This is a genomic window from Enterobacter sp. BNK-29, from assembly GCF_048684785.1.
Classification (GTDB): Bacteria; Pseudomonadota; Gammaproteobacteria; order Enterobacterales; family Enterobacteriaceae; genus Enterobacter; species Enterobacter cloacae_M.
Genome location: NZ_JBLQTU010000001.1, coordinates 1,265,962 through 1,322,167 on the forward strand (window position 1 = coordinate 1,265,962; position 56,206 = coordinate 1,322,167).

General features: G+C 56.3%; 56 protein-coding genes and 1 tRNA gene (2 of these 57 running past the window's edge). 28 read left to right on the forward strand and 29 right to left on the reverse strand.

The features are described 5' to 3' along the window. Positions 1 to 260, forward strand: partial view of a 5-formyltetrahydrofolate cyclo-ligase gene (locus ACMGGX_RS05895; protein ID WP_420298161.1) — the end only. The gene continues 337 nt to the left of window position 1, outside the view; only the last 260 of its 597 coding nucleotides appear in the window; its start codon lies beyond the left edge, outside the window; it ends in the stop codon at positions 258 to 260. Positions 261 to 369: 109 nt separating this feature from the next. Here ACMGGX_RS05895 and serA read toward each other — a convergent pair whose 3' ends face one another. Both serA and rpiA read right to left on the reverse strand, forming a co-directional pair. Next, positions 370 to 1,602: a phosphoglycerate dehydrogenase gene (gene serA / locus ACMGGX_RS05900; RefSeq protein WP_023309113.1), complete on the reverse strand. Its 1,233-nt coding sequence runs from the start codon at positions 1,600 to 1,602 to the stop codon at positions 370 to 372. Positions 1,603 to 1,868: 266 nt separating this feature from the next. Next, the gene (rpiA, locus tag ACMGGX_RS05905) at positions 1,869 to 2,528 is read right to left on the reverse strand and encodes a ribose-5-phosphate isomerase RpiA (RefSeq protein ID WP_420298162.1); all 660 of its coding nucleotides are present in this window, start codon (positions 2,526 to 2,528) and stop codon (positions 1,869 to 1,871) included. A 127-nt stretch (positions 2,529 to 2,655) separates the two neighbouring features. Here rpiA and argP point away from each other — a divergent pair, with 127 nt between their 5' ends. Next, on the forward strand, positions 2,656 to 3,549 hold the full coding sequence (gene argP, locus ACMGGX_RS05910; protein WP_008499727.1) for a DNA-binding transcriptional regulator ArgP: 894 nt from the start codon (positions 2,656 to 2,658) through the stop codon (positions 3,547 to 3,549). A gap of 48 nt (positions 3,550 to 3,597) precedes the next feature. Here the strand turns inward: argP and ACMGGX_RS05915 are convergent, their stop codons facing one another. The 7 genes from ACMGGX_RS05915 to tkt form a co-directional block, all read right to left on the reverse strand. Further along, the gene (locus ACMGGX_RS05915) at positions 3,598 to 4,338 is read right to left on the reverse strand and encodes an oxidative stress defense protein (protein ID WP_033146598.1); all 741 of its coding nucleotides are present in this window, start codon (positions 4,336 to 4,338) and stop codon (positions 3,598 to 3,600) included. A 91-nt stretch (positions 4,339 to 4,429) separates the two neighbouring features. Next, complete coding sequence (gene argO, locus ACMGGX_RS05920; protein ID WP_029739215.1) at positions 4,430 to 5,065, reverse strand: arginine exporter ArgO; 636 nt, start codon at positions 5,063 to 5,065, stop codon at positions 4,430 to 4,432. 137 nt (positions 5,066 to 5,202) lie between these two features. Then, complete coding sequence (mscS, locus tag ACMGGX_RS05925) at positions 5,203 to 6,057, reverse strand: small-conductance mechanosensitive channel MscS (protein WP_024906566.1); 855 nt, start codon at positions 6,055 to 6,057, stop codon at positions 5,203 to 5,205. Positions 6,058 to 6,243: 186 nt separating this feature from the next. After that, the gene (fbaA, locus tag ACMGGX_RS05930; protein ID WP_032660076.1) at positions 6,244 to 7,323 is read right to left on the reverse strand and encodes a class II fructose-bisphosphate aldolase; all 1,080 of its coding nucleotides are present in this window, start codon (positions 7,321 to 7,323) and stop codon (positions 6,244 to 6,246) included. A 92-nt stretch (positions 7,324 to 7,415) separates the two neighbouring features. Further along, positions 7,416 to 8,579, reverse strand: coding sequence for a phosphoglycerate kinase (gene pgk, locus ACMGGX_RS05935; protein WP_023333323.1), 1,164 nt, complete (start codon positions 8,577 to 8,579; stop codon positions 7,416 to 7,418). A 49-nt stretch (positions 8,580 to 8,628) separates the two neighbouring features. After that, positions 8,629 to 9,648 carry an erythrose-4-phosphate dehydrogenase gene (epd, locus tag ACMGGX_RS05940; protein WP_032660071.1) on the reverse strand — a complete coding sequence of 340 codons (1,020 nt, stop codon included), beginning with the start codon at positions 9,646 to 9,648 and terminating at the stop codon, positions 8,629 to 8,631. Positions 9,649 to 9,976: 328 nt separating this feature from the next. Then, complete coding sequence (tkt, locus tag ACMGGX_RS05945) at positions 9,977 to 11,968, reverse strand: transketolase (protein WP_045355615.1); 1,992 nt, start codon at positions 11,966 to 11,968, stop codon at positions 9,977 to 9,979. Between the two features lie 272 nt (positions 11,969 to 12,240). Here tkt and ACMGGX_RS05950 point away from each other — a divergent pair, with 272 nt between their 5' ends. Together ACMGGX_RS05950 and ACMGGX_RS05955 are read left to right on the forward strand one after the other, a co-directional pair. Then, positions 12,241 to 12,999 (forward strand): M48 family metallopeptidase, encoded by a 759-nt coding sequence (locus tag ACMGGX_RS05950; protein ID WP_021242066.1) that lies wholly within the window; start codon positions 12,241 to 12,243, stop codon positions 12,997 to 12,999. A gap of 210 nt (positions 13,000 to 13,209) precedes the next feature. Beyond that, positions 13,210 to 14,478, forward strand: a complete 1,269-nt coding sequence (locus ACMGGX_RS05955) for an OprD family outer membrane porin (protein WP_047650175.1) — start codon at positions 13,210 to 13,212, stop codon at positions 14,476 to 14,478. A 52-nt stretch (positions 14,479 to 14,530) separates the two neighbouring features. Here ACMGGX_RS05955 and speB read toward each other — a convergent pair whose 3' ends face one another. From speB to ACMGGX_RS05975, 4 genes are all read right to left on the reverse strand, one after another. Further along, complete coding sequence (speB, locus tag ACMGGX_RS05960; RefSeq protein WP_014071686.1) at positions 14,531 to 15,451, reverse strand: agmatinase; 921 nt, start codon at positions 15,449 to 15,451, stop codon at positions 14,531 to 14,533. Between the two features lie 209 nt (positions 15,452 to 15,660). Continuing rightward, positions 15,661 to 17,637 carry a biosynthetic arginine decarboxylase gene (gene speA / locus ACMGGX_RS05965; RefSeq protein ID WP_023309121.1) on the reverse strand — a complete coding sequence of 659 codons (1,977 nt, stop codon included), beginning with the start codon at positions 17,635 to 17,637 and terminating at the stop codon, positions 15,661 to 15,663. A gap of 8 nt (positions 17,638 to 17,645) precedes the next feature. Next, complete coding sequence (gene yqgB, locus ACMGGX_RS05970) at positions 17,646 to 17,777, reverse strand: acid stress response protein YqgB (RefSeq protein WP_127341063.1); 132 nt, start codon at positions 17,775 to 17,777, stop codon at positions 17,646 to 17,648. A 94-nt stretch (positions 17,778 to 17,871) separates the two neighbouring features. Next, positions 17,872 to 18,015, reverse strand: coding sequence for a hypothetical protein (locus ACMGGX_RS05975; protein ID WP_419095317.1), 144 nt, complete (start codon positions 18,013 to 18,015; stop codon positions 17,872 to 17,874). Positions 18,016 to 18,440: 425 nt separating this feature from the next. On the opposite strand from ACMGGX_RS05975, the gene metK reads away from it, so the two are divergent. From metK to ruvX, 8 genes are all read left to right on the forward strand, one after another. After that, positions 18,441 to 19,595, forward strand: coding sequence for a methionine adenosyltransferase (gene metK / locus ACMGGX_RS05980; protein WP_010435443.1), 1,155 nt, complete (start codon positions 18,441 to 18,443; stop codon positions 19,593 to 19,595). 359 nt (positions 19,596 to 19,954) lie between these two features. Further along, positions 19,955 to 21,352, forward strand: coding sequence for a galactose/proton symporter (gene galP, locus ACMGGX_RS05985; RefSeq protein WP_023309123.1), 1,398 nt, complete (start codon positions 19,955 to 19,957; stop codon positions 21,350 to 21,352). Positions 21,353 to 21,410: 58 nt separating this feature from the next. Next, complete coding sequence (locus ACMGGX_RS05990; RefSeq protein WP_420298163.1) at positions 21,411 to 21,908, forward strand: SprT family zinc-dependent metalloprotease; 498 nt, start codon at positions 21,411 to 21,413, stop codon at positions 21,906 to 21,908. 94 nt (positions 21,909 to 22,002) lie between these two features. Continuing rightward, positions 22,003 to 22,710: a deoxyribonuclease I gene (endA, locus tag ACMGGX_RS05995; RefSeq protein WP_063439816.1), complete on the forward strand. Its 708-nt coding sequence runs from the start codon at positions 22,003 to 22,005 to the stop codon at positions 22,708 to 22,710. Between the two features lie 51 nt (positions 22,711 to 22,761). Then, on the forward strand, positions 22,762 to 23,493 hold the full coding sequence (gene rsmE, locus ACMGGX_RS06000) for a 16S rRNA (uracil(1498)-N(3))-methyltransferase (protein ID WP_063439817.1): 732 nt from the start codon (positions 22,762 to 22,764) through the stop codon (positions 23,491 to 23,493). 19 nt (positions 23,494 to 23,512) lie between these two features. After that, the gene (gshB, locus tag ACMGGX_RS06005; RefSeq protein WP_029739222.1) at positions 23,513 to 24,460 is read left to right on the forward strand and encodes a glutathione synthase; all 948 of its coding nucleotides are present in this window, start codon (positions 23,513 to 23,515) and stop codon (positions 24,458 to 24,460) included. Positions 24,461 to 24,547: 87 nt separating this feature from the next. Then, positions 24,548 to 25,108 carry a YqgE/AlgH family protein gene (locus ACMGGX_RS06010; RefSeq protein WP_008499752.1) on the forward strand — a complete coding sequence of 187 codons (561 nt, stop codon included), beginning with the start codon at positions 24,548 to 24,550 and terminating at the stop codon, positions 25,106 to 25,108. Beyond that, on the forward strand, positions 25,108 to 25,524 hold the full coding sequence (gene ruvX / locus ACMGGX_RS06015; protein WP_029739223.1) for a Holliday junction resolvase RuvX: 417 nt from the start codon (positions 25,108 to 25,110) through the stop codon (positions 25,522 to 25,524). The genes ACMGGX_RS06010 and ruvX overlap by 1 nt, the downstream gene beginning before the upstream one ends. Before the next feature lie 10 nt (positions 25,525 to 25,534). Here the strand turns inward: ruvX and ACMGGX_RS06020 are convergent, their stop codons facing one another. Next, a complete protein-coding gene (locus ACMGGX_RS06020) occupies positions 25,535 to 26,515 on the reverse strand; it encodes a type IV pilus twitching motility protein PilT (protein ID WP_420298164.1) in 981 nt (326 codons plus the stop codon). Positions 26,516 to 26,532: 17 nt separating this feature from the next. On the opposite strand from ACMGGX_RS06020, the gene ACMGGX_RS06025 reads away from it, so the two are divergent. The 6 genes from ACMGGX_RS06025 to ACMGGX_RS06050 all read left to right on the forward strand — a co-directional run bounded on the left by ACMGGX_RS06025 (position 26,533) and on the right by ACMGGX_RS06050 (position 30,273). Further along, entirely contained in the window at positions 26,533 to 27,234 is a 702-nt protein-coding gene (locus tag ACMGGX_RS06025) for a YggS family pyridoxal phosphate-dependent enzyme (protein WP_420298165.1), read from the forward strand. A 21-nt stretch (positions 27,235 to 27,255) separates the two neighbouring features. Next, on the forward strand, positions 27,256 to 27,822 hold the full coding sequence (locus ACMGGX_RS06030; protein ID WP_023309130.1) for a YggT family protein: 567 nt from the start codon (positions 27,256 to 27,258) through the stop codon (positions 27,820 to 27,822). Further along, positions 27,819 to 28,115: a DUF167 family protein YggU gene (gene yggU / locus ACMGGX_RS06035; protein WP_023309131.1), complete on the forward strand. Its 297-nt coding sequence runs from the start codon at positions 27,819 to 27,821 to the stop codon at positions 28,113 to 28,115. Before ACMGGX_RS06030 ends, yggU begins: the two co-directional genes overlap by 4 nt. 3 nt (positions 28,116 to 28,118) lie before the next feature. After that, the gene (locus ACMGGX_RS06040) at positions 28,119 to 28,712 is read left to right on the forward strand and encodes an XTP/dITP diphosphatase (RefSeq protein WP_420298166.1); all 594 of its coding nucleotides are present in this window, start codon (positions 28,119 to 28,121) and stop codon (positions 28,710 to 28,712) included. Continuing rightward, positions 28,705 to 29,847, forward strand: a complete 1,143-nt coding sequence (gene hemW, locus ACMGGX_RS06045; protein WP_348561793.1) for a radical SAM family heme chaperone HemW — start codon at positions 28,705 to 28,707, stop codon at positions 29,845 to 29,847. The genes ACMGGX_RS06040 and hemW overlap by 8 nt, the downstream gene beginning before the upstream one ends. A 63-nt stretch (positions 29,848 to 29,910) precedes the next feature. Then, positions 29,911 to 30,273: an endonuclease domain-containing protein gene (locus tag ACMGGX_RS06050; RefSeq protein WP_074166707.1), complete on the forward strand. Its 363-nt coding sequence runs from the start codon at positions 29,911 to 29,913 to the stop codon at positions 30,271 to 30,273. Between the two features lie 75 nt (positions 30,274 to 30,348). Here the strand turns inward: ACMGGX_RS06050 and ACMGGX_RS06055 are convergent, their stop codons facing one another. The 3 genes from ACMGGX_RS06055 to trmB are packed head-to-tail and all read right to left on the reverse strand — an operon-like array spanning position 30,349 to position 32,167. Then, a complete protein-coding gene (locus tag ACMGGX_RS06055) occupies positions 30,349 to 31,065 on the reverse strand; it encodes a DUF2884 domain-containing protein (RefSeq protein ID WP_023309135.1) in 717 nt (238 codons plus the stop codon). A 56-nt stretch (positions 31,066 to 31,121) separates the two neighbouring features. Further along, entirely contained in the window at positions 31,122 to 31,448 is a 327-nt protein-coding gene (locus ACMGGX_RS06060) for a YggL family protein (RefSeq protein WP_014885198.1), read from the reverse strand. Then, positions 31,448 to 32,167, reverse strand: coding sequence for a tRNA (guanosine(46)-N7)-methyltransferase TrmB (gene trmB, locus ACMGGX_RS06065; RefSeq protein WP_033146613.1), 720 nt, complete (start codon positions 32,165 to 32,167; stop codon positions 31,448 to 31,450). Before trmB ends, ACMGGX_RS06060 begins: the two co-directional genes overlap by 1 nt. Positions 32,168 to 32,311: 144 nt before the next feature. Here trmB and mutY point away from each other — a divergent pair, with 144 nt between their 5' ends. The 4 genes from mutY to ACMGGX_RS06085 all read left to right on the forward strand — a co-directional run bounded on the left by mutY (position 32,312) and on the right by ACMGGX_RS06085 (position 36,278). Beyond that, complete coding sequence (gene mutY / locus ACMGGX_RS06070) at positions 32,312 to 33,388, forward strand: A/G-specific adenine glycosylase (RefSeq protein ID WP_420298167.1); 1,077 nt, start codon at positions 32,312 to 32,314, stop codon at positions 33,386 to 33,388. Between the two features lie 2 nt (positions 33,389 to 33,390). Then, positions 33,391 to 33,663 (forward strand): oxidative damage protection protein, encoded by a 273-nt coding sequence (locus ACMGGX_RS06075; RefSeq protein WP_248193972.1) that lies wholly within the window; start codon positions 33,391 to 33,393, stop codon positions 33,661 to 33,663. Positions 33,664 to 33,719: 56 nt separating this feature from the next. Then, on the forward strand, positions 33,720 to 34,796 hold the full coding sequence (gene mltC, locus ACMGGX_RS06080; RefSeq protein WP_047646327.1) for a membrane-bound lytic murein transglycosylase MltC: 1,077 nt from the start codon (positions 33,720 to 33,722) through the stop codon (positions 34,794 to 34,796). A 225-nt stretch (positions 34,797 to 35,021) separates the two neighbouring features. Continuing rightward, positions 35,022 to 36,278, forward strand: coding sequence for a nucleoside permease (locus ACMGGX_RS06085; RefSeq protein ID WP_181593829.1), 1,257 nt, complete (start codon positions 35,022 to 35,024; stop codon positions 36,276 to 36,278). Positions 36,279 to 36,365: 87 nt separating this feature from the next. Here the strand turns inward: ACMGGX_RS06085 and citG are convergent, their stop codons facing one another. Genes citG through ACMGGX_RS06125 form a run of 8 tightly spaced genes read right to left on the reverse strand, consistent with a single transcriptional unit; the run spans position 36,366 to position 43,677 of the window. After that, entirely contained in the window at positions 36,366 to 37,169 is an 804-nt protein-coding gene (gene citG / locus ACMGGX_RS06090) for a triphosphoribosyl-dephospho-CoA synthase CitG (protein WP_420298168.1), read from the reverse strand. Further along, positions 37,147 to 37,686, reverse strand: a complete 540-nt coding sequence (gene citX / locus ACMGGX_RS06095; protein ID WP_181593831.1) for a citrate lyase holo-[acyl-carrier protein] synthase — start codon at positions 37,684 to 37,686, stop codon at positions 37,147 to 37,149. Before citX ends, citG begins: the two co-directional genes overlap by 23 nt. Before the next feature lie 2 nt (positions 37,687 to 37,688). Continuing rightward, complete coding sequence (gene citF / locus ACMGGX_RS06100) at positions 37,689 to 39,206, reverse strand: citrate lyase subunit alpha (RefSeq protein ID WP_420298169.1); 1,518 nt, start codon at positions 39,204 to 39,206, stop codon at positions 37,689 to 37,691. 10 nt (positions 39,207 to 39,216) lie between these two features. Beyond that, complete coding sequence (citE, locus tag ACMGGX_RS06105; protein ID WP_202771201.1) at positions 39,217 to 40,092, reverse strand: citrate (pro-3S)-lyase subunit beta; 876 nt, start codon at positions 40,090 to 40,092, stop codon at positions 39,217 to 39,219. After that, positions 40,089 to 40,382, reverse strand: coding sequence for a citrate lyase acyl carrier protein (citD, locus tag ACMGGX_RS06110; RefSeq protein ID WP_008499773.1), 294 nt, complete (start codon positions 40,380 to 40,382; stop codon positions 40,089 to 40,091). The genes citE and citD overlap by 4 nt, the downstream gene beginning before the upstream one ends. Positions 40,383 to 40,398: 16 nt before the next feature. Further along, complete coding sequence (gene citC, locus ACMGGX_RS06115; protein WP_420298170.1) at positions 40,399 to 41,421, reverse strand: [citrate (pro-3S)-lyase] ligase; 1,023 nt, start codon at positions 41,419 to 41,421, stop codon at positions 40,399 to 40,401. A 13-nt stretch (positions 41,422 to 41,434) separates the two neighbouring features. Next, complete coding sequence (locus ACMGGX_RS06120) at positions 41,435 to 42,298, reverse strand: fumarylacetoacetate hydrolase family protein (protein WP_202771194.1); 864 nt, start codon at positions 42,296 to 42,298, stop codon at positions 41,435 to 41,437. Positions 42,299 to 42,315: 17 nt separating this feature from the next. Then, positions 42,316 to 43,677, reverse strand: coding sequence for a 2-hydroxycarboxylate transporter family protein (locus tag ACMGGX_RS06125; RefSeq protein ID WP_420298171.1), 1,362 nt, complete (start codon positions 43,675 to 43,677; stop codon positions 42,316 to 42,318). Between the two features lie 345 nt (positions 43,678 to 44,022). Between ACMGGX_RS06125 and ACMGGX_RS06130 the strand changes: the two genes are divergently transcribed. After that, positions 44,023 to 45,648 carry an ATP-binding protein gene (locus ACMGGX_RS06130; RefSeq protein ID WP_181593834.1) on the forward strand — a complete coding sequence of 542 codons (1,626 nt, stop codon included), beginning with the start codon at positions 44,023 to 44,025 and terminating at the stop codon, positions 45,646 to 45,648. Beyond that, entirely contained in the window at positions 45,638 to 46,330 is a 693-nt protein-coding gene (locus tag ACMGGX_RS06135) for a response regulator (RefSeq protein ID WP_063439831.1), read from the forward strand. Before ACMGGX_RS06130 ends, ACMGGX_RS06135 begins: the two co-directional genes overlap by 11 nt. Before the next feature lie 108 nt (positions 46,331 to 46,438). On the opposite strand, the gene ACMGGX_RS06140 is transcribed toward ACMGGX_RS06135, so the two are convergent. After that, positions 46,439 to 48,574: an ornithine decarboxylase gene (locus tag ACMGGX_RS06140; RefSeq protein ID WP_320709845.1), complete on the reverse strand. Its 2,136-nt coding sequence runs from the start codon at positions 48,572 to 48,574 to the stop codon at positions 46,439 to 46,441. 181 nt (positions 48,575 to 48,755) lie between these two features. Here ACMGGX_RS06140 and ACMGGX_RS06145 point away from each other — a divergent pair, with 181 nt between their 5' ends. Both ACMGGX_RS06145 and ACMGGX_RS06150 read left to right on the forward strand, forming a co-directional pair. Further along, entirely contained in the window at positions 48,756 to 49,472 is a 717-nt protein-coding gene (locus ACMGGX_RS06145; RefSeq protein WP_420298172.1) for a DUF554 domain-containing protein, read from the forward strand. 95 nt (positions 49,473 to 49,567) lie between these two features. Next, positions 49,568 to 49,643: transfer RNA gene (locus ACMGGX_RS06150), tRNA-Phe, on the forward strand. Positions 49,644 to 49,783: 140 nt separating this feature from the next. Here ACMGGX_RS06150 and ACMGGX_RS06155 read toward each other — a convergent pair. The 3 genes from ACMGGX_RS06155 to ACMGGX_RS06165 all read right to left on the reverse strand — a co-directional run bounded on the left by ACMGGX_RS06155 (position 49,784) and on the right by ACMGGX_RS06165 (position 51,349). Next, positions 49,784 to 50,206, reverse strand: a complete 423-nt coding sequence (locus ACMGGX_RS06155) for a hypothetical protein (RefSeq protein ID WP_252046822.1) — start codon at positions 50,204 to 50,206, stop codon at positions 49,784 to 49,786. 64 nt (positions 50,207 to 50,270) lie between these two features. Beyond that, complete coding sequence (locus tag ACMGGX_RS06160) at positions 50,271 to 50,666, reverse strand: DUF1493 family protein (protein WP_348561783.1); 396 nt, start codon at positions 50,664 to 50,666, stop codon at positions 50,271 to 50,273. 155 nt (positions 50,667 to 50,821) lie between these two features. After that, positions 50,822 to 51,349, reverse strand: coding sequence for a helix-turn-helix domain-containing protein (locus ACMGGX_RS06165; RefSeq protein WP_045403948.1), 528 nt, complete (start codon positions 51,347 to 51,349; stop codon positions 50,822 to 50,824). Between the two features lie 672 nt (positions 51,350 to 52,021). On the opposite strand from ACMGGX_RS06165, the gene pgaA reads away from it, so the two are divergent. Both pgaA and pgaB read left to right on the forward strand, forming a co-directional pair. Then, on the forward strand, positions 52,022 to 54,460 hold the full coding sequence (pgaA, locus tag ACMGGX_RS06170; protein ID WP_420298173.1) for a poly-beta-1,6 N-acetyl-D-glucosamine export porin PgaA: 2,439 nt from the start codon (positions 52,022 to 52,024) through the stop codon (positions 54,458 to 54,460). Positions 54,461 to 54,468: 8 nt separating this feature from the next. Continuing rightward, positions 54,469 to 56,206: the 5' portion of a poly-beta-1,6-N-acetyl-D-glucosamine N-deacetylase PgaB gene (gene pgaB, locus ACMGGX_RS06175; RefSeq protein WP_420298174.1), read on the forward strand. It continues 200 nt past the right edge of the window; the window shows 1,738 of its 1,938 coding nt (coding positions 1-1,738); its start codon is at positions 54,469 to 54,471; its stop codon lies off the right edge, out of view.

Genomic DNA, 56,206 nt, shown 5'->3' on the forward strand with positions numbered 1-56,206 from the left:
CGAAACTCGACGTGCGCGACGTGCTCCCGCTGTCACAGCTGGATGTATTGATTACGCCGCTGGTGGCGTTTGATGAACGGGGCCAGCGTTTAGGGATGGGCGGCGGTTTTTATGACCGGACGCTGCAAAACTGGCAGCAGTACGGGTTGCAGCCGGTGGGCTATGCGCATGATTGTCAGGGCGTGGAGGCGTTGCCGGTGGAGAAATGGGATGTGCCGTTGCCGGCGGTGGTGACGCCGTCGAAGCTGTGGGAGTGGTGAATCAAACGTGCGGCCTGATGCCCTCACCCCAGCCCTCTCCCACAGGGAGAGGGTGAAAACATAAAAAAACGGTAACTATCGTTACCGTTTTGCATTTACCTCGCCACAATTAGTACAGCAGACGCGCGCGAATCGTCCCCTGAATCGCCTTCATGCTCTGCAGCGCTTTTTCGGCCACATCGTCATCCGCTTCGATATCAATAACCACGTAGCCCATCTGCGAGTTCGTCTGCAGATACTGCGCGGCAATGTTGACGCCCTGCTCGGCAAAGATCTGGTTGATCGCGGTCAGCACGCCAGGACGGTTCTCGTGGATGTGCAGCAGACGACGACCACCGTGCAGCGGCAGAGACACTTCCGGGAAGTTCACAGCAGAGAGCGTAGAACCGTTGTCGGAATATTTGCTCAGCTTACCCGCTACTTCCAGACCGATATTCTCCTGCGCTTCCTGGGTAGAGCCGCCGATGTGCGGCGTCAGGATCACGTTGTCGAACTCGCACAGCGGAGAGGTAAACGGATCGCTGTTGGTCGCTGGCTCCGTCGGGAAGACGTCGATGGCCGCGCCCGCCAGGTGCTTACGCTTCAGCGCATCCGCCAGGGCCGGGATATCGACAACCGTGCCGCGCGCGGCGTTGATCAGCAGCGAGCCCGGCTTCATCAGCGCCAGCTCTTCCGCGCCCATCATGTTTTTGGTGGACGCATTTTCCGGCACGTGCAGGCTCACCACGTCGCTCATGTTCAGCAGGTCAGAAAGGTGTTGAACCTGGGTCGCATTGCCCAGCGGCAGCTTGCTTTCGATATCGTAGAAAAACACGTGCATGCCCAGAGATTCCGCCAGAATACCGAGCTGCGTACCGATGTGGCCGTAGCCGATAATCCCCAGCTTTTTACCACGCGCTTCATATGAGCCGGATGCCAGCTTGTTCCACACGCCGCGGTGCGCCTTGGCGTTCGCTTCTGGAATGCCGCGCAGCAGCAGCAGCAGTTCGCCGATCACCAGCTCCGCTACGGAACGGGTGTTGGAGAACGGGGCGTTGAAGACGGGAATACCGCGTTTGGCGGCAGCATTCAGGTCAACCTGGTTGGTACCGATGCAGAAGCAGCCGATAGCCACCAGCTTTTCCGCTGCGGCAATAACCTCTTCAGTCAGGTGAGTACGGGATCGCAGGCCAATAAAGTGGGCATCACGGATGGACGCTTTCAGCTCTTCGGTATCGAGCGCGCCTTTGTGAAATTCGATGTTGGTGTAACCTGCCGCACGAAGGCTATCGATTGCTTTTTGATGCACGCCCTCGACCAGCAGGAATTTAATCTTGTCTTTCTCCAGTGATACCTTTGCCATTTACCCGACCCTGTTTTTGTCTGAACTGATGTTGTGCTGGATATGAATCCGCTGTAGCCAACATATCAAAAAAAACTATTGCAGCAATATGAACGTTTGCGTCGGCACTCTGAAGAAAAGTCATCCAGGGCAAAATGTCAGAGGAAAATGCTATGGAAATTTACAAACGCGGCAGGATCGGCAAAAGAGGTTGAAAAACGTGACACAAGTCACCGAATTTAGCTTTTCAAAAATTTTTTAGCGGGGGGAGGACTCCCCCCGTCAGATCATTTTACGATGGTTTTCACGCCGTCAGCGGCGCCAATCAGCGCCACATCCGCGCCACGGTTGGCGAATAGCCCTACGGTCACTACGCCTGGGATAGCGTTGATGGCATTTTCCAGCGCAATCGCGTCGAGGATTTCCAGACCGTGAACGTCAAGGATCACGTTACCGTTGTCGGTGACGACGCCCTGACGATATTCCGGACGACCGCCCAGCTTCACCAGCTGACGGGCAACCGCGCTACGGGCCATTGGGATCACTTCGACCGGCAGCGGGAAATTACCCAGAATGTCGACCTGCTTGGAGGCGTCCGCGATGCAGATAAACTTGTCCGCAACGGAGGCGATGATCTTCTCGCGCGTCAGCGCCGCGCCGCCGCCTTTGATCATCTGCATGTGGCCGTTGATTTCATCCGCGCCATCAACGTAAATCCCCAGACGATCCACTTCGTTGAGATCGAAAACGGTAATGCCGAGGCTTTTCAGCTTTTCCGTGGAAGCATCAGAGCTGGAAACCGCGCCCTCGATTTGCCCCTTCATCGTGCCCAGCGCATCGATAAAGTGTGCCGCGGTTGATCCCGTACCGACACCGACAATGGTACCCGGCTGCACGTACTGGAGAGCGGCCCATCCTACTGCTTTTTTCAGTTCATCCTGCGTCATGATCGTTTTGCCTGTGGTGTGAAAACTCAGGGCGCATTATAGAACACGTCGAATGGAATTCGTCTGCCACGAAGGGAAAATTGTGTCATAGTGCAGAATAAGCAAAATTAAGGAGCCAGCCAGAGCAATGAAACGTCCGGACTACAGAACACTACAGGCACTTGATGCAGTTATTCGTGAACGCGGTTTTGAGCGCGCGGCGCAAAAGCTTTGCATCACCCAGTCCGCCGTATCACAGCGTATCAAACAGCTTGAAAACATGTTCGGCCAGCCGCTGCTGGTGCGTACCGTGCCGCCACGTCCAACCGAGCAAGGGCAAAAGCTTCTCGCCCTGCTGCGCCAGGTTGAACTGCTGGAAGACGAGTGGCTGGGTGACGAACAAACGGGCTCTACGCCGCTGCTGCTCTCTCTGGCGGTCAACGCCGACAGTCTCGCAACCTGGCTGCTGCCGGCCCTTGCGCCGGTATTAGCGGATTCCCCTATCCGCCTGAATTTACAGGTTGAGGATGAAACCCGTACCCAGGAACGCCTGCGTCGCGGTGAAGTGGTTGGGGCGGTGAGTATCCAGCCTCAGGCCTTGCCAAGCTGTCTTGTCGATCAGCTGGGCGCGCTGGACTACCTGTTTGTGGGTTCAAAAGCCTTCGCCGAGCGCTACTTCCCGAACGGCGTCACCCGCGCCGCGCTGCTGAAAGCCCCTGCCGTGGCGTTCGACCATCTGGACGATATGCATCAGGCGTTCCTGCAGCAAAACTTCGATCTGCCGCCGGGCAGCGTACCGTGCCATATCGTCAACTCGTCTGAAGCCTTTGTGCAGCTTGCGCGTCAGGGCACCACCTGCTGCATGATCCCGCATCTGCAGATTGAGAAAGAGTTGAAAAGCGGTGAGCTGATTGACCTGACGCCAGGGCTGTATCAGCGCCGGATGCTCTACTGGCACCGTTTTGCGCCGGAAAGCCGCATGATGCGCAACGTCACCGACGCGCTGCTGGCGTACGGGCACAAGGTATTGAGACAGGATTAATCGCTTGAATTCCCTCTCCCTGCGGGAGAGGGTTAGGGTGAGGGCAAATTACTGTGCCTTAGGCGCCTCAGTTTGCTGGGTTTGAGTTGGCTCCAGTTGGAACACCACATCCACCTGATCGTCAAATTGAATGGTTGGCTGCTCGTATGTTTCCTGAGCAGACACCGGGGCTGCATCAGCCTTCATCATCCGTACCATCGGGCTTGGCTGGTAGTTAGAGACGTGGTAACGCACGCTGTAAACCGGGCCGAGCTTGCTCTTAAAGCCAGAAGCCAGCTGTTCCGCCTGGTGAATGGCATCATCAATCGCCGCTTTACGCGCTTCGTCTTTGTATTTTTCCGGTTGCGCAACGCCCAGCGACACGGACCGAATTTCATTCAGTCCCGCCTTCAGCGCGCCATCCAGCAGCGAGTTAAGCTTATCCAGCTGACGCACGGTCACTTCGACGGTACGCACGGCACGGTAGCCTTTCAGGATGCTTTTACCATTCTGGTAGTCATAATCGGGTTGAGTACGCAGGTTCGCGGAGTTGATATCTTTTTTACCGACACCGTTCTGCTCAAGGAAAGAGAGGTATTGCGCAACACGATCGTCAGCCTGCTTCTTGGCAGATGCCGCATCTTTCGCAGACACATTGACTTCAATTGCCAGCGTTGCGACATCGGGTACCGCGTCCACGCTTGCGGTGCCTGAAGTGACGATGTGCGGGCCATCCGGCAGTTCACTTGCCTGCACCGACACCGCACCAAAACTTACTAATGCCGCCAGGGCCATCACCTTAAACTTCACTGTTATTCCTCCATGTTGCGAAGAGTGCCCATTAACAGGGCGCATGCCAGCAAGCTTAGCGGGTCTTGTTCAGTTGTCCATAAGACAAGGATTAGTTGAACAATTCCTGAACGTGGTGAATCCCCTCTTTTGCCAGCTGAAAAGCAATAAACCACATCACCAGCCCCACCAGCGTATTAATGATGCGCTGGGCTTTGGCCGTACGCAGACGAGGCGCCAGCCATGCAGCCAGAATGGCAAGACCGAAGAACCAGAGGAAAGAGGCGCTAACCGTACCTAGCGCAAACCAGCGTTTCGGCTCAACGTCCAGCTGCCCGCCGAGGCTGCCCAGCACCACGAAGGTGTCCAGATAAACATGCGGATTAAGCCAGGTGACCGCCAGCATAGTAACGATAATCTTCCAGCGGCCCTGCTTCATGACTTCCGCGCTCGCCAGTTCGAGGTTGGTGCTCATCGCGGTTTTCAGGGCTCCAAAACCGTACCAGAGCAGAAACGCCACGCCGCCCCAGGTGACCAGCGCCAGCAGCCAGGGAGACTGCATGAGCAATGCGCTGCCGCCAAAAATCCCGGCACAAATCAGCAGTAAATCGCTAACCGCGCACAGCAGGGCAATCATCAGATGATACTGGCGGCGGATGCCCTGGTTCATCACAAACGCATTTTGCGGGCCAAGTGGGAGGATCATGGCCGCACCTAAGGCAAGCCCTTGAAAATAATAAGATAACATGAATAAATTCTCACAGTATTGTTCTGGAAGGAGACTATACTGCGCGAACTACATTAGAGGAAATTGATAATATTAATTGGGGATTAGCAATGCTTATAAAAATAAAGCCCGGTAGCGCTGACCGGGCCTGAGAGAAGTTATTCGGCTTCTTTGACTTTTTTGACGTTTACGTCCATCTGAGGGTACGGGAAGCTGATGCCGTTGGCATCGAAGTCGCGCTTAATGCGCTCCAGCACGTCCCAGTACACGTTTTGCAGATCGCTGCTTTTGCTCCAGATACGCACCACGAAGTTAATGGAGGACGCGCCCAGCTCGTTGAGGCGAACCGTCTGCTCTTTATCTTTCAGAATACGATCGTCTGAGGCGATGATGTTGCTAATTAGCGACTTCACCTGATCGATGTCGGAGTCGTACGCCACGCTGATAATCAGTTCGTTACGACGCACCGGCTCACGGGAGAAGTTAATGATGTTGCCCGCGATGATTTTCCCGTTCGGCACGACCACGATGCGGCCATCGACGGTACGCATGGTCGTTGAGAAAATCTGCACCTGCAGCACGGTTCCGGCAATGCCGCCAAGGTCAACGTATTCGCCGGAGCGGAACGGACGGAAGGTGACCAGCAGAACGCCTGCCGCCAGGTTTGACAGCGAGCCCTGCAGCGCCAGACCAATAGCCAGACCGGCGGCACCGAGAACGGCAATGACGGAGGCAGTCTGCACGCCCACACGGCCCAGCGCCGCAATCAGCGTAAAGGCGATAATGCCGTAGCGCACCAGTGCGGAGAGGAAGTCAGCCACCGTGGCGTCAATGTGACGGGCCAGCATTACGCGGTTAACCGCGTTCGATACGATACGCGCCACGATCATCCCGACGATGATGATGGCAATCGCCGCGACGATGTTCACGGCATAGCTCAGCAGCAGCGCCTGGTTGCGCACCAGCCAGTTACCGGCGTTGTTGATGCTGTCTACAACATCGAGTTGTTCCATTTATTCTTCCTTTTGTTAAACCAAAACACAAAATCCATCCCCCATGGAGACAGGCAGGTCCGTAAAGGGTAAACAAAAAGCGCAAGTATTGCCAAACAGATCACAAAAACCGGCCTGGCAGGGTATTGAAAAAGCATAAAAAAAAGCCCGCATTTGCGGGCCTTCTGATGCTGTTAGCAGCTCAAATTACAGAACGTCTACCGCGTTCAGTTCTTTGAATGCCTGCTCCAGACGAGTAATCATAGAAGTCTGGGCAGCGCGCAGCCATACGCGTGGATCGTAGTATTTCTTGTTCGGCTGGTCTTCGCCTTTCGGGTTGCCCAGCTGACCCTGCAGGTAAGCTTCGTTGGTTTTGTAGTACTGCAGAATACCGTCCCATGTTGCCCACTGGGTGTCGGTATCGATGTTCATTTTCACTACGCCGTAGCTTACGGAGTCTTTGATTTCCTGAGCAGAAGAACCGGAACCGCCGTGGAAGACGAAGTTCAGGCTGTTGTGCGGCAGGTTGTGCTTCTTAGAAACGTATTCCTGAGAATCACGCAGGATAGTCGGGGTCAGAACCACGTTACCTGGTTTGTAAACGCCGTGTACGTTACCGAAGGACGCTGCGATGGTGAAGCGTGGGCTGATTTTGCTCAGCTCGGTGTAAGCGTAATCAACGTCTTCTGGCTGGGTGTACAGTGCAGAAGCGTCCATGTGGCTGTTGTCCACGCCGTCTTCTTCACCACCGGTGCAACCCAGTTCGATTTCCAGAGTCATGTCCATTTTGGCCATGCGCGCCAGGTATTTGGAGCAGATTTCGATGTTTTCGTGCAGTGACTCTTCAGACAGGTCGATCATGTGAGAAGAGAACAGTGGCTTACCGGTAGCCGCGAAGTGTTTTTCACCCGCGTCCAGCAGACCGTCGATCCACGGCAGCAGTTTCTTCGCGCAGTGGTCAGTGTGCAGGATAACTGGAACACCGTAGTGCTCAGCCATCTGGTGTACGTGGTGCGCACCAGAGATAGCGCCCAGGATTGCAGCACCCTGAGGAATGTCAGTTTTCACGCCTTTACCTGCGATGAACGCAGCGCCGCCGTTAGAGAACTGAACGATAACTGGCGCTTTAACTTTAGCGGCAGTTTCCAGTACGGCGTTGATGGAGTCGGTACCCACGCAGTTAACTGCTGGCAGAGCGAAGTTGTTTTCTTTAGCTACCTGGAACACTTTCTGTACGTCATCACCAGTGATAACGCCAGGTTTTACGAAATCAAAAATTTTAGACATGTTGCTTAGTCCTGTATCTTCGGCCGTTAGAAAAGGTGCGAGCTCTTAAAAGCGCGCTGAAAATTGGGCAGGTTTCCCTGCCCTTGAATGGCTTACTTCTTAGCGCGCTCTTCGAGCATTGCTACTGCTGGCAGTACTTTGCCTTCCACGAATTCGAGGAATGCGCCGCCACCAGTGGAGATGTAGGAGATCTTGTCAGCGATACCGAACAGGTCGATTGCTGCCAGGGTGTCACCACCGCCTGCGATAGAGAACGCTTCGCTGTCTGCGATAGCGTTAGCAACGATTTCAGTACCTTTGCGGAAGTTCGGGAATTCGAACACGCCAACAGGACCGTTCCACAGGATAGTTTTCGCGTTTTTGAGGATTTCAGCCAGTTTCTGTGCAGAAACGTCGCCCAGGTCCAGAATCTGCTCTTCATCTTTGATGTCGTTTACAGATTTCAGGGTCGCGGTTGCGGTTTCGGAGAACTCGGTCGCTACGCGAACGTCAGTTGGAACTGGGATATCGCAGGTGCTCAGCAGGCGTTTGGCTTCGTCAACCAGGTCTGCTTCGTACAGGGATTTACCCACGTTGTGGCCCTGAGCGGCAACGAAGGTGTTCGCGATACCACCGCCAACGATCAGCTGGTCAGCGATTTTAGACAGGGAATCCAGAACGGTCAGTTTGGTAGAAACTTTAGAACCACCAACGATAGCCACCATCGGACGAGCAGGTTCTTTCAGTGCTTTACCCAGCGCTTCCAGTTCGTCAGCCAGCAGAGGACCGGCACACGCTACGTCTGCGAATTTACCGATGCCGTGGGTTGACGCCTGAGCACGGTGAGCCGTACCGAATGCATCCATCACGAATACGTCGCACAGTGCAGCGTATTTTTTGGACAGAGTTTCGTCGTCTTTCTTTTCGCCTTTGTTGAAGCGAACGTTTTCCAGAACAACCAGTTCACCGGCTGCAACTTCAACGCCGTCCAGGTAATCTTTCACCAGGCGAACCGGGTTGGACAGTTTGTCTTTCAGGTAATTAACCACTGGCAGCAAAGAGAACTCTTCGTTGTACTCGCCTTCAGTTGGACGACCCAGATGGGAGGTGACCATCACTTTCGCGCCCTGCTTCAGAGCCAGTTCGATGGTTGGCAGAGATGCACGAATACGCGCGTCGCTGGTCACTTTGCCATCTTTAACCGGTACGTTCAGATCGGCACGGATGAAAACGCGTTTACCAGCCAGATCCAGATCGGTCATCTTAATTACAGACATGGTGAATCCTCTCGTTGATTCTTAAAGTTTTGCAGACGCACAATGCGTCTTACCTGAAACCTTGAGCGGCCATTGCTAACGTGGTGTCGAGCATTCGGTTAGCAAAGCCCCATTCGTTATCACACCAGACCAGCGTCTTGATAAGGTGTGCGCCACTGACTCTCGTTTGCGTGCCATCGACGATGGCGCTGTGCGGGTCGTGGTTAAAATCTACTGAGACCAACGGTAATTCCGTATAGTCAACTATACCATGAAATGCCCCCTGTGCCGCTTTTTGCAGCAACAGGTTGACTTCACAGGCTTTTACCGGTTTTTTCACCGTCACGCTAAGATCGATTGCGGTGACGTTAATCGTCGGAACACGCACGGCAATCGCTTCAAATCGGTCATTAAACTGCGGAAAAATTCGGGTGATCCCTGCCGCCAGTTTCGTGTCCACCGGAATGATTGACTGGCTCGCTGCGCGAGTGCGTCGTAAATCCGGATGGTAGGCGTCGATAACCTGCTGATCGTGCATGGCGGAGTGAATCGTGGTCACGGTGCCGGATTCAATGCCATACGCATCGTCTAACAGTTTGATGACCGGAATAATGCAGTTAGTGGTACAGGAGGCGTTGGAAACAATGCGGTGTTCGGCCTGCAGCTCATGCTGGTTGACGCCAAACACGACGGTCGCGTCGAGGTCGTTACTGCCGGGATGAGAAAACAGGACTTTTTTCGCGCCTGCAGCAAGATGCGCTTCGCCATGTTCGCGGTTGCCGTACACGCCGGTACAGTCAAGCACCACATCCACACCCAGTTCACGCCAGGGCAGCCCGGAGATGCTGTTCTCATGCAGCACGCGAATAGCGTCGTCACCAACAAAAAGTCGATCTCTTTCCTGGCGTACGTCCCAGGCAAAGCGTCCGTGGCTGGTGTCATATTTCAACAAATGCGCCATGCCCGTAGCATCCGCCAGTTCATTGATTGCCACCACGGTTATTTCCGCCCGACGTCCGGATTCATATAAAGCACGAACCACATTACGTCCGATGCGACCGAAGCCATTAATCGCTACGCGTACGGTCATAGATCTCCTGCAAAGCAATCCCTGAGTTTGAGGTGGCTGAAAGAGTAATCCAGCTACGCCCGAAGGGGAATCCTTGCTGTCACAAACTGCGATTGATTGGTCAATTGTCGAACATTTAATCGACTGAAACGCTTCAGCAAGAATAAGCGAATCGGGGAATAAAAGGAATGTCTGTCCAGATGAATAAGCGCGCTATATGACTTGCGTCACATTTTAGGTGGAATAATGCCTACAAAAAAGCCGGGTGGCGCGCTAGCGCTTACCCGACCTACTTTCGAGCCATTTGTAGGCCCGGTAAGCGCTAGCGCGCCACCGGGCAAAACAGCAATTACAGCAGTTCTTTCGCTTTCGCGACAACGTTCTCAACGGTGAAGCCGAACTCTTCGAACAGCTGTTCTGCAGGAGCAGATTCACCGAAGGTGGTCATACCGACGATAGCGCCGTTCAGGCCCACGTATTTGAACCAGTAGTCAGCGATACCCGCTTCCACTGCCACGCGAGCGGAAACCGCTTTAGGCAGCACGGATTCACGGTAAGCGGCATCCTGCTTGTCGAACGCGTCGGTAGACGGCATGGAGACCACGCGCGCTTTCACGCCTTCGGCAGTCAGTTTTTCCCACGCTGCAACCGCCAGTTCAACTTCAGAACCGGTGGCGATGAAGATAAGCTCCGGCTGGCCCGCGCAATCTTTCAGCACGTAACCACCGCGAGCGATGTTCGCCAGCTGCTCAGGCGTACGCTCCTGCTGTGCCAGGTTCTGACGGGAGAGGATCAGCGCGGTTGGACCGTCCTGACGCTCAACGCCGTATTTCCACGCTACCGCGGATTCAACCTGGTCACATGGACGCCATGTGCTCATGTTCGGGGTCACGCGCAGGGAAGCCACCTGCTCTACCGGCTGGTGAGTTGGGCCATCTTCGCCCAGACCGATGGAGTCGTGGGTGTAGACCATCACCTGACGCTGTTTCATCAGCGCGGCCATACGCACGGCGTTACGTGCGTATTCAACGAACATCAGGAAGGTAGAGGTGTACGGCAGGAAACCACCGTGCAGGGAGATACCGTTGGCAATCGCGGTCATACCGAATTCACGTACACCGTAATGGATGTAGTTACCGGCAGTATCTTCGTTGATTGGCTTAGAACCAGACCACAGGGTCAGGTTAGATGGCGCCAGGTCAGCGGAGCCGCCCAGGAATTCTGGAAGCCATGGGCCGAACGCTTCAATCGCATTTTGAGACGCTTTACGGCTCGCGATTTTAGACGGGTTAGCCTGCAGCTTAGCGATGAATTCGTTCGCTTTAGCGTCGAAGTCAGACGGCATATCACCTTTCATACGACGGGTGAATTCAGCCGCTTCCTGCGGGAACGCTTTCGCATAGGCAGCGAATTTCTCGTTCCAGGCCGCTTCTTTCGCCTGGCCTACTTCTTTTGCATCCCACTGAGCGTAGATCTCAGATGGAATTTCGAATGCAGGGTGTTTCCAACCCAGCGCTTCGCGGGTCAGTGCGATTTCCGCATCACCCAATGGCGCACCGTGGGAGTCGTGAGTACCCGCTTTGTTCGGGGAGCCGAAGCCGATGATGGTTTTGCACATCAGCAGGGACGGTTTGTCCGTCACCGCGCGCGCTTCTTCCACTGCACGTTTAATCGAGTCAGCATCGTGACCATCAACGCCACGCACTACGTGCCAGCCGTAGGCTTCGAAACGTGCAGCGGTGTCGTCGGTGAACCAGCCTTCAACGTGACCGTCGATGGAGATACCGTTGTCGTCATAGAACGCAACCAGTTTGCCCAGCTTCAGGGTACCTGCCAGGGAGCACACTTCGTGAGAAATGCCTTCCATCATGCAGCCGTCGCCCATGAACGCGTAGGTGAAGTGGTCAACGATATCGTGACCAGGACGGTTGAACTGCGCCGCCAGCGTCTTCTCAGCAATCGCCATACCCACAGCGTTAGCAATACCCTGACCCAGCGGGCCGGTGGTGGTTTCTACGCCAGCGGTGTAACCCACTTCCGGGTGACCTGGAGTTTTAGAGTGCAGCTGACGGAAGTTTTTCAGCTCTTCAATTGGCAGATCGTAGCCGGTGAGGTGCAGCAGGCTATAGATCAGCATAGAGCCGTGGCCGTTGGACAGCACGAAGCGGTCGCGGTCAGCCCATGACGGGTTCTGCGGGTTGTGGTTCAGGAAATCACGCCACAGGACTTCGGCGATATCAGCCATACCCATAGGAGCCCCTGGGTGGCCGGATTTGGCTTTCTGTACTGCGTCCATGCTCAGCGCACGAATAGCATTAGCAAGCTCTTTACGTGAGGACATTTTAACTCCAGATCGGACTGTTAAAGGCCATGCCCTTGACGACAGCGCGTTTTGGGCTACGCCGGAAAAAAGTGCCAACAATGTAACCCAAGCCGCAAGTCATGTACATGGAGCATTCTTTTGCTTGTTAAGAAATCTCTGGATCATGCTCGCATGTTGCGCAATCTGCTCGCCCGGCCCTGCAGATATTCCTTATACTTAGCCCGACACCGGCTTCGCTGACGGTGCCCTTTTCGGATTTTATTCAGTTTAACGAGTACGGAAGCAACCTCATGAAAATGCGTGCAATAGTGCTGGCCCTGGGTACAACGCTCCTGCTGAGCGGCTGTCAGAATATGGATTCTAACGGTCTGATGACGTCAGGCGCAGAGGCCTTTCAGGCCTATTCCCTGAGCGATGCGCAGGTTAAAGCGCTGAGCGACCAGGCCTGTAAAGATATGGACGGAAAAGCCACGCTTGCGCCGGCTAACAGTACCTACACGCAGCGTCTGAATAAGATTGCTTCCGCGCTGGGCGACAACATCAACGGCCAGCCGGTGAACTACAAGGTGTATATGGCGAAAGACGTGAACGCCTTCGCGATGGCGAACGGCTGTATCCGCGTCTATAGCGGGCTGATGGACATGATGACCGACAACGAAGTGGAAGCGGTGATCGGCCACGAAATGGGCCACGTTGCCCTGGGCCACGTGAAGAAAGGGATGCAGGTTGCCCTGGGCACCAATGCCATCCGCGCAGCGGCGGCCTCTGCGGGCGGTATCGTTGGCAGCCTGTCGCAGTCACAGCTTGGGGACGTGGGTGAAAAGCTGGTTAACTCTCAGTTCTCACAGCGTCAGGAGTCCGAGGCGGATGACTACTCCTACGATCTGTTGCGCAAACGCGGCATTAACCCATCAGGTTTAGCCACCAGCTTCGAAAAGCTGGCCAAGCTTGAAGCGGGACGCCAAAGCTCCATGTTTGACGATCACCCTGCCTCAGAAGAGCGCGCACAGCATATTCGCGACCGTATGGCCGCAGACGGAATTAAATAATTTCAGAAGGAGGCAATTTTGCCTCCTTTTTATTTCGCATGAATTGTTAACTTAACAGCACGTATCGATAACACCTCTAAAAGCCCCGCCAAATCTGCCCTATCGCATTGAAATATCTGGTCACATAATTATTGCAAAGGTCTCTTTTTCCGGTAATTATCACGCCCGCAGTTATTCAAATTACTATATCCAGACAGAGACGTTCCCTCCGTGAAAAAAGAATTATCATTAATTGCTTTAAGTTTATTTGCCGCATTACCTGCCGCTGCTAGCCAGCAATCCGACAGCCAGGGTTTTATTGACGACAGCCATCTGGATCTGTTTTTACGCAATGCGTATATCAGCCGCGACTACCATCAGGGCCAGCAGGACAAAGCCGAATGGGGTCAGGGGATCATCGCCACCTTTGCATCCGGCTATACCGAAGGGCTGGTGGGCTTTGGTGTAGACGGTATTGCTCAATACGGCGTGCGCCTGGACGGCGGCCGTGGCAAAAGCGGCGCAGGCGGCATCGACTTCTTTAAACAGGAAGATGATGGCCGGGCAAAATCCGATCTGGCAAAGTTTGGCGCCACCGCCAAAATGCGCATATCAAACACCGTGCTGAGCTACGGGAATCAGCGTCCTGAGCTGCCTATCATCAATGCCGACAGCTCTCGCCTGCTGTTTGAAAGCTACACCGGCACCATGCTGACCTCGAAAGAGATCGACGGTCTGGAAGTCAACGCTGGTTACTTCACCGACGAGCAGCGTAAAAGCGATGACCGCCACGACAGCGGGCTGAAGAGCCTCTCCTTCGGCGGTGCGAGCTATCAGTTTAACGACCAGTTCAGCGGCGCGCTGTACGCCTCTCATAATGAAGAGGTAATGAACAAGCAGTACCTGGGCATGAACTTCAAACAGCCGTTCAGCACCGGGCAGCAGCTGGTACTCGACTTCAACGGCTATAACTCCCGTCTGGACCAGGGTTACGCGGACAGCCTCGACACGGGCCGCAGCAACACTATCTGGAGCCTGGCGGCGAGCTACATCTGGGACATTCACACGTTCAAAGTGGCTTACCAGCAGAGCAGCGGCAGCACCGGCTACAACTACGGCGGCTATCGCGACAAGGGCGGCGTGGGTGACGGCGGTAACACCATCTGGCTGGCGAACTCCTACTGGTCTGATTTTAACGGCGAAGATGAACGTTCCTGGCAGGCATCCTACGGTCTGGACTTTGGCGGCCTTGGCTTACCGGGCCTGAGCTGGACCACCGCCTACGTGCGCGGCGATAACATCAAAACCTCTGAAACCAGCAACGGCAAAGAGCACGAGTGGTTTAACCAGATCCAGTACCAGGTGCAGGATGGTCCTGCGAAGGATCTGAAGCTGAAACTGCGCTACTCCGTCCTGCGCGTCTCCAGCAACGCCAGCGAGTACAACGTGGGCGGGGACGAGATCCGCGCTTACGTGGAATACCCGTTTAACGTGTTCTAAAGACAATAAAAAACCTCTCAAGAGAGAGGTTTTTTTTCACGCAAGGCGAGGCTTACTCGCCTTTTTTGGCTGCCTGAATGTAGAGCATTTCCAGTGCCAGGGTCGCTGCGGCCAGCGCGGTGATCTCGGACTGGTCATACGCAGGCGCCACTTCCACCACGTCCATCCCGACAATGTTCAGATCCTTCAGGCCACGCACCAGCTTGATGGCACGATCTGAGGTCAAGCCGCCGATGACCGGCGTACCGGTGCCCGGTGCAAATGCCGGATCCAGACAGTCGATGTCGAAGGTCAGATACACGGGCATATCACCCACGATCTGCTTCACCTGAGCGATGATGTCGTCCACGCCGCGATCGTTAACCTGGCCAGCATCAAGCACGGTGAAACCGTTATCTTTGTCGAACTCGGTGCGAATGCCGATCTGCACGGAGTGGTTCGGGTCGATCAGACCTTCGTTCGGCGCGGTGAAGAACATGGTGCCGTGGTCAAACTCACAGCCGTTCGCGTAGGTGTCGGTATGTGCATCGAAGTGCACCAGCGCCATTTTACCGAAGTGCTTCGCATGGGCGCGCAGCAGCGGCAGGGTCACGAAGTGGTCGCCGCCGAAGGAGAGCATGCGCTTACCGGCAGCCAGCAGCTTCTCGGCGTGCGCCTGCAGCTTCTCGCTCATCTCACGCGCGTCGCCGAAGGCGTACACCAGGTCACCGCAGTCCACCACGTTCAGGCGCTCGCGCATGTCGAAGTTCCACGGGAAGCGGTTATGCTCCCAGGCCAGGTTAGTTGAAACCTGACGGATCGCTGCCGGGCCGTGACGACCACCCGCGCGGCCAGATGTTGCCATATCGAACGGCACGCCGGTGATCACCCAGTCAGCGTCGCTGTCGTACGGCTGGAAGTTCATCGGAAGGCGTAAAAAACCAAACGCGTTAGATACCAGAGAGTTATCGTACTGATGACCTAAAGTGCTCATGTCCTGACCTCTTTTAAAGTCGATACATTAAAAACAGATGAAAAAAAATCCCCTCCGCGTCGTTAAACCCGACGAGGAAGGGATTGATTCGTAAATCGCTTATTGGGGCGAATTATCGCCGGTAATTCATACGGGTTCAAATGAGTATAGGGCATTGTGCGGTCTGATGCCCTCACCCCGCCCTTTCCCACAGGGAGAGGGCGGTTTTCCTACTCGTCTTCCAGGTAGGTATACCCGTACAGACCAGCTTCAAACTCTTCCAGGAACTGCTGCTGGAGCGCATCGTCCAGCCCGGTGTTTTTCACCTGATCGCGGAACTGGGTGAGCAGTTTTTTCGGATCCAGCTGAACGTATTCCAGCATGTCCGCCACGGTATCCCCTTCATCGGACAGCTCGATTTCCACGTTGCCGTCAGGGAACACGAACACGTCCACCGCTTCGGTATCACCGAACAGGTTGTGCATGTTGCCAAGGATCTCCTGATACGCGCCGACCATAAAGAAGCCCAGCATCGGCGGGTTCTCCGGGTCGTATTCCGGCATTGGCATCGTCGTTGCGATACCGTCGCCGTCGACGTAGTGGTCGATGGCACCGTCGGAGTCACAGGTGATGTCCAGCAGCACCGCACGGCGTTCCGGCGCGTGGTTCAGCCCTTCCAGCGGCAGAACAGGGAACAGCTGGTCGATACCCCAGGCATCCGGCATCGACTGGAACAGCGAGAAGTTGACGTAAATCTTATCCGCCATACGCTCCTGCAGCTCGTCGATAATCGGACGGTGCGCGCGGTTGCTCGGGTCGAGCTGTTTCTGCACTTCATGGCACATGTTCAGGTAAAGCTGCTCCGCCCACGCGCGCTCCTGCAGGCTGAAGGTGCCTGAAGAATAACCCACGTGAATATCGTGCAGGTCCATCTGGCTGTCGTGCAGCCATTCGCGCAGGGAACGACGCGTGCCCGGCTCGTGCATCTCCTGCCAGGTTTCCCACATGCTTTGCAGGGAACGCGGGGCATCGTCTGCCGGAGGCGTTGCCTCGGAGATTTCGCTACGCTCAACGCCGATGATGTTAGAAACCAGCACCGTATGGTGCGCGGTGACCGCGCGACCGGATTCGGTGATCACAGTCGGATGCGGCAGGCCGTTCTCTTCACAGGCATCGCCGATCGCCCAGATGATGTTGTTCGCGTATTCGTTCAGGCCGTAGTTCACCGAGCAGTCAGACTGCGAGCGGGTCCCTTCGTAGTCCACGCCGAGGCCGCCGCCCACGTCGAAGCACTGAATATTCACGCCGAGCTTGTGCAGCTCAACGTAGAAACGCGCGGATTCACGCACGCCGGTGGCGATGTCGCGAATATTGGCCATCTGCGAGCCGAGGTGGAAGTGCAGCAGCTGAATGCTGTCCAGACGACCGCGCTCGCGCAGGATTTCCACCAGCTGCAGCACCTGGTTTGCCGCCAGGCCGAACTTGGATTTCTCGCCGCCGGAGGACTGCCATTTACCGGAACCTTGTGACGCCAGACGCGCACGCACGCCAAGGCGCGGCACCACGTTCAGTCGTTCGGCCTCTTCCAGCACGATGGCGATTTCGGTCATCTTTTCGATAACCAGATAGACCTTGTGGCCCATCTTTTCGCCAATCAGCGCCAGACGAATGTATTCACGGTCTTTATAGCCGTTACAGACGATCACTGAACGGGTCATGCCCGCATGCGCCAGAACTGCCATCAGCTCCGCTTTGGAGCCTGCTTCCAGGCCCAGCGGCTCGCCGGAGTGGATCAGGGATTCAATCACGCGGCGGTGCTGGTTCACCTTGATCGGGTAAACCAGGAAATAGTCGCCTTTATAACCGTAGGACTCACGCGCGCGCTTGAACGCGGCGTTAATAGAACGCAGGCGATGTTGCAGGATCTGCGGGAAGCAGAATAGTGCAGGCAAACGCTGGCCCTGAGCCTCACGGGCTTTCACCAGTTTCGCGAGATCCACGCGCGCTTCAGGGACGTCTGGATCCGGGCAGACGCTGATGTGGCCCAGTTCGTTGACGTCATAGTAGTTATTGCCCCACCAGGCAATATTGTAAGTGCGCAGCATCTTGCTGGCTTCCTCGGAGCTCATCGCAACCTCCTGCATAGAACGTAGTACACCCTGTTCGCCCGCTGACGAAGGCGAAAAAGAAGACATGTCGTCAGACATAGCGAACCTCAACTCTTTGTAATAAGTGTAAAACAGTTGACTACTATCGCAGCGTTATACGGCGATAACAACCCATAAACGGCTCCGTTTCCCAGCAGAGTATGCTGAAAACCAGACCGTGCGACCGGTTTCTTATTCATATCATTGTAAAACACGTATCCGAACTCTGTATGACAAGGTTCGGCGAAACCACGAGAAAACTCTTGTATTAACAAGAGCGCCCTTGTTCAGTTTTCACAAAGCGTGACCGGCCCTGGAATCCTGAGAAGCGCCGAGATGGGTATAACATCGGCAGGTTTGCAGACTAGAAATGCGGGTTGCGGGAATCAAATACGCGCCAGAACGGCTGCGCTGAATGTGCGGAAAACGATGGTTCATTATCTCGTATCACCTCCACGGCCGCCTCTGCTGAAACGGACCACAAGCCAAAGCTAAAAGTTCACTGCTTAACCCGGCTGGAAGTGGCGACACGATGAGTTCATCGAGCGCTTATTTTATATGAGCCGCGCGCCGCGTTTTATACCGAGAACAGGGGTAAAAAGCAAAAGATAAATGTGCGTGTTGCCGGTGCCGTCAGGAATTATTGCCAGCCGCAATTTCAACTGAGTGAGAGGTTAGTCAAAAAAAACTGGAAATCGGGCGAAGAAGTGACCTAAAATAGCCATCCAGATGTTAATCCATCTATACTGATTAACACTCATACTGCCAGTGTCAAAAACCTGCAGGCCTTGGTAGAATTATCTCCTTTGGCTATTCCACACAGCAGCTTGAGCTAACCAAATTCCTCTTAGGTGAAATAAAACATGGCAAAACACCTGTTTACGTCCGAGTCCGTATCAGAAGGACATCCTGATAAAATTGCTGACCAAATCTCCGATGCGGTGCTGGATGCGATCCTGGCGCAGGATCCAAAAGCGCGCGTAGCGTGCGAAACCTATGTCAAAACCGGCATGGTTCTGGTTGGCGGTGAGATCACCACCAGCGCATGGGTTGATATCGAAGAGATCACCCGTAACACGGTGCGTGAGATCGGCTATGTGCATTCTGATATGGGCTTTGATGCCAACTCCTGCGCGGTTCTGAGCGCGATTGGCAAACAGTCTCCAGACATCAACCAGGGCGTTGACCGTGCCGATCCGCTGGAACAGGGCGCGGGCGACCAGGGCCTGATGTTCGGCTATGCAACCAACGAAACCGACGTGCTGATGCCAGCACCGGTCACCTACGCACACCGTCTGGTGCAGCGTCAGGCTGAAGTGCGTAAAAACGGCACCCTGCCGTGGCTGCGCCCGGATGCGAAAAGCCAGGTCACTTTCCAGTACGACGACGGTAAAATCGTCGGGATTGACGCGGTGGTTCTGTCTACCCAGCACTCCGAAGATATCGATCAGAAATCCCTGCAGGAAGCAGTGATGGAAGAGATCATCAAGCCGGTTCTGCCGACCGAATGGCTGAGCTCTGCGACCAAATTCTTCATCAACCCAACCGGACGCTTCGTTATCGGCGGCCCAATGGGTGACTGCGGCCTGACCGGTCGTAAAATCATCGTTGATACCTACGGCGGTATGGCGCGCCACGGTGGCGGTGCGTTCTCCGGTAAAGATCCGTCTAAAGTTGACCGTTCTGCGGCGTACGCGGCGCGTTATGTGGCGAAAAACATCGTTGCCGCCGGCCTGGCTGACCGCTGTGAGATCCAGGTTTCCTACGCGATCGGCGTAGCTGAGCCAACCTCCATCATGGTTGAAACCTTCGGTACAGAGAAAGTGCCTTCAGAACAGCTGACTCTGCTGGTGCGCGAGTTCTTCGACCTGCGTCCATACGGCCTGATTCAGATGCTGGATCTGCTGCACCCAATCTACAAAGAAACCGCTGCATACGGTCACTTTGGTCGTGAACATTTCCCATGGGAAAAAACCGACAAAGCCGCCCTGCTGCGTGAAGCTGCCGGTCTGAAGTAATCGACTGACATCTGCGTGATAAAAGGCCAGCCTTCGGGCTGGCTTTTTTTGTCGGGTGGCGCCGCAAAGGCGCACATATGGAATCGATTACACCGCACCGGATGCGTCTCGCTTTCAGAATATTCTCTTTGCATGATCGCCTTTCTTCTGCTGTTACATCGCCTTTCAGTTAAGTCTGAAATGTGTTCTTTCGCGATGCACATCACCTCGTTTACCTCTATATTTTCAAAGCTTTAATTATTTTTACGGTTGCACGATAGTGTAACCGATTACACCTATGTGATTAATCTCACATATTTTTACGGGTCACTCACCTACCCTTTACATCAATAAAACTGATAACCCAACTGGAGGGCATAATGCCTGACAATAAAAAACAGGGGCGTACGTCCAACAAGGCGATGACATTCTTCGTCTGTTTCCTCGCCGCCCTGGCAGGATTACTTTTTGGCCTGGATATCGGCGTTATTGCCGGTGCATTACCTTTCATTACTGACGAGTTCCAGATCAGCGCTCACACCCAGGAGTGGGTGGTCAGCTCCATGATGTTTGGCGCTGCCGTCGGTGCCGTCGGCAGCGGCTGGCTCTCCTTCAAGCTCGGGCGTAAAAAGAGCCTGATGATCGGCGCGATCCTGTTCGTTGCCGGTTCACTCTTCTCTGCCGCTGCGCCTAACGTTGAGGTCCTGCTGGTTTCCCGCGTGCTGCTCGGTCTGGCCGTGGGCGTGGCGTCCTATACCGCCCCGCTTTACCTGTCTGAAATCGCGCCGGAGAAAATCCGCGGCAGTATGATTTCGATGTACCAGCTCATGATCACCATCGGTATTTTGGGCGCGTACCTTTCCGATACCGCGTTTAGCTACAGCGGCGCATGGCGCTGGATGCTCGGCGTGATCATCATCCCGGCCATTCTGCTGCTGATTGGCGTCTTCTTCCTGCCGGACAGCCCGCGCTGGTTCGCCGCCAAACGTCGATTCCACGATGCCGAACGCGTACTGATGCGCCTGCGCGACACCAGCGCCGAAGCGAAAAACGAACTGGAAGAGATCCGCGAAAGCCTGAAGGTCAAACAGTCCGGCTGGGCGCTGTTTAAAGAGAACAGCAACTTCCGCCGCGCGGTGTTCCTTGGCGTACTGCTTCAGGTGATGCAGCAGTTCACCGGGATGAACGTCATCATGTATTACGCGCCGAAAATCTTTGAGCTGGCGGGCTATACCAACACCACCGAACAAATGTGGGGGACCGTCATCGTGGGTCTGACCAACGTGCTGGCGACCTTTATCGCCATCGGTCTGGTGGATCGCTGGGGACGTAAGCCAACGCTGACGCTGGGCTTCCTGGTGATGGCAGCCGGTATGGGTGTCCTCGGTACCATGATGCATGTGGGCATTCACTCACCAACCGCCCAGTACTTTGCGGTCGGCATGCTGCTGATGTTCATCGTCGGGTTTGCGATGAGCGCCGGCCCGCTGATTTGGGTACTGTGCTCTGAGATCCAGCCGCTGAAAGGGCGTGATTTTGGTATCACCTGCTCTACCGCAACCAACTGGATTGCCAACATGATCGTCGGCGCAACGTTCCTGACCATGCTCAATACCCTGGGCAACGCGAACACCTTCTGGGTCTACGCTGGTCTGAACATCTTCTTTATTGTGCTGACAATCTGGCTGGTTCCAGAAACCAAACACGTTTCTCTGGAACATATTGAACGTAACCTGATGAAAGGTCGTCCGCTGCGCGAAATCGGCGCCCACGACTAATCCTCATGCGGGAGGCGCCTCTTGCGCCTCCCCGCTTCGCGCTTTATGCTCTGCCCCTATGAAAGCACCCCGTCTCCCCATTGCCGTTCAGCAAGCCGTTATGCGCAGCCTGCGGGAAAAACTCGCCCAGGCGAACCTGAAGCTCGGCCGTAATTACCCTGAACCTAAGATCGTTTATCAGCAGCGCGGAACCGCGGCGGGTACCGCCTGGCTCGAGCCGTATGAGATCCGTCTTAACCCGGTGCTTATGATGGAAAACCAGCAGGAGTTTATCGAGGAAGTGGTACCGCACGAGCTGGCGCATCTGCTGGTGTGGAAACACTTCGGACGCGTCGCGCCCCACGGAAAAGAGTGGAAGTGGATGATGGAAGCGGTGCTCGGCGTTCCGGCACGCCGTACCCATCAGTTCGAGCTGGAATCGGTGCGCCGCAATACCTTCCCCTACCGCTGCCAGTGTCAGCTGCACCAGCTTACCGTCCGCCGCCATAATCGCGTGGTGCGCGGCGAGGCGACCTACCGCTGCGTCAAATGCGGCGAGCCGCTGATTGCGGAATAATCATCTGAACTTTCAGGAACTTTCCTGATCTGACTGATTGCATACGGGAACAACATTCGTTACGTTGCGGGCTCGTTTTGACACGGAGTGTAAGATGTCCCGTAATTTTTCTCTCGCGGTCGCCTTTCTGACGACGGCGCTCTCAGGCCATGCTCTGGCCGACGGTATCAACAGTTTTTCCCAGGCCAAGGCAGCAGGCGTGAAGGTAAACGCCGATGTGCCGGGGGATTTTTACTGCGGCTGTAAAATTAACTGGCAGGGTAAAAAAGGGGTCGTTGACCTTGAGTCCTGCGGCTATAAGGTGCGTAAAAACGAAAACCGCGCCAGCCGCATTGAATGGGAACATGTCGTTCCGGCCTGGCAGTTTGGCCACCAGCGCCAGTGCTGGCAGGATGGCGGACGTAAAAACTGCGCCAAAGATCCGGTTTATCGCCAGATGGAAAGCGATATGCATAACCTGCAGCCTGCCGTAGGTGAAGTGAACGGAGACCGGGGTAATTTCATGTACAGCCAGTGGAACGGTGGCGAAGGCCAGTACGGCCAGTGCGGTATGAAGGTTGATTTTAAAGAGAAAGTCGCCGAGCCCCCTGCCCGCGCGCGTGGCAGCATTGCCCGCACCTACTTCTATATGCGTGACCGTTACGAACTCAATCTCTCCCGCCAGCAGACGCAGCTGTTCAACGCCTGGGACAAGCAGTACCCGGTAACGGAGTGGGAATGCCAACGCGACGAACGTATCGCCAGAGTCCAGGGGAATCACAACCCTTACGTCCAGCGGGCTTGCCAGGCGCAAAAGAGCTAACCTACACTACGGCAATTCGCTTATATCGCATGACACATGGAATTTCTGACTATGCGCATTCCCCGCATTTACCATCCTGAACTGATTACCGCAGGCCGTGAAATCGCCTTGTCTGATGACGCCGCCAACCACGTTGGCCGCGTGCTGCGCATGGGCGCAGGCCAGGCAATACAGCTGTTCGACGGCTCGAACCAGGTTTTCGACGCGGAAATCACGCGGTCTGATAAAAAAAGCGTACACGTTAACGTCCTGCGTGGCGAAGTGGATGATCGGGAATCACCGCTGCATATCCATCTGGGCCAGGTGATGTCGCGCGGCGAGAAAATGGAGTTCACCATACAGAAATCCATTGAACTGGGTGTAAGCCTCATTACGCCACTTTTTTCTGAGCGCTGTGGCGTTAAACTGGATGCGGAACGTCTGAACAAAAAGATCCAGCAGTGGCAGAAAATTGCCATTGCGGCTTGCGAACAGAGTGGCCGCAACCGTATTCCGGAGATCCGCCCGGCGATGGATCTGGAGGACTGGTGTGCAGAAGAGGAGAACGGGCTGAAGCTCAATCTTCATCCGCGCGCCAGCGCCAGCATCAATACGCTGCCCCTGCCCGTTGAGCGCGTACGCCTGCTGATTGGCCCCGAAGGCGGCCTGTCGGCGGACGAAATTGCGATGACGGCACGTTACCAGTTTACTGATATTCTGTTGGGACCTCGCGTTCTGCGCACTGAGACAACGGCACTCACGGCCATTACCGCGCTACAGGTACGGTTTGGCGATCTGGGTTGAAGCATTAACGGAGAAGAACATGATCAAGCTCGGCATCGTGATGGACCCCATCGCAAACATTAACATCAAGAAAGATTCCAGCTTCGCCATGCTGCTGGAAGCGCAGCGTCGCGGCTATGAACTCCACTATATGGAGATGAACGATCTTTACCTGATCAACGGTGAAGCTCGCGCCCGCACCCGCATCGTTAACGTCGAGCAGAACTACGACAAATGGTACGAGTTTGGCACCGAGCAGGATATTGCCCTGGCCGATCTCAACGTCATCCTGATGCGTAAAGATCCGCCGTTCGACACCGAATACATTTACAGCACCTACATCCTTGAGCGTGCAGAAGAGAAAGGCACGCTGATCGTCAACAAGCCGCAGAGCCTGCGCGACTGCAACGAGAAGCTATACACCGCCTGGTTCTCTGACCTGACGCCGGAAACCCTGGTGACCCGCAGCAAAGCGCAGCTGAAAGAATTCTGGCAGAAGCACGGCGATATCATCATGAAGCCGCTGGACGGCATGGGCGGCGCGTCGATTTTCCGCGTTAAGGAGAGCGACCCGAACATTGGCGTGATTGCCGAAACGCTGACCGAACTGGGCACGCGCTACTGCATGGCGCAGAACTATATTCCTGCGATTAAAGACGGCGATAAGCGCGTTCTGGTGGTAGATGGCGAACCGGTTCCTTACTGCCTGGCGCGTATCCCGCAGGGTGGCGAAACTCGTGGGAACCTGGCTGCCGGTGGCCGCGGTGAGCCGCGCCCGCTGACCGAAAGCGACTGGGAAATTGCCCGCCGCGTTGGCCCAACGCTGAAAGCCAAAGGCCTGATCTTCGTTGGCCTGGATATCATCGGCGATCGTCTGACCGAAGTGAACGTCACCAGCCCGACCTGCATTCGTGAAATCGAAGCGGAATTCCCGATTTCGATCACCGGAATGCTGATGGACGCTATCGAAAAACGTTTACAGAAATAACCTAACAATACTATTAGTGACAGCGCCTGTGTTTGTCCCCATACTGGGCGCTGTCGCTTTTTAAACCAGGAAACAGTACCTCTGACAATGAATTTACAGCATCACTTTCTTATTGCCATGCCTGCTCTCCAGGACCCGATTTTTCGCCGCGCCGTGGTTTATATTTGTGAATACAATGAAGACGGCGCGATGGGTATTATCATCAATAAACCACTGGAAAATCTTCAGGTTGAAGGAATTCTGGACAAGCTGAAAATACCGGCTGAAGCGCGACTGCCGGAAATCCGGCTTGATAAACCGGTGATGCTGGGTGGACCTCTTGCAGAAGATCGCGGCTTTATCCTGCATACGCCGCCGGTATTCTCTTCCAGCATTCGAATTTCGGATAACACCGTCATCACAACCTCGCGCGACGTGCTTGAAACGCTGGGCACCGCTGAGCAGCCTTCTGAAGTGCTGGTGGCGCTGGGCTATTCGTCGTGGGAGAAAGGCCAGCTTGAGCAAGAGATCCTCGATAACGCCTGGCTTACGGCGCCTGCGGACATGAATATCCTGTTTAAAACCCCTATCGCCGATCGCTGGCGTGACGCGGCGAAACTGATTGGCATTGATATCCTGACCATGCCTGGCGTAGCGGGGCACGCCTGATGAGCGGAACGCTTCTGGCCTTCGATTTTGGTACCAAAAGCATTGGCGTCGCCGTGGGTCAGCGCATCACCGGTACCGCGCGTCCGCTTACGGCCCTGAAGGCTAATGACGGCACGCCAGACTGGAATCTTATCGAACGTCTGCTTAAAGAGTGGCAGCCGGATGACGTGATTGTTGGGCTCCCGCTGAACATGGACGGCACAGAACAGCCGCTTACCGCCCGGGCGCGTAAGTTCGCCAATAAAATCCATGGCCGCTTTGGCGTCTCCGTAAAGCTTCACGACGAGCGTCTCAGCACCGTCGAAGCGCGTGCGGGCCTGTTTGAGCACGGCGGCTTCCGTGCGCTCAACAAGGGCAGCGTGGACTCCGCTTCTGCCGTCATCATCCTCGAAAGCTATTTCGACCAGGGCTTTTAACCACAGGGGCCTACAGCCGCCCCTGCGCCCGTCTCTCCGCCAGGCTCTGGTCAAAGTTCTGCATTCCTGCCTGCTGACCGGTTTGAATGATCCCGGGCAGTTGCCACGTTTTCCCTTCACGAATCAAATTCGCCGCCGCCGCAGTGTTCACCAGCAGTTCATACAACGCGACGCGCCCGCCCTGTAGATCGGGAAGCAGCCTCTGCGCCAGCACCGCCCGCAGGCTGCCGGCCAGCTGGTTACGCACCGGATCTTTCTCCTGCGCCGGGAACGTATCGACCAGCCGTTCAATCGCCTGCGATGCCCCGCGCGTGTGCAGCGTCGCCAGCACCAGATGTCCGGTCTCCGCCGCCGTCAGCGCCAGGCGGATCGTTTCGCTGTCGCGCAGCTCCCCCAGCAGAATAACGTCCGGATCCTGGCGTAAGGCGCTGCGCAGCGCTTCGGCAAATGACGGGCTGTGCTGACCTATTTCCCGCTGCTGGATCAGGCAACGTTCGCTCTGGTAGATAAACTCCACCGGATCTTCAAGCGTGAGGATATGGCCGTCAGCATGGCGGTTAAGAAAATCGACCATCGCCGCCAGCGTAGTGGATTTGCCGCTGCCTGTCGCCCCCGTGACCAGAATCAGCCCGGCGTCATTGGACAACAGTTCCGGGATCGCCCGCGGCGCGCCCAGCGAAGAGAGCTGTGGGCAGCTACGCGGCAACAGCCGCAGCGTCAAAGAGACACCTCTCATCTGCTTAAAGGCACTGCCGCGCAGCCGCTGGCCTCCCGTTACCGTCGCGGCAAAATCCACCTGCCCCTTTGCCCACCATATCCCCTGCTGCTCATCGTTAAGCCACGCTTTTAATAACGCCCCAACGTCGGGAGGCGGAAAGGGAGCGGGTTCAAGCCGACCTAATCTGCGCCAGCGCGGTGGCGAATCACTGCACAGGTGTAGATCGGAGACGTTATGCTTTACACTAAGGGCCACAATTTCTTCCACATCCATAGACTACTCCTCGGAAAATGAACGACATTGCGCATAACCTGGCACAGGTCCGGGACAAAATCTCAGCCGCCGCAGCGCGCTGCGGCCGTGCTTCAGAAGAAATTACGCTGCTTGCAGTCAGCAAAACCAAGCCTGCGAGCGCCATCGCAGAAGCCATTGATGCAGGCCAGCGGGCGTTTGGTGAAAACTACGTTCAGGAAGGCGTGGATAAAATTCGCTACTTCCAGGAACAGGGGAATACGGATCTGCAGTGGCACTTTATTGGCCCCCTGCAGTCGAACAAAAGCCGTCTGGTGGCAGAACACTTCGACTGGTGCCACACCATCGATCGCCTGCGTATTGCTACCCGCCTGAATGACCAGCGGCCGGCAGAAATGCCAGCGCTTAACGTGCTGATTCAGGTCAACATCAGCGACGAAAACAGCAAGTCCGGCATCGCGCTGAGCGAGCTGGACGCGCTGGCCGCCGAGGTGGCCGAACTGTCGCGCTTAACCCTGCGCGGGCTGATGGCCATTCCGGCACCTGAGTCAAGTTATGAAAGGCAGTTTGCCGTGGCACAGCAAATGGCTGTAGCATTTGAGGCGCTTAAAGCGCGCTATAACACGGTAGACACGCTTTCACTGGGCATGTCGGATGATATGGAAGCCGCCATCGCGGCAGGCAGCACTATGGTGCGCATCGGTACGGCAATATTCGGTGCGCGCGACTACTCAAAATAATAAGGAAACCTGAGGAACGCCATGAAGACGTTGACTTTCCTGCTCTCAACAGTGCTTGAGCTGTATACGATGGCGCTTTTGCTGCGCGTCTGGATGCAGTGGGCCCGCTGTGATTTTTACAATCCGTTCTCGCAGTTTGTCGTGAAAATCACGCAACCTGTTGTCGGACCGCTGCGCCGTATTATCCCGGCGATGGGTCCCATCGACAGTTCGTCTCTGCTGGTGGCGTTTATTCTGAGCGTTATCAAAGCGATTGTGCTGTTTATGGTCATCACCTTCCAGCCGATTATCTGGATTGCTGCGGTCCTGATTTTAATCAAAACCATCGGCCTGCTGATTTTCTGGGTGCTGCTGGTCATGGCCATCATGAGCTGGGTGAGCCAGGGGCGTAGTCCGGTAGAATATGCGCTAATCCAACTGGCCGAGCCGCTGCTGCGCCCGATTCGCAACCTGCTGCCTTCGATGGGCGGTATTGATTTCTCGCCGATGATCCTGGTTCTGCTGCTGTACGTGGTTAATATGGGGATCGCTGAGTTGTTACAGTCCACGGGCGATATGCTGCTGCCGGGGCTGTGGATGGCGCTATGAGTGCCGTAAGCACCTGCGCTGACGGGCTGGTTTTGCGGCTGTACATTCAGCCAAAAGCCAGCCGTGACGGTATTGTCGGGCTGCATGGCGACGAGTTAAAAGTCGCCATCACCGCCCCGCCGGTTGACGGCCAGGCGAACGCGCATCTGACCAAATATCTGGCAAAACAGTTTCGCGTCGCCAAAAGCCAGGTCATCATTGAAAAAGGTGAACTTGGGCGACATAAACAGGTAAAAATCCTTAATCCGCAATCTATCCCGACGGAAGTCGCGGCTCTGAAAGAACAGGACTAAACCATGCAGAAAGTTGTTCTCGCGACCGGCAACGCCGGTAAAGTGCGCGAGCTGGCCTCGCTATTAAATGATTTTGGGCTGGACGTGGTCGCCCAGACCGATCTTGGCGTGGAGTCCGCCGAAGAGACGGGGCTGACGTTTATCGAAAACGCGATCCTGAAAGCGCGTCACGCCGCGCAGATTACTGGCCTGCCCGCGATTGCCGACGACTCCGGCCTGGCCGTGGATTTTCTCGGCGGTGCACCGGGGATTTACTCTGCGCGCTATTCCGGCGTTGACGCCAGCGATCAGCAGAATCTGGAAAAGCTGCTTGTCGCCCTGAAAGACGTACCGGACGAACAGCGCACCGCGCAGTTCCACTGCGTGCTGGTCTATATGCGCCACGCGGAAGACCCGACGCCGATCGTCTGCCACGGCAGCTGGCCGGGCGTGATTACCCGTGAAGCGGCTGGCAACGGCGGCTTTGGCTACGACCCGATTTTCTTTGTCCCGACCGAGGGCAAAACCGCTGCGGAACTGACCCGCGAAGAGAAAAGCGCGATTTCCCACCGTGGACGCGCGCTGAAACTGTTACTGGAAACACTGCGTAATGGCTAATTTGCCGCCTCTGAGTCTGTATATTCACATCCCGTGGTGCGTGCAGAAGTGCCCGTACTGCGATTTCAACTCGCACGCGCTGAAGGGCGAAGTGCCGCACGATGACTACGTTGCGCACCTGCTGGCCGACCTGGACGCCGATGTCGCTTACGCACAGGGACGTGAAGTTAAGACCATTTTCATTGGTGGCGGTACGCCGAGCCTGCTGTCCGGCCCGGCGATGCAGACGCTGCTGGACGGCGTGCGTGCGCGCCTGAACCTGGCGGCGGATGCGGAAATTACCATGGAAGCCAACCCCGGCACCGTTGAGGCTGACCGTTTTGTCGACTATCAGCGCGCGGGCGTGAACCGCATCTCCATCGGCGTGCAGAGCTTTAGCGAACCGAAGCTAAAACGTCTGGGGCGCATTCACGGCCCGGAAGAGGCGAAGCGCGCGGCAAACCTGGCGACCGGGCTGGGCCTTCGCAGCTTCAACCTCGATCTGATGCACGGCCTGCCGGATCAGTCGCTGGAAGAGGCGCTGGACGACCTGCGCCAGGCGATCGAACTGAACCCGCCGCACCTGTCGTGGTATCAGCTCACCATCGAGCCAAACACGCTGTTCGGTTCCCGCCCGCCGGTGCTGCCGGACGACGACGCGCTGTGGGATATCTTCGAGCAGGGCCACAGGCTTCTAACCGCTGCGGGCTATCAGCAGTATGAAACGTCCGCGTATGCGAAGCCGGGCTATCAGTGCCAGCACAACCTGAACTACTGGCGCTTTGGCGACTATCTGGGAATTGGCTGTGGCGCGCACGGCAAGGTGACCTTCCCGGACGGACGCATTCTGCGCACCGCCAAAACCCGCCATCCGCGCGGATACATGGAAGGCCGCTACCTGGAGCGTCAGCACGACGTTGAGGCGGAGGATAAACCGTTTGAGTTCTTCATGAACCGCTTCCGTCTGCTGGAAGCCGCGCCGCGCGCGGAATTTGTGCGTTACACCGGGCTGCCGGAGTCGGTGATTCGCCCGCAGATCGACGAGGCGCTGGCCAAGGGGTATCTCACCGAGAGTGAGGAATACTGGCAGATCACCGAGCACGGCAAGCTGTTCTTAAACTCCCTTCTTGAGCTGTTCCTCGCCGAAGAATCCTGAAGGCTTATTCAGGATTTTGCATCCCGCTCTGCCGGCTGAGGGAAAGGCTGGCAGAGTGTGGGGATGGAAATTACTCGTTCTTATGCAAAACAGCTCAGACGTGAGCTAACAAAAGAAGAAAGGCGGCTTTGGTATCTACTGCGCAGCCGCCGTTTCGAAAATCATAAATTTCGCCGACAGCATCCGGTAGGAAACTACATTCTGGATTTCGCCTGCTGCGCGGCTCGTCTGGCAGTTGAGCTGGATGGCGGGCAACATGATGAAGAACAGAAATACGATCGTCAAAGAACGTGCTGGCTTAACGAGAAAGGTTGGCATGTCATTCGATTCTGGAATAACGAACTCTGGGATAACGAAGAGGCGGTGTTAGAAAAGATCCTTGAAACCCTGCAAACGCTGCAACCCTCACCCCGGCCCTCTCCCTGAAAGGGAGAGGGAGCAAACCATCCCCTCGCCCCTTTGGGGAGAGGGTTAGGGTGAGGGGCCCAGCGCGCAGAGATCTTACTTAAGCGTCCCCACCAGCGCCTTCCGGCTATCTTCCAGCGACACCACGCGTTTACACACGTCTTTGCCGAACTGCTGGAAATCATCTTCCTGGTTCTTCCACTCGTTCTGAATGGAGGTCTGCAAACCGCCCAGGCTGCCCAGCACGCCCTGCAGCGGGTTACCGCCGCCCTTCAGCACGGCTTTGGCGCCCATCTCGTTGATGCTGTCCTGCAGGATGCCGCCCATCGCCTGATTCACCAGCTGCTGCCCGTCAGCGCGGACCTGATCGATCGCCTTGTAGTGGAACGTCAGGCCGTCGGTGCGCGTCTCGATAATGCGGTTCATCTGCTCTTTAAGCTGCTTGTCCAGCTTCGTCAGGCGGGTGCGCATGTTGCTGCTCTCACCCACTTCTTTAGTAATGATCTTATCCAGCGCGACGCGGCTTTTCTCAACGCGGGTCAGCGCGCCGTCGTTAATCCACGGCAGTGCGGTACGCAGCTCAGCCTGGTAATCCTTCGCCTGCTCGCGCTGCGCGGCAGTCAGGTTTTGCGGCTTGCCGTTAAACGTCACGTTACCATCCGGCGTAATCACCAGATTGCCGTTCTCGCCTTTGACCTGCACGGTTTGCGGGCTTAACACCACGTCATCACGCGGGGTGACGCTACATTGATAATCCGCATGGGCGGTGAATCCGGTTGCCATCAAAGCAACAGCCAGCAACGTTTTGCGCATCTTAAACACTCCCTCAGACAAAATGGGCCAGCTAATGCTGGCCCCTTACTGCTTTATTAGTCCCACCAAACGTCGAAAAGTTCGCTGACGCGGACATCTTCGAGCTTGTGGTCTTCAAGCCATTTACGTACCAGGGCCTGATGTTCTTCAGTGCATTTACCCACTTCCTGGGTGCAGATCAGACCTTCCCAGGCCAGGTAACCGCTACCGTCGAAGGCCAGCTTGTTTGGCTCAATCACGTCATTGATGAACGCATCCACGTCCTGATCGATCTGTTCTACACTGGTGCCTTCCGGGAAACGCCACGCAACGGAGAAGCCCACTTCCTGGAATTCTTCGATGTGCATCTTTTTACGCAGACGACGGCTACGATTCTTTGCCATTATTTCACCCTCTCGAACATTAAGTCCCATACACCGTGACCAAGACGATGGCCACGCTGTTCAAATTTCGTTACCGGACGCGATTCCGGACGCGGTACATAGTCGTTGCTCTCAGACTGGTTTTTATACCCGTCCAGCGACGACATCACTTCCAGCATATGTTCTGCATACGGTTCCCAGTCGGTCGCCATATGGAAGACACCGCCCAGCTTCAGCTTACTTTTCACCAGCTCGGCAAACGGCGCCTGAACGATACGGCGTTTATTATGACGTGCTTTGTGCCACGGGTCAGGGAAAAAGAGCTGAACCATGGTTAAAGAATTGTCAGGAATCATTTTATGCAGCACTTCCACCGCGTCGTGACACATCACGCGCAGGTTCTCAACGCCCTCTTCATGGGCCGTTGCCAGGCATGCACCCACGCCCGGGGAGTGGACTTCGATACCGAGGAAGTTCTGCTCCGGTCGCGCTTTCGCCATGGCCACCAGCGAGGTGCCCATACCAAACCCGATCTCCAGCGTGACGGGGGCTTCGCGGCCGAACAGTTCGGTAAAGTCCAGAGGCTGCTCGCTGAACTCAACGCCCATCACCGGCCAGTAGTTGTCCAGCGCATGTTGCTGCCCTTTTGTCAGGCGACCCTGACGGCGGACAAAGCTGCGAATACGGCGCAGCGGGCGACCGTTTTCATCAAATTCCGGTGAAATGACGTCGTTTTTCATAAAAGAGTTGTCTGCTTGTGAGAATGTTCGGGAAACGGGCATTATCCAAAGTTAAGGCTTCTATGCAAGCATGGGAAAGATCCGGTTTACAGCAGATTGACGCTGTGCTGCAATCTGCGTCCCTGATTATGCGAATCGATGACCATGCAAGCCTCTCAATTTTCAGCCCAGGTGCTGGACTGGTACGACAAATACGGGCGTAAAACCCTGCCCTGGCAAATTGAAAAAACGCCTTACAAAGTATGGCTCTCCGAGGTGATGTTGCAACAAACGCAGGTCGCCACGGTTATCCCTTACTTCGAGCGTTTTATGGCGCGCTTCCCGACGGTGACCGATCTGGCCAACGCGCCGCTGGACGAGGTCCTGCACCTTTGGACCGGTCTTGGCTATTACGCCCGCGCGCGTAACCTTCACAAGGCCGCACAGCAGGTCGCGACGCGCCACAACGGGAAGTTCCCGGAAACCTTCGATGAGGTGGCCGATCTCCCCGGCGTCGGACGTTCAACCGCAGGCGCCATTCTCTCCTTGTCTTTAGGGAAGCATTTCCCGATCCTCGACGGCAACGTGAAGCGCGTGCTGGCACGCTGCTACGCCGTCGACGGCTGGCCGGGGAAGAAGGACGTTGAGAAACGCCTTTGGGAAATAAGTGAAGCGGTCACCCCGGCCAACGGCGTCGAGCGTTTCAACCAGGCGATGATGGATCTCGGCGCGATGGTCTGCACGCGCTCAAAACCAAAATGCGAACTCTGCCCGGTGAATAATCTCTGCGTGGCGTATGCCAACCATTCATGGGCGCAATATCCGGGTAAGAAACCCAAACAGACGCTGCCGGAGCGCACCGGCTATATGCTGCTGATGCAGCACGGCGACGAGGTCTTCCTCGCCCAGCGTCCACCGAGCGGTCTGTGGGGTGGTCTATACTGCTTCCCACAGTTTGAGGATGAAGATTTGCTGCGTGAATGGCTTAAACAGCGCGGGATTGCTGCCGATAACCTGACGCAGCTGACCGCGTTTCGCCATACGTTCAGCCATTTCCACCTGGATATTGTACCCATGTGGCTTCCCGTGTCGTCATTTGCCTCGTGCATGGATGAAGGCACCGCTCTCTGGTATAACTTAGCGCAACCGCCATCAGTCGGACTGGCGGCTCCCGTGGAGCGCCTGTTACAGCAATTACGTGCCGGTGCAATGGTTTGGCATCGACAAGAAAAAGAGGAATGAGTATGGCCAGAACGATTTTTTGTACTTTCCTGCAGCGTGACGCTGAAGGCCAGGATTTCCAGCTTTATCCGGGCGACCTGGGTAAACGCATCTACAATGAAATCTCCAAAGAAGCCTGGGGACAGTGGCAGAAAAAGCAGACCATGCTGATCAACGAGAAAAAACTCAGCATGATGAACCCGGAACACCGCAAGCTGCTGGAGCAGGAGATGATGAGCTTCCTGTTCGAAGGTAAAGACGTGCACATCGAAGGCTATACGCCACCGGAAAAATAACAGCGTGCGGGGGAAACCCCGCCGTTAAAGCAAACACAACACGCACTCCCGGAATGATGAAAAAACTTTTAGCGCTAGCCCTTGTTGCGCCGTTGCTTGTCTCGTGTTCGTCAAAAAAAGGCGAAGATTACAACGAAGCCTGGATCAAGGACACCAACGGTTTTGACATTTTGATGGGGCAGTTTGCCCACAACATCGAGAATATATGGGGATTTAACGAAGTTCTTATTGCCGGACCTAAGGACTACGTTAAGTACACCGACGCCTATCAGACCCGAAGCCACATCAACTTTGATGAGGGGACGATCACGGTTGAAACCATCGCAGGCACTGACCCTGCTGCGCGCCTGCGTCAGGCGATTATCAAAACCCTGCTGATGGGTGACGATCCTGGCTCAATCGATCTCTACTCCGATGCCGACGATATCACTATCTCGAAAGAGCCGTTCCTGTACGGCCAGGTTGTCGATCAGACCGGCCAGCCGATCCGCTGGGAAGGTCGCGCCACGAAATTTGCCGACTACCTGCTGCAGACGCGCCTGAAAAGCCGCTCTAACGGTTTGAAGATTATCTACAGCGTCACCATCAACCTCGTCCCGAACCACCTAGACAAGCGTGCGCATAAGTACATTGGGATGGTGCGTCAGGCCTCGCGCAAGTACGGCGTGGATGAGTCGCTGATCCTGGCGATTATGCAGACCGAATCCTCGTTTAACCCGTACGCGGTAAGCCGTTCCGACGCCCTGGGGCTGATGCAGGTTGTGCAGCACAGCGCCGGTAAAGACGTCTTCCGCGCGCAGGGGAAATCCGGCACGCCGAGCCGCAGCTATCTGTTCGATCCGCAGAGCAACATTGATACCGGCACGGCCTATCTGGCGATGCTGAACAATGTGTACCTGGGCGGAATTGATAACCCAACGTCGCGCCGCTATGCGGTGATCACCGCCTATAACGGCGGCGCGGGCAGCGTGCTGCGCGTCTTCTCGAATGACAAAGTGCAGGCCGCAAACATCATCAACAGCATGGCGCCGGGGGATGTCTACTCAACCCTCACCACCCGCCACCCGTCTGCGGAATCCCGTCGCTATCTGTATAAGGTGAACACGGCGCAGAAGAACTATCGTCGTCGCTAAAAATCGCCCCCTCACCCTAACCCTCTCCCCAAAAGGGAGAGGGAACTTGTACACCCATACGAAAATGTTATTTGCATCACAATCCAAACTGCAAATTAATGTGGATTGCATTTTTTTGCGGGAGGTAACAAAACATATCGTTGCCAACTGATAGAATTGCATCAAATAACAACCCTGAATGTTCCCAAAACAACATATCTCCCGCTCACTTGTGAGGAAAGTAACATGAACCTTAAGCTGCAGCTTAAAATTTTGTCGTTTCTGCAGTTCTGCCTGTGGGGTAGCTGGCTGACTACACTCGGCTCCTATATGTTTGTGACGCTCAAGTTCGATGGTGCGTCAATCGGTGCCGTTTACAGCTCGCTCGGTATTGCGGCTGTCTTCATGCCAACGCTGCTGGGTATCGTGGCGGATAAATGGTTGAGTGCGAAATGGCTGTACATGCTTTGCCATCTGGTGGGCGCGGGGACGCTGTTTATGGCAGCCCAGGTGACCACGCCGGGGGCGATGTTCATGGTGATCCTGCTTAACTCGCTGGCCTATATGCCAACGCTTGGCCTGATCAACACCATCTCCTACTACCGCCTGAAATCCGCGGATTTGGATATCGTGACCGATTTCCCGCCAATCCGTATCTGGGGCACCATCGGCTTTATCATGGCGATGTGGGGCGTGAGCTTCGCAGGCTTCGAACTGAGCCATATGCAGCTCTATATCGGTGCGGCGCTCTCCGTGGTGCTGGCGATCTTCACCCTGACGCTGCCAACCATTCCGGTTTCTAACCAGCAGAAAAACCAGAGCTGGAGCACCATGCTTGGCCTGGACGCGTTCGCGCTGTTTAAAAACAAACGCATGGCGATCTTCTTTATCTTCTCCATGCTGCTGGGCGCGGAGCTGCAGATCACCAACATGTTCGGCAACACCTTCCTGCACAGCTTCGATAACAACCCGCTGTTCTCCGGCAGCTTTATCGTTGAACATGCGTCGGTGATGATGTCCATCTCTCAGATCTCTGAGACGCTGTTCATCCTGACCATCCCGTTCTTCCTGAGCCGCTACGGCATCAAAAACGTCATGCTGATCAGTATCGCCGCATGGATGTTACGCTTCGGCCTGTTCGCCTACGGTGACCCGAGCGCGTTTGGTACCGTGCTGCTTGTGCTGTCGATGATCGTTTACGGCTGCGCCTTCGACTTCTTCAACATCTCTGGATCGGTGTTTGTGGAAAAAGAGGTGAAGCCTGAAATCCGCGCCAGCGCGCAGGGTATGTTCCTGATGATGACCAACGGCTTCGGCTGTATTCTGGGCGGAGTGGTAAGCGGTAAAGTGGTTGAGATGTACACCACCAACGGCATTACCAACTGGCAGCCTGTGTGGCTGATCTTCGCGGCATACTCTCTGGTGCTGTTCTTCGCGTTCATTGTACTGTTCAAGTACAAGCACGTGCGTGAACCGCACGGTGCGCAGCCGATCGCGCATTAATCTTTGCGGTATTGTGCCCGGTGGCGCTGCGCTTACCGGGCCTACAAAACCAGACCGTAGGCCGGGTAAGGCGAAGCCGCCACCCGGCTATTTTATTGCAGACAGCACCCACCCCACCGACAGCAAATCCGCGCTGCCGCCCGGGCTCAGGTTCCGTTCAATCAATGCCTTATCCATCTTAAGCAGCGCCTCTCGATCCCAGCCACTCGCCAGTAATTCCCGCGCGTAGCCCTGAACGTAGCGCAGCCCTTCAATGCCGCCGCGCGAGACGAGATTACTGTCCTGATTGACCGCCATCAGGCGCAACAGCAGGCCGTGAAGCGACTGTCCGTTCCACTGCGCCAGCGCCTTACGCGCCGTCGCAAAGCCGCTTTCCGCCTCACCGCGCGCGCCGGTTAAGCCGTACAGATGAAACTGCCGCTCGCCCGCCGTCGCCTGCCCGCCGCGCGCGGCCAGCTCACGCGACACCAGCCCGCTGCAGATGTTACTCACCTCACAGCAGAGGCTATCTGCGGAGATATTTTTCACACGTCCGGCGGCGAAGCACAGTAAACCCAGGGCAAAAATCCCGCCCTTGTGGGTGTTCACTCCGTTCGTCGCGGCGTACATCGCCTGCTCGCAGGCCATCCCTATCGGGCGGATAATCCGTAACTGTGCATCAGCGGGTTTATCCCCATGCGCGTTACCGAGCTCGGCAAAGCGCGAAAACCACGGGGTAATCGCCGCAATGCTGCGGACGAACAGCGCGTGGTCCATATCGCGATGGGAACCGTTATTGAGCTTGTCCACCAGCCCCGGCTTGGGCGTCAGCTCCAGCTCCTGCCACAGCGCCGCTTCGGCAAGCGCGGGCACGTCAGCCGGGCGCGGTTTAGTCGCGAGCAAACCAGTCATCGATCGTCTTCTCCATGCGGGAAACTACCTCCTCAACAGGATGCTTTCGCGAACGGGAGCAGGCGTGAGCGGGCTCGTCGCAGATCAGACAGCGTCTGAGGTTTGCCCCCAGAGACTGACGCCCAACGTGGCCGTGCTGAGGGCAGATCACGTCCAGATCCCACAGCCTGCCGAGCGGGTGCGTCTGCTCCAGTTCCGCGCAGTGCGCTTTGATTTCCACCGCAGGATGGGCCACGCACCATAGGGCTTCTGGCCCGGTAGGGAGCCACAGCACCTGGCGGTCCAGCACCGGCCAGCGGTTTTCCCACAGCAGCTGGTCGCACATTTGCAGCGCCACGCCCATGGTATTGCGATAGCGCAGGCTGTCTTTGATTTCCCCTGGGGTGACCAGCGTGAGGGAAATCACCGGTTGTTGATAGTGCTCAAGCATGTCAGCCTGGCGCGCTGCGCGGCGCTCTTTCGCCGCCAGCAGTTCATCCAGGCTGACACCCGCCCGCACGGGTGTCGCTATTGTCATAACTACTCCTTTACCTGTCGTACGGTGTCGATCACGCTACCGTCGCGGTAGCGGATCACCCCGACGATTTTGTCGGTAAATTCAATCGGTTTCGGTACGCCCGTCAGGGAAATCGCCCGCTCGTAAAGCGCGCTGATATCCACAACTTTGAGCCCGGCTTCCAGCAGCCGCTCGCGGATCTCCGGGCGCGCCGGATTGACCGCAATGCCGTGGTCGGTGACCAGCACGTCGATGCTCTCGCCCGGCGTGAGGCGCGTGGTAACCCGCTTCACGACCGTCGGAATACGGCTGCGCAGCAGCGGCGCGACCACAATGGTCAGGTTCGCCGCGGCGGCCACGTCGCAGTGCCCGCCGGACGCGCCGCGCATCACCCCATCGGAGCCGGTGATCACGTTGACGTTGAAATCGACGTCGATTTCCAGCGCGCTGAGGATCACCACGTCGAGCTGGTCGCAGCTTGCCGCCTTGCTGCCGGGGTTGGCGTAAACGTTGGTGGAGATCTCCACGTGGTTCGGGTTGCGCGCCAGCGAGGCCGCTGCCTGGCCGTCAAAGCACTGGGTGTCGAGCAGCTTTTCGATGAGCCCCTTCTCGTGCAGATCCACCAGACTGCCGGTGATGCCGCCGAGCGCAAAGCGCGCCTTCACGCCGCTGCGCTCCATCTTCTCTTCCATAAAGCGCGTACAGGCGGTCGCAGCCGCGCCGGAGCCGGTCTGCATCGAGAAGCCCGGTTTGAAGTAGCCGGAGTGTTCAATGACGTCCGCCGCATAGCGGGCGATCATCAGCTCGCGCGGGTTGCTGGTGACGCGCGCCGCGCCGACGCTGATTTTCGCCGGGTCGCCCACGCTTTCAACCTGCACGATGTAGTCCACCTGGTCCTGAACCAGGCTGGCGGGCATATTCGGAAACGGCAGCAGTTCTTCAGTCAGCAGCACTACCTTGCGGGCAAAGTGCGCGTCCACCATCGCGTAGCCGAGCGAGCCGCAGCACGATTTACCGTGCGTCCCGTTGGCGTTGCCAAACTCATCGCTGCACGGCACGCCGAGAAACGCCACGTCAATATTCAGCTCGCCGTCCTGGAGCAGCTTCACGCGCCCGCCGTGGGAGTGGATTTGCACCGGCTCGTCCATCAGCCCGTGGGAGATGGCGTCCGCCAGCCTGCCGCGCATGCCCGACGTGTAAATCCGGGTGATGACGCCGCTTTCAATATGCTCGATCAGCGCGTCGTTGCAGGTCATTAGCGAGCTGGAGGCCAGCGTCAGGTTTTTGAAGCCCATTCGCGCCAGCAGCGCCACGACGGTGTTGATCACCCGGTCGCCTTCGCGAAACGCGTGGTGGAAGGAGATGGTCATCCCGTCCTGGAGGCCGCAACGCTTAACCGCCTCTTCAACAGAGGCGCAGAGCTTGCGGCTGTGCTTCGCGTCGCTGTCCGCCAGCCAAGGCGTGGCGCTGTGGGCGGTATCAAAGGGTTTTAAGTCCCGCAGATGGGGAAAATTCACGTGAAGAAGTTCTGTCTGATTCATTATTTTATCCTTACCGACGCACGCCGGAGGCCGCCGCGCGCTCCAGCACCACCTGCGCGTGGTTAATAATCGGTGCATCCACCATTTTGCCGTTGAGCGACACCACGCCCAGGCCGTTACGCTCGCCCTCTTCTGCCGCCTCAATCACCCTTTGGGCGTGATCCACCTCTTCCTGAGTCGGGGCGTAGGCGTTGTGCAGCAGGTCAATCTGGCGCGGGTTAATCAGCGATTTGCCGTTAAAGCCCATCTTGCGGATCAGATCGACCTCGCGCAGGAATCCGGCCTCGTCGTTAACGTCTGACCACACCACGTCGAAGGCGTCAATGCCCGCCGCGCGGGCGGCGTGCAGCACGGCGCAGCGGGCGTAGAACAGCTCGGTGCCATCGCCGCGCTCGGTCTGCATGTCCATCACGTAGTCAAAGGCGGCCAGCGCAATCCCGATGAGGCGCACAGAGCTGCGGGCAATCGCCACGGCGTTGATGACGCCAATGGCCGACTCAATCGCCGCCATCACGCGGGTGGAGCCGACCTCGCGGCCGCACTCCTGCTCAATGCGTTCGAGGTGGCCTTCCAGCTCGTAGATATCGTCCGGCGTGTCGGTTTTCGGCAGGCGGATCACGTCCACGCCGGCCCGCACGGCGGCCTCCAGATCCAGCAGGCCAAACGGCGTGCTGAGCGGATTGATGCGCACCACGGTTTCGATATCCTGATACATCGGGTGCTGCAGGGCGTGGAACACCAGCATGCGTGCGGTATCCTTCTCGCGCAGGGCAACGGCGTCCTCAAGATCAAACATGATGGAGTCGGGACGATAGATAAAGGCGGTTGAGAGCATGGCGGCGTTGGCGCCCGGCAGGAACAGCATGCTGCGGCGGAGTTTGCTCATTTCAGCGCCCCCCAGTTGATGGCCTGTTCATCGGCGGCACGCATCAGCGCGCTTTGCAGGCGGGCGCGGATAACACAGTCCAGCGCCCCTTTGTCTTCAATAATGATTAATCCCTGGTGCACGTTCATGGCGCGCAACGTGTCGTTGACCACCTGGCGAATTTGCTCGCCAAACTGCTTAATCACTTCACTGTGGATGACTATCTCCAGCTCGCCGTGAGCGGGAGCGATTTTCACCATCAGGTCGCTGGACTCCTGCGTTCCGGCCAGCGCCTCCCTTACAATTTTCATGATAAATTCCTGGTAGTTAAGCGACTTCCGCACTCGCACGGTAATGAGTTTCGAGATGCGCGAAGGTGGAGTCCGGGACAATCTCCCGGATCCGGGAAAACTGCTGTGTCTTCAGTAAGCGGCGCACTTCGGACGCTGAAATAGCGTTGCCGGTGGCCTTGATGCGCGGCATTTCCACCACCTCGATATGCGAGGCCAGCAGGTCGTGCAGCGTCTGGTTGTACTGGCGGGTGATATCGCAAAACGGCTCCGATCCGATGAAGCGGTGCGTGATGCCGAGCGCCGGGGCGATGAAGTCCCGGAAGATCAGCACGTCGATCTCGCTCCACGCCTGCTGCACTTTGCCGGTCTCCTTCAGGAAGTAGGCCGGGAAGGTGGCGCGGGAGATGATGTACTGCGAGCCTTCATGCACCACCACGTTCGGCAGATGCGCCACGCCCGCGCGCACCATCTCGAGGCGCGCGCTGAACGGGAAGAACGAGGCGTCTTCACGCACCACGAACAGGTGCAGGGCGTCGCACTGCATCGCCGCCTGCTCCACCAGATGGCGGTGGCCGAGGGTGAACGGATTGGCGTTCATCACTATTGCGCCAATGTTCTCCCCGCACCTGCGCTTCGCGCGCAGGGAACGGCAGTAGCGTTCGATCCCCTGCGGGGTGTTCTCCATCAGCACCGCGTTGTTCCCGCTCTGGGCAATCGGCCAGAAGCCGCTGCGGGCAAAGCGCTCCCGGTTGCATGGGCGGGTGCAGAGGAAGAGATGAAAATGGCCGCACTCCAGCGCCGCATTTTCCACCTCTGCAAGCAGCCGCGCGCTGAGGTTCTCGCCGCGAAGCTGCTCGTTAACCGCCACGCATTTGATGACGTTGGCAGCAAGCCCTGCGCAACCCACCAGCTGCGAGCCGGACCAGGCTTCGACAAACAGCGTGATGTCGTTGTCCAGACCAAGGCCGCTGTCTGCCAGCAGGTAGCGGATCTGGCTTAAGCGTTCCGGATGTTTCGCCACCAGCGTGTGGCGAAAATCGATGGGTTGCGAGTGCATGCTGCCGCCTTACTTAATGTGCTGCCGCAAGCCCGACGGCTGGCGCTTCCACGATCACGTTGCTCAGATGACCGATATGCTCGATCTCCACCTCAATGCGATCCCCTTCCTTCATAAACAGCGGCGGATTGCGCTTTTTACCCACCCCGCCCGGAGATCCGGTGATGATCACGTCGCCCGGGCTTAAGCGGGTAAAGGTGCTGATGTACTCGATCAGCTCCGCAACCTTGTGGATCATGCTGCTGGTGTTGTCTTCCTGCACCATGCGGCCGTTCAGCCAGGTGCGGATTGCCAGCTGGTGCGGATCCGGGATCTCATCCGCCGTCGCCATCCACGGCCCAAACGCGCCGGTTTTGCGCCAGTTTTTACCGGCCGTAAACCAGGTGTGCTGCCAGTCGCGGGCGGAGCCGTCCATGTAGCAGCTGTAGCCCGCCACGTGGCGCAGGGCGTCATCGCGGCTGATGTTCTCCCCGCCTTTGCCGATGATCACCGCCAGCTCGCCTTCGTAGTCGAATTCGCTGGAGTGGCGCGGCTTCAGCACCGGCTCGTTGTGGCCGGTCTGTGAATCCGGGAAGCGGACAAACAGCGTCGGGGCCGGGTTATGCTGGTCAAACTCCTTGCGCTTGTCGGCGTAGTTCATGCCCACGCAGAGGATCTTTTCCGGCTGCTCAATCACCGGTAAGAAGGTGATGGCGCTCAGCGGCACGTCCACGGCATCGTTCAGGTAGCGGGTGGCCTGCGCCAGCCCGTTGCCCTGCAGCAGCGCCTTGAGGTCGCCGTAGCGGTCGCCGAGACGGCGGCCTAAATCAATCACGCCGTCGGCCTGGACGATGCCGTAGCTGCGTTTTCCCTGGTATAAAAAGCTTGCGAGTTTCATTGTTCTTTCCTGAAAACTTAAACGAGGAAGTTGCCCAGAATCAGCAGTGAGATAGAGACGTTAATCGCCCCACCGATACGGGTAGCAATCTGGGCGAAGGGCATCAGGCTCATGCGGTTGCCTGCGGTCAGGATCGCCACGTCGCCGGTACCGCCCTGGCCGCTCTGGCAGCAGGAGACGATGGCGACATCAATCGGGTGCATACCAATCTTTTTGCCGACAAAGAAGCCGGTGGCTACCAGTGCGGAAACGGTGCTGACAATCACCAGCAGGTTGCTGACGGTGAAGGCCGCGACCAGTTCATGCCACGGGGTGATGGCCACACCGACGGCGAAGAGGATTGGGTAGGTCACGGAGGTCTGGAAGAATTTGTACACCACCTGCGAGCCTTCCAGCAGGCGCGGAGAGGCACCGTTGCAGAGCTTCACCAGCACCGCCATAAACAGCATGCCGACCGGAGCAGGCAGGCCAATCAGCTTGTGGCCGAGCATGCCCAGCATGTAGAGCAGCACCGCCAGCAGCGCGCCGGAGGCGATAGTGGTGACGTCCGCTTTGCCGGAAAACGCAGGCTGAGAGACCGTGGCATCGGCATTCGCGCGGTTAGGCATCAGCTGACCTTCACCGGTCAGGTGCGGGAAGCGTTTACCGAGCTGGTTCAGGCAGCCGGAGATGATGATTGCCGTCAGACCGCCGAGCATGACCATCGGCAGCACGCGGCCGAGCGCCACGCCCTGGTCCATGTGCAGCAGGGTGGCATAGCCGATGGAAAGCGGGATTGCCCCTTCCCCGACGCCGCCCGCCATAATCGGCAGAATGATAAAGAAGAAGATCTGGAATGGCTCAAGACCCAGCGCCAGGCCGACGCCCATCCCCACCAGCATGCCGACGATTTCGCCGCACAGCATCGGGAAGAAGATGCGCAGGAAGCCCTGAATCAGCACCGTGCGGTTCATGCTCATGATGCTGCCGACGATAATGCAGCAGATGTAGAGATAGAGAATGTTGGTGGATTTGTAGAACTTGGTGGTGGACTCGACCACCACGTCCGGCAGCAGGCCATAGTAGACCAGCGCGGAAGGGATAAAGGTGGCGCAAATCGCCGCCGCGCCGAGCTTGCCGACAATCGGCAGGCGTTTGCCAAACTCGCCGCAGGCAAAGCCGAAGAAGGCCAGCGTTGCCACCATGACCACGATATCGCTCGGCAGTTTTCCGCCCAGGCAATCAATCGCAATCAACGCGCCCGCCAGAACGAACAGCGGCAGAGGAATAATCCCAACTTTCCAGGTATCCATAATATGCCACCAGCGCTCTTTGAGCGAAGGCCGCTGAATTTCAATCGGGTCGTGGGTAACAGAGAAAGAATCGTCAGTTGTGCTCATAATAAGCCCCTTGGTTATTTTGTGCATTCAGCTTAGAGTCACAAAGGCTTACTTTATGTGAGGGATGGCATATTAAAAGCGAAGTTTTAATGGCAGCTATGGTTTTAATGGTTTCTTTTATTTAATGTGATTTATACCTTATTTATTGCCGTGGTTTTTATGGTTTCTTTTCCGAATTGAACAAACAAATAACATTTGTTCGCGCAGCCCGAAGCACGTTAGCCTGCAGGATAACTCTTTTACAGCGCCCGCTGTGCAAGGGATCACAAGTTTTCGGCAAAGCGGGCGTCAGCGCGAAAAAAGATGATATATTGGCGATCTTTGCTGCTACCTCGCGTGATAGTTATGAAAGTCTCTTTCCAGATTAAGCTGTTTATTTCGCTGGTTGCCTTTTTCTCAGTGCTTTTCGCGCTGCTGGGCGGATATTATTATGCCGACGTCGGGAAACAGCTTTATCAGGAAATGAGTACGCGTGCCAAAATACAGGCTGAAGAGATTGCGCTTATTCCGACATTGCGTAACGAAGTTGAACAAAAGAATATCAACGCCATCCATGATTTTATGCAGAAGATTTCTGCGCACAGTGACGCCAGCTTTATTGTGATTGGTGATAATAAAGGGCAGCATCTTTTTCACTCCGTCTTTGCCGACAGAGTGGGCACAACCCTGGTTGGCGGAGACAATGAAGCCGTATTGCAGGGTAAAAGCACCACCACCATCCGCAAAGGCGGGCTGGGCATTTCGCTGCGCAGTAAAGCCCCCATCTTCAACGCTGCCGGACAGGTGGTCGGCATTGTTTCAGTAGGCTATCTCACCAGCTACCTTGATACCATTACCGTCAGTAAAGTGGTCAATATCCTGATTGCCGCCGTGCTGCTGCTGATCGCTCTCTTTATCTTCTCCTGGTTCTTTACCCGCAGCATCAAGAAGCAGATCTTCTCCCTTGAGCCGCGCGAGATCGGCCTGCTGGTGCGCCAGCAGAAGGCGATGATGGAGTCTATTTATGAAGGGGTGATTGCCATTGACGATCGGCGGCGGATTGAAGTCATCAACCAGGCGGCGCGCAAACTGCTGGGTCTGAGCCAGCCGGCCCGCGAGCTGCGCGGACAGCTGATAAGCCAGGTGATCGATCCGGTCCCGTTCTTCGACACGCAGACGATGCTGGCGAAAGATACCCATGACGAGATTTGCCGTTTTAACGATCTCACGGTGATTGCCAGCCGGGTGCACATCATGCTTGAGGGGGCGCTGCAGGGCTGGGTGATCACCTTCCGCGATCGCAATGAGATCGACTCGCTGAGCGCCCAGCTCAGCCAGGTAAAACGCTATGTTGATAACCTGCGCATCATGCGCCACGAGCAGTTAAACAGGATGACCACCCTCTCCGGCCTGCTGCACATGGGCCGCTACGAGGAAGCCATTGGCTACATTCAGGCGCAGTCGGAGCATGCCCAGGAGCTGCTGGACTTTATCTCTTCGCGCTTCAGTTCTCCGACCCTGTGCGGCCTGCTGCTGGGGAAAGCCGCCCGCGCGCGGGAGAAAGGCGTCGAGCTGTGTTTCGACCCGGGCTGTCGGCTGGACAGACCGTTCCTGCCCCTTGGGGAGCAAGAGCTGATTTCAATTATTGGCAACCTGCTGGATAACGCCATCGAAGCGACACAGCGGTCGCCGCTTCCCCACGCGCCGGTAGAAGTGCTGATAAAGCTCAGCGAACAGGAGCTGATTATTGAAGTGGCCGACCAGGGCGTTGGCATTACACCGGCGATCCGTGACCGGATCTTTGAACGCGGCATCACCACCAAAACGCGCGGCGATCATGGGATTGGCCTGTATCTGATCGAAAGCTACGTCACACAGGCTGGCGGCGCGATAGAAGTTGCCGATAATACCCCGCGCGGCGCCATTTTCTCCTTGTTTATCCCGGCCACGGGAACCGCCCGGCAACTGGAAGACACCGACTATGCAACATGAACTTATCGACGTACTGATTGTTGAAGACGAGAACGAACTGGCGCAACTGCACGCGGAGCTGATAGGCAAACATCCGCGTCTGAGGCTGGTAGGCATTGCCTCGTCGCTGGCTGCGGCCCAGGCAGAGCTTGAAAGCAAACAGCCGCAGCTGATGCTGCTGGATAACTACCTGCCGGACGGTAAAGGCATCTCGCTTATCAATAACCCCATGCTGGCCCGCGCCAACTGCTCGGTGATTTTTATTACTGCAGCCAGCGATATGGACACCTGCAGCCAGGCGATTCGCAACGGCGCGTTCGACTACATCCTCAAACCCGTCTCCTGGAAGCGGCTCAGCCAGTCGCTGGAGCGGTTCGTGCAGTTTGCCGAACAGCAGCGCGTCTGGAAGATTGTCGACCAGCAGAACGTGGATTCGCTGTATCAGCTCCAGGCGAAAAACTACCGCCTGGACAACGGCAGTAAAGGCATTGAGGAAAATACGCTTGCGCGGGTGCAGACGCTGTTCAACGACAAGGCAACGCACTGCTTTTCCGTGGATGAGGTGGTGAGCGAAACGGGATTAAGCAAAACCACCACCCGGCGCTATCTGGAGCACTGCGTGGAGGCGGGTTTTCTGACGGTGGAGATGCTGTACGGCAAGATTGGGCATCCGAGGAGGATGTACAAGCGTAGTGCGGTTTGATGAAACGTTCCCCCTCACCCCGGCCCTCTCCCCAAAGGGGCGAGGGTGAAAAGACGGCCCCGTGCAATCCCCTCTCCCCTTTGGGGAGAGGGTTAGGGTGATGGGGGTCTACCTTAATACATACCCATACAGCCGCTTAATCCCGTCGGCATCCTTCTCGCTGTAAACCCCCTGCAGCTCCGGCGAGAAGCCCGGCAGCAGGTTGACACCCTCCTCCAGCGCCAGGAAGTAACGCTGTACCGCCCCGCCCCAGACTTCACCCGGCACCACGCACAGCACTCCCGGCGGATAGGGCAGCGCCCCTTCGGCAGCAATGCGCCCTGCCGCATCCCGTATGCGAACCAGCTCCACGTCACCGCGAATATAGGCCCGGTTTGCATCCTGCGGGTTCATCACCACCTCCGGCAGGCTCTCCTTGCGGAACATCGCCTTCTGCAGATCCTTCACGTCAAAGCTGACGTAGAGATCGTGCATCTCCTGACACAGCTGGCGGAGGGTATAATCCCGGTAGCGCACCGGGTATTTCTGGAAGATCGTCGGCAATACGTCCGCCAGCGGCGTGTCGTCTTCAATATGCTGTTCGAACTGGCCCAGCATCGCCACCAGCTGCGCCAGCTTCTCGCTGCTTTCGGCAGGCGTCAGCAGGAACAGGATCGAATTGAGGTCGCATTTCTCCGGCACGATGCCGTTTTCGCGCAGGTAGTGCGCCAGAATCGTCGCCGGGATCCCGAAATCCGTGTACTCCCCGGTTTCAGCATCGATACCCGGCGTGGTCAGCAGGAGCTTGCACGGGTCGACAAAGTACTGCTCGCGGGCATAGCCCTCAAAGCCGTGCCATTTGGCCCCCGGCTCAAAGCTGAAGAAGCGCAGCTCGCTGGCAATGGCGTGCGTCGGATGATCCTGCCACGGCCGCCCCGCCACCACCGGCGGGATAAACGGTTTGATCATATGGCAATTCGCAATGATCGCCTTGCGCGCCTCAATCCCCAGTTCGACGCACTCCGCCCACAGCCTGCGTCCGCTTTCCCCTTCGTGGATCTTGGCATTCACATCCAGCGCGGCGAACAGCGGATAAAACGGGCTGGTGGAGGCATGCAGCATGAACGCGTTGTTCAGCCGCTTGTGCGGGCAGAAACGCGCCTGACCGCGAATGTGGTTATCCTTTTTATGAATCTGCGACGTTTGCGAGAACCCGGCCTGCTGTTTGTGCACCGACTGGGTCACGAAAATCCCCGGATCGTTCTCGTTCAGCTCCAGCAAGAGCGGGGACGTTTCCGCCATCATCGGAATAAACTGCTCGTAGCCCACCCATGCGGAGTCAAAGAGAATGTAGTCGCACAGATGACCGATCTTGTCGATCACCTGGCGGGCGTTGTAGATCGTCCCGTCGTAGGTGCCAAGCTGAATGATCGCCAGGCGGAACGGACGCGCCTCGTCGGCCTTTTCCGGCGCCGCCTCGCGGATAAGATCCCGCAGATAGGCATCGTCAAAGCAATGGTCGTCAATTCCGCCAATAAAGCCAAACGGGTTACGCGCCGCCTCAAGATAAACCGGCGTGGCGCCCGCCTGGATCAGCGCCCCGTGATGGTTAGACTTATGGTTATTGCGATCGAACAGCACCAGGTCGCCGCGGGTCAGCAGCGCGTTGGTCACCACCTTGTTGGCCGCTGAGGTGCCGTTCAGCACGAAGTAGGTTTTGTCCGCGTTGAACACTTTTGCCGCGAACTTTTGCGCGTGCTTGGCGGACCCTTCGTGGATCAGCAGATCGCCCAGCTTCACGTCGGCGTTGCACATGTCGGCGCGAAACACGTTTTCACCGAAGAAATCATAGAACTGTCGCCCTGCCGGGTGTTTTTTGAAAAAGGCCCCGTGCTGGTGGCCCGGACAGGCGAAAGTGCTGTTGCCCATCTCCACATACTGGCTCAGGGTGTCAAAAAAGGGCGGCAGCAGGTTCTCTTCGTAACGACTGGCAGCGGTCTCCAGTTCCAGAAACTCCTGAGCTTTACCCGAGATAACCGCGGTAGCGCCATCGGGTACGTCCGTTGGCTCCTGCGAGAAAATAAACACCGGTAAATGAAATCCCGTGCGTTTCAGCAGTGCAAGAATGCCGCTGCGACTTTCAGCTGTTGTGATGACGACGGCCGCCACATCGGTAAAATCAGTGCTGTCCAGCGTCACCTTTTCGCGGTGAGTAGACACAGTGGAAAGCAGCTCGCGGCTGACGGCAATTTTCATGGTTTTCATAGGCGCAGTTACCCTCACCGGGCGGTGAGACAGGGAGGAGAAAATTCGCGCAATAATGTCACCTTTTATTTTGAGGTGCAAGAAGGAATCAGTATGCACGAAATCAACCAAAGCTAAGGCCCGCGCAGCCCTGCCGTGCCATAATAATGCAATATCAATGATTAAATAACAGGAGTGAACTTTGGTTATCGGGCCATTTATTAACGCAGGCGCCGTATTGCTGGGCGGCGTACTCGGCGCCGTGCTGAGCCAGCGGCTGCCGGAGCGTATTCGCACCTCCATGCCCTCGATATTCGGCCTGGCATCGTTAGGGATCGGTATTCTTCTCGTGATCAAATGCGCCAACCTGCCGGTGATGGTGCTGGCCACCCTGCTCGGCGCGCTGATTGGCGAGTTCTGCTATCTGGAAAAAGGCATTAACAGCGCGGTGAGTAAAGCCAAAAACCTGATTGCCCGACCGGGTGTCAAGGCGAAACACGGCACGCACGAGTCGTTTATTCAAAACTATGTCGCCATCATCATTCTGTTTTGCGCCAGCGGCACCGGGATTTTCGGTTCAATGCAGGAAGGGATGACCGGCGACCCAAGCATATTGATTGCGAAAGCGTTCCTTGATTTCTTCACCGCCACCATTTTCGCCACTACCCTTGGCGTCGCCGTGGCGGCAATTTGCATCCCGATGCTGCTTATTCAACTCGCACTCGCCACCTGCGCCACGTTGATTCTCCCGCTCACCACGCCGGCGATGATGGCTGACTTTACCGCCGTCGGCGGCCTGCTGCTGTTGGCGACCGGGCTGCGCATCTGTGGGATTAAGATGTTTGCCGTGGTGAACATGCTGCCCGCACTGCTGCTCGCCATGCCGCTCTCCGCGCTCTGGACGCACTTTTTCGCTTAAGGATGCGGCGAAATGGTGAGAGATTGCGCAGTCTGTAACGAAAACAACATTTTTCGTTGACGGCAGGGGGCAGATCGGGTTTAATGCGCCCCGTTGCCCGGATAGCTCAGTCGGTAGAGCAGGGGATTGAAAATCCCCGTGTCCTTGGTTCGATTCCGAGTCCGGGCACCACTATTTAGAAAACCCAGCCTATGGCTGGGTTTTTGCTATGTGGCTACGGCCGATTTCTGGGCGCTGATAAGCGTGGCTTTAATGCAGGCACGCTTACGCTAATAGCCCGGTAAGTTAATACAGGCGGTGGCTCTTTTTTATCACTTAATTTTGCCGGATAAATTGCTGACCTGATTTGAAAGGTTGTCATTGCTCCGCTTCATGTCATCAAGGCTTCTTTGCAATCGCTCGATCTTACTCTCCTGCTCAGAATTCTTTCTCTCAAGCTGTAAAACCTTCTGAGTTAGCTCATCGACTTTGCGGTTGTCGGACTTCAGCTTACTCAGGCTATTCTGCATCTCCTGTAGATCCGACTCCCTGAAATCAGAAGGCTCGATTTCATCTGCATCAGAAATTACCGGGATATATCCTCTATTACCGCTGCTGGGTTTGATACTAACCTGAACTTTATTTTGCCCCGCAGAGTGCGCGTAACCTATTGAAGAAAAATAAAAAAAAGAAACAACACACAGACCAGACAGATATTTATTCATTTCTAACGTCCTTTTAAATTTTTCAATCACTTCCAGGAGTCTCCTTCTGGTATCACCCGCTCAGGATAAAATACATGGCTTAGCCTCTGGCAGTTCATAAACGGGGTTGAAGAGCAGAAGATACTATTCGTTTTTCATTATAATACGCGTTTCCTCTCCCCCAAAATCCAACCGCCACCCGATCATTTTCTGCCACCTTACATCCGCCGGTAGATAGCGGTTTGTACTGCCGATCGCGGAATTTTTTTCTGAGCCGAAACTGAAACCAAAACAGCTCCGGTTCAAAATAATGGTCCATCACAAAGTTGCTGTACTCAATTCCGTACCGGGTGAAAAGGTCAAGCAGCATGTCCTCAAGATCTTCAGGTATGAGATTGAAATGCTCCTGGAAGGTCCATTCTTTCTTTGCCGGAGATTTACGGTCACTGTAATTCTCAGTGAGGTAATCTAACAATTCTTGCTCATCATGTAGCATCAGAAAAATTTCCAACCAGTCTCTTCAACCGTGTCCATTACAATGTCCTTTCTCTCGTTTTGAGCCAGAGTAAATCCATAGCTAAAACAAGGATTTCGTCACCGTCCAGTTTTCTTAAAACTCAGAATACCGCCCGCAAGTCAGTTCTATGCTTTTGGTTTCTCCCCACTTCAGGGATCGTTCCCACCTGCGTCCAGCAGTTTGTTTTTAAAGATAAACAAACACGCCTCGTTGAAGTTCTCCGCCCCCAGGCGTTCCGAGAGTGCCGTTCGTTTGCGATAGAGGCTTTTCACCGACGTATTCAGCTCATCGGCGATGGCTTCCATCGGCATCCCTGCCCGCAGCAACCGCAGCATGATCGCTTCGTGCGTGCTAAGACGTAAATTAAGCAGCCACTTCGTGGTCAGGCGCCGGCCTTTCATATTGAGCACCAGGTTAAATAACGACGCCATATCCGGCGCGGTCAGCGACGTGTTCATAAATAACTTCATACTGAGCAGATTCTCCTCCCGGTGTCGCATATCGAGCATAACGCAGCAGATTGTTTTTTTCGTTCTGGCCGGATGGCGTATCAGGTAATCATATAAACGGAGCGGAGAACGACTATCAATCAATACAGAATATTCATCTGCACCGTTATCAAATATGTTTCTGTCAATCGAGTCGAGCAGGATAATATCCGGGAAAAATATCCGCATCCCTCTGACAAGGTAGCGATCCTGAGTCACTAAAACAATTGAAGTTGCCACTAACCATCCCTTTTAGATTAAAGCAAGCACGATCCCTCGCAAAGAAGGCCGCCTTCGTTTTATAGCGCTGTTATATTAACGATAAATGTATTCTGGCTTTGGACATCCCTCAATACAGACATTGATGAGTAAGACTTCCTGTAGACTATCATTCAATGGCTGCCATTAATTATAAATAAAAAACAATCTCAGAAAAGTCACTTCTCTAAACATTAAGAGTTTTTGTCATGAAACTTCCCAAACATGCACCAGAAAGTACTTTAATTGAGGCAGATAAACCGCATTAAAAATATATACAAAGCTGTCACAATAAAAATAAAATACAGTAATTTCAATAAGTTAAAAATAAACACCTAATTCAATAAAAACGTCACAAAGCGCTCAATCCAGAATTATCTCAAAACGACATACCGGCTTTTTAACATATTTATCCGGCAACATATCAGGTGTACATTAGCTTTCACCCAGTCCACTAAGATAAGGATCCATAATTACCTTTAGGTAAGTACCCCGTAACATCACTGCATTCAGATTTAATGTTCTCATTTATGGCCTTTAACCCTCAGTTTAAAGGCGGCCGTGTTATGCAATGGATTCATGATAAACAAATGGCAAATAGATATGGAAAGTTCACTTCGCTTCAATACGTTATTCTTTTATCGCACCCCAACATTATTGTTTCTGTTATTCCTCTTTCCCGTTCTGGCTCAGGCGACTGAATCCGTTTATGAGCAACAGATTCAACAGGCGCGTAACGGTAATTACACGCCGTTTCTCGATTATCTTCAGCGTTATCAGCAGCAGCATGCCCTGACGCCTGAACAAGTTGCGGACTGGTTACAGGTTGCAGCCTGGGCGGGTCATGATAACGAGGTTATTCAGGTCTGGCAGCGTTACGGCATTTATATGCCGCTGCCCGCCCGCGGCGTTGCTGCAGTCGCGCAGTCCAGGCGAAATCAAAAAGCGTGGCAGCCCGCTCTGGCGCTCTGGAAAGAGGCGCGTAGCCTTGCGCCGGATAACGACGATTATCGTATCGGCTACATCAAAACTCTCGCCGATGCCCGCATGGACACGCTTGCCCTGCAGGAAGCCCGACGGCTGGTGGCGGAAAATCCCTCTCAGGCGCATCTTCAGACGCTCTCGTATGTCTGGTTACGCCAGGGAAAAAGCTGGGATCGGCTGCTGGCAGACACCCGCGCGCTGAATGTCGCACCTGAGAATAAAGCGCTCCTCAGCGAGCTGATCGACGCGCTAACGGATAGCCGGGTGAACACCCCCGCGCTCCAGCTTTCACAAAGCGTAACGCTGTCTCCCGCGGAGCGTCGCCGTCTGGAGCGTAATGCCGCTGCAGAACAGGTTCGCCTTGCCGATGTGCCTGGCAGAACAGAAAAGGAGCGCCTGCAGCTTGCGCAATCCACGCTGAATCGTTACGACGCCCTGCTTGCTCGCTGGCAAAACGATCCGCAGGCGGCGGAAGACGTCGTCCTTGCGCGTATCGACAGGCTTGGCGCGCTGTACGCCCATGCTGATTACCCACGGGTGATTAGCGAATATCAGGATCTTACGGCAGCCCAGCATCCGGTGCCGGACTGGGCAATCGGCTGGGTCATCTCCGCGTATCTTCAGGAGAAAAACGCGGCCGCCGCCTTCGCGCTTCTGCAACGCTATCCGCAATACGCTTCCGACCCGCAGGACGAGGAGCACGCGCTTTTCTACGCCTGGCTGGATACGGGACAGTATCAGTCCGCCCGCCAGTACGTAGAGCGCCAGACGCGCAACGTCCCGTGGACCCGCTACGATTTCGGCTCCCCAACACCTCAGCCGAACGATCGATGGCTTACCGGACAGTCGCTCCGCTTTAACTATTTGCTGGCGACGAATGCCCTGCCGGAAGCCGAAAAGCTGGCGCACCGTCTGGCGACAACGGCGCCGGGCAATCAGGGGCTACAGATTGACTACGCCACCCTGCTTCAGGCGCGGGGCCTGCCGCGCGCGGCCGAGCAAAAGCTGAAAAAGGCGGAGGCGCTGGAGCCGTCCAATACAGAGCTAGAGCAACAGCAGGCTTACGTCGCGATGGATCTGCAGGAGTGGCGACAGATGGATTTACTGGCCGACGACGTGCTGGCTCGCGCGCCCAACGATCGCAGCGCCAGACGTCTCGACAGGCTCAGAACGGTCCACCACATGTCCGAACTGCGCCTCAACGCGAGCAAGGGTTTGCACTCCGATAGCCCCGTCAGCGGGACACACGACCTGAGCTGGGACGCCACGCTCTATGGCCCACCCGTAGCGGACAGCTGGCGGCTGTTTGCGGGCACCCGCTATGCGCAGAGTAATTTCGATGAAGGCAAGGGCACCAGCCGTCACCTTTTGGGCGGCGTCGAGTGGCGACCACGCGACCTCCAGCTCGAAGCCGAGCTTTCCAGCAACCGCTTTCACGGTGAAAACAAGCCGGGCGCTCGCCTCGCAACAACATACTTTGTGACCGATAGCTGGCAGGTCAGCGGCAGCCTGGAACGCCTGTCGCGCACCACGCCCCTTCGGGCGTTACGCAACGGAATTAGCGCCAACCGGGGTGAAGGCGGGGTGCGCTGGTATCAAAACGAGCGGCGTGAGTACCAGTTCAGCGCCGCCCTCAGCAGCTTCTCCGACCATAACCGTCGCCAGGAATACACCCTCACGGGCAAGCAGCGTCTCTGGCAGACCCCGTCCCTGACGCTGGATCTCGAACCGGGGATCGCCGCCAGTAAAAACAGCCTGCGTGACACGCTCTACTACAACCCGGAGCGGGATCTGTCCGTGACGGCGGCCCTGGCCGTTGACCATGAGATGTACCGCCATTACGACACCCTCTGGAGCCAGCAGTTTGTGGCGGGAGGCGGCAGCTACTGGCAGAAAAATCAGTCCGCTGGCGCCATCGCCCTGCTGGGTTACGGACAGCGCGTCCAGTGGAACAACGTCATTGATACCGGCGTGATGCTGAACTGGGACAAGCGCCCTTACGACGGCAAACGCGAGAGCAATCTCTCCGTCACGTTTGACGCGACTTTATGCTTTTAAGGATGAATATGCTGAACACACGTTTTTCCGTGAGCCTGATACTCCTCGGCTGGCTCTGCCTCAGCGCGAGCGTCTGCGCGCAGGCGATCTCGTTCATTGCGCCCAAAGAGCGGCCGCAGCTGGAGGCGAGTAAACCCTGGCCGGAGAACCAGTTTCTGGTCCTGGCCTACCACGACGTTGAAGACGATGCCGCCGATCAGCGCTATCTCTCCGTTCGCACCAGCGCGTTAAACGAGCAGATAAGCTGGCTTCTGCACAACGGCTATCACGCCATCAGCGTGCAGGACATTCTCGACGCGCATGACGGGAAAAAAACGCTGCCGCCAAAAGCCGTTCTGCTCAGCTTTGACGACGGCTACAGCAGCTTTTACACCCGCGTCTGGCCGCTGCTTCAGGCGTGGAACGTTCCTGCGCTGTGGGCGCCGGTGGGCAGCTGGGTGGATACGCCGGCAAATCAAAAAGTTAACTTCGGCGGTCTGATGACGCCCCGGGATCGCTTCGCGACGTGGGACATGGTGCGCGAGCTCAGCCGGTCCCCGCTGATTGAGATCGGATCGCACACCTGGGCCTCGCATTACGGCATTCCGGCCAACCCGCAGGGCAGCCGCGAGCCGGCCATCGCCAATCGCTTTTATGACAAAGCGACGGGTCGCTATGAAACCGACCAGCAGTTCAGCAAGCGGATCGGCGATGACGTTCGTAAAGTGACTGAAAAAATCACGCAGGTGACGGGCAAAGCGCCGCGCGCCTGGGTCTGGCCCTACGGCGCCGCCAGCGGTACGTCGCTCGCTATCGCCAGACAGCAGGGTTATCAGCTGGCCTTCACCCTTGAGGACGGGCTGGGGAACGTGCAGGATCTGGGCAACATCCCTCGCCTGCTGATCGCCGGGAATCCCTCGCTCAAGGCGTTTGCCAGCACGGTCAGCCAGGTTCAGGAGCGCGATCCCGTGCGCGTCATGCACGTCGATCTCGACTACGTTTACGATCCCGATCCTGCCCAGCAGACCCAAAATATCAACAGGCTGATCCAGCGGGTCTACGACATGAAGATCAGCCATGTTTTCCTGCAGGCGTTTGCCGACCCGCAGGGCGACGGCAGGATCAAGGCGCTCTATTTCCCCAACCGTCGTCTGCCGGTCCGGGCAGATCTTTTTAATTTTGTCGCCTGGCAGCTGCAAACCCGCGCGGGCGTGAAAGTCTTCGCGTGGATGCCGGTGCTCTCGTTCGATCTCAATCCTTCCCTGCCGCGCGTGCAGCGCCGGGATCGTCAAACCGGCCAGCTGCAAGAAGCCACCGAGCCCTACATCCGGCTTTCCCCGTGGGACCCGCAGGTGCGCCAGCAGGTGACGGACATCTATGAAGATCTGGCCCGCTATGCCAGCTTCAACGGGATTTTGTTCCATGACGATGCGGCGCTGACGGACGTGGACGATGCCGGTCAGAGCACCACGCGCCAGAAAAGCCAGACGCTTATCGGGTTTACCCACGCCCTGAGCCTGGCGGTGAAGCATATCCGTGGCCCGCAGATAAAAACCGCCCGCAATATGTTCGCCTTACCCATTCTGCAGCCCGAAAGCGAAGCGTGGTTCGCGCAGAATCTTGATGATTTTCTGGCGGAGTATGACTGGACGGTGCCGATGGCCATGCCGCTGATGGAGTCCGTTCCGGCAGACGAGAGCGATGCCTGGCTGACGCGTCTGGTTAAAACGGTCGCCGCACGCCCCGGCGCGCTCGATAAAACGATTT

Excerpts from the sequence above, each read along its gene's own strand:
- serA (WP_023309113.1), bottom strand. The coding sequence starts at position 1,602 with ATGGCAAAGGTATCACTGGAGAAAGACAAGATTAAATTCCTGCTGGTC.
- rpiA (WP_420298162.1), bottom strand. The coding sequence starts at position 2,528 with ATGACGCAGGATGAACTGAAAAAAGCAGTAGGATGGGCCGCTCTCCAG.
- argP (WP_008499727.1), top strand. The coding sequence starts at position 2,656 with ATGAAACGTCCGGACTACAGAACACTACAGGCACTTGATGCAGTTATT.
- argO (WP_029739215.1), bottom strand. The coding sequence starts at position 5,065 with ATGTTATCTTATTATTTTCAAGGGCTTGCCTTAGGTGCGGCCATGATC.
- mscS (WP_024906566.1), bottom strand. The coding sequence starts at position 6,057 with ATGGAACAACTCGATGTTGTAGACAGCATCAACAACGCCGGTAACTGG.
- fbaA (WP_032660076.1), bottom strand. The coding sequence starts at position 7,323 with ATGTCTAAAATTTTTGATTTCGTAAAACCTGGCGTTATCACTGGTGAT.
- pgk (WP_023333323.1), bottom strand. The coding sequence starts at position 8,579 with ATGTCTGTAATTAAGATGACCGATCTGGATCTGGCTGGTAAACGCGTT.
- epd (WP_032660071.1), bottom strand. The coding sequence starts at position 9,648 with ATGACCGTACGCGTAGCGATTAATGGCTTCGGTCGCATCGGACGTAAT.
- tkt (WP_045355615.1), bottom strand. The coding sequence starts at position 11,968 with ATGTCCTCACGTAAAGAGCTTGCTAATGCTATTCGTGCGCTGAGCATG.
- ACMGGX_RS05950 (WP_021242066.1), top strand. The coding sequence starts at position 12,241 with ATGAAAATGCGTGCAATAGTGCTGGCCCTGGGTACAACGCTCCTGCTG.
- speB (WP_014071686.1), bottom strand. The coding sequence starts at position 15,451 with ATGAGCACTTTAGGTCATCAGTACGATAACTCTCTGGTATCTAACGCG.
- speA (WP_023309121.1), bottom strand. The coding sequence starts at position 17,637 with ATGTCTGACGACATGTCTTCTTTTTCGCCTTCGTCAGCGGGCGAACAG.
- yqgB (WP_127341063.1), bottom strand. The coding sequence starts at position 17,777 with ATGAATAAGAAACCGGTCGCACGGTCTGGTTTTCAGCATACTCTGCTG.
- ACMGGX_RS05975 (WP_419095317.1), bottom strand. The coding sequence starts at position 18,015 with ATGAACCATCGTTTTCCGCACATTCAGCGCAGCCGTTCTGGCGCGTAT.
- metK (WP_010435443.1), top strand. The coding sequence starts at position 18,441 with ATGGCAAAACACCTGTTTACGTCCGAGTCCGTATCAGAAGGACATCCT.
- galP (WP_023309123.1), top strand. The coding sequence starts at position 19,955 with ATGCCTGACAATAAAAAACAGGGGCGTACGTCCAACAAGGCGATGACA.
- ACMGGX_RS05990 (WP_420298163.1), top strand. The coding sequence starts at position 21,411 with ATGAAAGCACCCCGTCTCCCCATTGCCGTTCAGCAAGCCGTTATGCGC.
- endA (WP_063439816.1), top strand. The coding sequence starts at position 22,003 with ATGTCCCGTAATTTTTCTCTCGCGGTCGCCTTTCTGACGACGGCGCTC.
- rsmE (WP_063439817.1), top strand. The coding sequence starts at position 22,762 with ATGCGCATTCCCCGCATTTACCATCCTGAACTGATTACCGCAGGCCGT.
- gshB (WP_029739222.1), top strand. The coding sequence starts at position 23,513 with ATGATCAAGCTCGGCATCGTGATGGACCCCATCGCAAACATTAACATC.
- ACMGGX_RS06010 (WP_008499752.1), top strand. The coding sequence starts at position 24,548 with ATGAATTTACAGCATCACTTTCTTATTGCCATGCCTGCTCTCCAGGAC.
- ruvX (WP_029739223.1), top strand. The coding sequence starts at position 25,108 with ATGAGCGGAACGCTTCTGGCCTTCGATTTTGGTACCAAAAGCATTGGC.
- ACMGGX_RS06020 (WP_420298164.1), bottom strand. The coding sequence starts at position 26,515 with ATGGATGTGGAAGAAATTGTGGCCCTTAGTGTAAAGCATAACGTCTCC.
- ACMGGX_RS06025 (WP_420298165.1), top strand. The coding sequence starts at position 26,533 with ATGAACGACATTGCGCATAACCTGGCACAGGTCCGGGACAAAATCTCA.
- ACMGGX_RS06030 (WP_023309130.1), top strand. The coding sequence starts at position 27,256 with ATGAAGACGTTGACTTTCCTGCTCTCAACAGTGCTTGAGCTGTATACG.
- yggU (WP_023309131.1), top strand. The coding sequence starts at position 27,819 with ATGAGTGCCGTAAGCACCTGCGCTGACGGGCTGGTTTTGCGGCTGTAC.
- ACMGGX_RS06040 (WP_420298166.1), top strand. The coding sequence starts at position 28,119 with ATGCAGAAAGTTGTTCTCGCGACCGGCAACGCCGGTAAAGTGCGCGAG.
- hemW (WP_348561793.1), top strand. The coding sequence starts at position 28,705 with ATGGCTAATTTGCCGCCTCTGAGTCTGTATATTCACATCCCGTGGTGC.
- ACMGGX_RS06050 (WP_074166707.1), top strand. The coding sequence starts at position 29,911 with ATGGAAATTACTCGTTCTTATGCAAAACAGCTCAGACGTGAGCTAACA.
- ACMGGX_RS06055 (WP_023309135.1), bottom strand. The coding sequence starts at position 31,065 with ATGCGCAAAACGTTGCTGGCTGTTGCTTTGATGGCAACCGGATTCACC.
- ACMGGX_RS06060 (WP_014885198.1), bottom strand. The coding sequence starts at position 31,448 with ATGGCAAAGAATCGTAGCCGTCGTCTGCGTAAAAAGATGCACATCGAA.
- trmB (WP_033146613.1), bottom strand. The coding sequence starts at position 32,167 with ATGAAAAACGACGTCATTTCACCGGAATTTGATGAAAACGGTCGCCCG.
- mutY (WP_420298167.1), top strand. The coding sequence starts at position 32,312 with ATGCAAGCCTCTCAATTTTCAGCCCAGGTGCTGGACTGGTACGACAAA.
- ACMGGX_RS06075 (WP_248193972.1), top strand. The coding sequence starts at position 33,391 with ATGGCCAGAACGATTTTTTGTACTTTCCTGCAGCGTGACGCTGAAGGC.
- mltC (WP_047646327.1), top strand. The coding sequence starts at position 33,720 with ATGAAAAAACTTTTAGCGCTAGCCCTTGTTGCGCCGTTGCTTGTCTCG.
- ACMGGX_RS06085 (WP_181593829.1), top strand. The coding sequence starts at position 35,022 with ATGAACCTTAAGCTGCAGCTTAAAATTTTGTCGTTTCTGCAGTTCTGC.
- citG (WP_420298168.1), bottom strand. The coding sequence starts at position 37,169 with ATGACTGGTTTGCTCGCGACTAAACCGCGCCCGGCTGACGTGCCCGCG.
- citX (WP_181593831.1), bottom strand. The coding sequence starts at position 37,686 with ATGACAATAGCGACACCCGTGCGGGCGGGTGTCAGCCTGGATGAACTG.
- citF (WP_420298169.1), bottom strand. The coding sequence starts at position 39,206 with ATGAATCAGACAGAACTTCTTCACGTGAATTTTCCCCATCTGCGGGAC.
- citE (WP_202771201.1), bottom strand. The coding sequence starts at position 40,092 with ATGAGCAAACTCCGCCGCAGCATGCTGTTCCTGCCGGGCGCCAACGCC.
- citD (WP_008499773.1), bottom strand. The coding sequence starts at position 40,382 with ATGAAAATTGTAAGGGAGGCGCTGGCCGGAACGCAGGAGTCCAGCGAC.
- citC (WP_420298170.1), bottom strand. The coding sequence starts at position 41,421 with ATGCACTCGCAACCCATCGATTTTCGCCACACGCTGGTGGCGAAACAT.
- ACMGGX_RS06120 (WP_202771194.1), bottom strand. The coding sequence starts at position 42,298 with ATGAAACTCGCAAGCTTTTTATACCAGGGAAAACGCAGCTACGGCATC.
- ACMGGX_RS06125 (WP_420298171.1), bottom strand. The coding sequence starts at position 43,677 with ATGAGCACAACTGACGATTCTTTCTCTGTTACCCACGACCCGATTGAA.
- ACMGGX_RS06130 (WP_181593834.1), top strand. The coding sequence starts at position 44,023 with ATGAAAGTCTCTTTCCAGATTAAGCTGTTTATTTCGCTGGTTGCCTTT.
- ACMGGX_RS06135 (WP_063439831.1), top strand. The coding sequence starts at position 45,638 with ATGCAACATGAACTTATCGACGTACTGATTGTTGAAGACGAGAACGAA.
- ACMGGX_RS06140 (WP_320709845.1), bottom strand. The coding sequence starts at position 48,574 with ATGAAAACCATGAAAATTGCCGTCAGCCGCGAGCTGCTTTCCACTGTG.
- ACMGGX_RS06165 (WP_045403948.1), bottom strand. The coding sequence starts at position 51,349 with ATGCGGATATTTTTCCCGGATATTATCCTGCTCGACTCGATTGACAGA.
- pgaA (WP_420298173.1), top strand. The coding sequence starts at position 52,022 with ATGGAAAGTTCACTTCGCTTCAATACGTTATTCTTTTATCGCACCCCA.